We start from the raw sequence: 48,427 nt of genomic DNA on the forward strand, positions 1-48,427 counted from the left end.
ATCTTGGGCTGGCGGAAGGCGTCCAGTCCGGCCCGGCCAAGCGCGCGACCCAGGCCAGAGCTTTTCATGCCGCCGAAGGGCAGGGCATCATTGTCCACCAGCGGGTTGTTCACCCAGACCATCCCGGCCTGAAAGGCGTCAATGGCGCGATGCGCCTCGGCGAGGTCAGAGGTAAAGACGCTGGCGCCCAGGCCAAAGCGGGAGTCATTGGCCTGCGTCAGGGCCTCTTCAAAGGAGGCGACCCGGATGATCGACACGACGGGGCCAAATATTTCGGTGTCGTGCAGGCCCATATCGGCGGTGACGCCGGTGACGATGGTCGGCTCCACGAACCAGCCCTTGGGCTGATCGGCAGGAATGCCGCCACCGATGGCGATAGTCGCTCCCTTGGCGCGGGCGCTGTCGATCCAGCCCAGGACCCGGTCGCGCGCGGCGCTTGAGACAAGCGGCCCGATCTCGGCCACGCCCAGCCCGTTACCGACCCGTAGCTGGCGGGTGTTTTCCACCATCCGGGCGACAAAGGCGTCATGCACCGCATCCTCGACATAGATCCGTTCGGCCGAGGTGCAAACCTGCCCCGATTGCAGATACGCCGTAGTCACCGCCCCCGCCGCCGCCACCGGAATATCGGCATGGCGCGAGACGATCATGGGGTCGCTGCCGCCGCCCTCGATCACGCAGGGTTTCATGTGGGCCGCCGCCTGCATGGCAATCTGGCGCCCCACTTCTGCCGATCCGGTAAAGGCGATGGCATGGGTTTTTGGACTGTCGATCAGCTGTCGCCCGATCTCGGCCCCGCCGCCCACACAGGCGATCAGATCGGCAGGCAGGGCATCGAAGAACTTCATGAACATCAGCGTGCAGATGGTGCCCGCAGGCGCGGCCTTGAGCACCACGCCATTGCCCGCTGCAAGCGAGGCAGCCATCGTCCAGCAACCCAGGATCAGCGGGAAGTTATAGGGCACGATATGCACCGACACGCCATAGGGCGTATAGGTCTGGAACTGGAACGATCCGGGCTGGATCGTACCGGCAATGCGCCCCGCGTCATCGCGCGCCATTTCGGCAAAATAGCGGAAGACGGGCGCGATGTTGGCGATCTCTCCGATCGCTTCGGGATAGGGCTTGCCGATCTCGCGCGTCATCATCACGGCGATCTCGGTCATATCGGCCTGTTCCATCGCATCGGCGACCCGGTGCAGCAGGCCCGCGCGGGTCTTGCAATCCATCGCCGCCCATTTCTTCTGCGCCACGTTCACCCGGTCGAGGATCGTCTCCAGCTGGTCGGGCGAGGGTTCACCGTACTGGCCGACCGGCTCCAGCGTGGCCGGGTCCTGGACGTCATGCAGCGGCCCTTGCGTCGCGACATAGCCGGGCGCGAGGTAATAGCAGGGGGAGGGAGTGTCAGTCATCGGAGGGTCCGTTCGGATCAAGGGTCACGGGGGCCAGCCGGGCGGCGCGATCCGTCCAGCCCGGCAGCGCGGTGTCGAGGAAACCGGCGATCTCAGTCAGCCCGGCAGCGGTCATCGCGGCGCGGAACTGCGCCAGTACGCGGGGCAGAAAGGCCATGTATCGCGGCTTGCCATCGCGCCGGTCGAGGCGGAGAAAGACGCCGAGGATCCGCGCGTGCCGCTGTGCGCCCAGCAACGCATAGCGCTGGCGGATCGCCTCTGCGCCGCCCAGATGCGCGGGCGCCTCTGCGCAATAGCGGTCAAGCATCGCCTCTTCGAGGCCCGGACCCAGATCGCGCCGCGCATCCTGCAGAAGCGAGACCAGATCATATTCGCAGGGGCCGAGGATCGCGTCCTGAAAATCCAGCAACCCGCAGCGCGCGACGCCATGGCGACCGGGCAGCAGCATCAGGTTGTCGATATGGAAGTCCCGCAGGACAAGCGTTTCGTGCCGTGAGGCAACAGGCGTCAGGGCCTTGGTCCACAGACGGCGGAATTCGGCGCCAAAGGCGGGCAGGTTTATATCCGGACAAACCGCCGGGGCGAACCATTGGGAGAAGACCGACAGCTCATCAAGGTGAACGCCAAGGTCATAGCGCGGCCGGTCGAGCGCCGCGCCCTCACGCGCGTGGTGCAGATGCAGCAGCGTATCGACCGCCAGCCCGTAAAGCGCGGCTTCGTCCTGTCCCTCGGCCAGACAGCGGGCATAGGTTGCATCGCCGAAATCCTCGACCAGCGCGAGACAGGTGTCGCGGTCGGCGGCACGCACACGCGGGGCCGACAGACCCAGCCGGTTGAGGTGGTCCGAGATCGCCAGATAGGCCGTGAACCCCGCCGGATCATGCCGGTCGTCCATCAGCAGGGCCTGCGCCCCGATCAGCCGGACATAGGACCGGCTGGAGGCGTCGGCGACAAAGCCCTGCGTGGCCACACCGCCCAGCCCGTGCTGCGCCAGAAAGGCTGGCGCGGGGGCGGGCAGCATGTCCGCAGTAAAGGGCGGCACGGCCAGCGTCATCGGATCATGTAGACCTTTTTGATCGTCTCATGGACGGTGCAGGTGCCTTTCCAGTCCTGCGGGAAAAAGGCGGCCGTATCCGGCGTGATCTCGATCACCTCGCCGCTGTCGTGGACATAGGTGCAGCGCCCTTCGAGGAAGTGGCAGAACTCGTCCTTGGTGACGTGGCATTCCCATTTGCCGGGGGTGCAGATCCACAGGCCGCATTCACTCTGACCCTCGGGGCCCTTGTGCAGGACCTTGCCAGAGGTACGGCTTTCGCCCTCGATCATCGTAGGGATCACGCCCCAGTCGACCGTATCGGTGACGGCGAGGGGCTTGTGCATCACGGGTGCTTTCATGTCTTTTTTCCTTGCTCAGACAAGCATGTATATATTGCGCAGCGTCTCGGTGATTTCCGCCGTGCCGGTCCAGCCGGCGGGAAACAGCACGCAGGTGCCGGCTGTCGCCTCGATCACCTCGTCGCTGTCATCGCGGCGATAGATCACCCGGCCTGACACGAAATGGCAGAACTCATCCCGCGGGACAGCGATCCGCCAGGTGCCCGGCGTGCAGACCCAGACGCCGGTTTCCGGCGAATTGTCCGGCCCCTTGTGCAGCAGGCGGCCGGTCGAATAGGACTGCCCCGCGATCATGTCGGGCTGGGGGCCCCAGTCGACCAGATCGTCATAGATGGTGGCCCCGTGAATATGCGGGGCCGAGGAGGTCAAATTGGTCATGCGCCCTCCGTCAACCCGACAAGCAGGCGCGCGGCCTTTTCCTGACCGTTCTGCGATTGCATATGCTCCGAAGTGGCCTTGAGACGGGCGGCGATATCCGGGTCGGTCAGGCAGGCCTCGATCTTTTCGATCAGCTCTGCATCGGTCCAGTCATAGCGTTCCGAGCGGAAGCCGTGACCGGTTTCCTGCACCCGCATCGCATTGTCATGCCCGTCCCAGACATAGGACATGATGATCGCGGGTTTGCCGAAATAGAGACATTCGGTGAAAGAGTTGTTGCCGCCGTGATGGATCACCGCATCGACCTGCGGGATGACCGAAGGCTGCGGGAACCAGCTGCCGATGATGACATTGTCGGGGATATCGGAATATTCAGCCTCGTAATCGCCGACATTGACCAGCGCCCGGTAACGCGTTGTCCCGATAAGCGTGATCAGCCGTTTCAGCAGATCCGTATCCCCCGCGCCGAGCGAGCCAAATGAGACATAGAGCAATGGGCCATCGTTGTTCTTTTTGAAGGTCGGCACCTCGTAGGGCTCATCCTGGCGCACACAGCCTTCAAGGTACTGGAACTGCGCCGGGTCCAGCGGGACAGAGCGATTGTATTTCGCCTGTTCGGGATAGAGCAGCAGGTTCAGATAGGGCGAGGCCTCGAAGAACTGGCCAAGCGGGTAGGGGTCTTCACCGTTTTCGGCCAGGAAGGCGTTGAAATCGTCATGCAGCGGCTTGACCATCGCATTGAATTTCGCGCGGAAGGCCTTGTGACCTTCGGTGTCCTTTTCGGACATGCCAGACAGGTGCGGCGGGATCGCGTCGTCCTCGATCTCGTTCTCCGAACACGAGATGATGCGCACCCAGGGGACACCATGCTGCTTGATCGCCGGAAAGAGGATGACATTGTCGACAGAGATCACGTCCGGTTTGACCTCTGCCAGGATGCCGGGCAGATCCTTCTGCGCCCATTTGGCACTGTCCACGATCGCCTCCCAGCATTCCTTGACGTAATTGTCGATCTGGTCGATCGGCGCCTTGCGGAAATTGGGGATGTGGCCGTTGATAAAGTCTTCCCAGAATTTGGCCATCTGTTCGGCGGGCATGGGTTCGGACAGGTTCACCGGATGCGCCTCAAACCCGTATCCCTTGTAGACGTCAACAAAGCCGGGATCAGACAGGAACACCGCCTTGTGGCCCATCCGTTCCACCGCCTGTGCGATGCCGACGGAATTGAGCGCGGGGCCAAAGGCCGCTTCGGGGAAGAAGGCAAAGGTCTTTTGCGTCATTGATCTCTCTCCTGTTGTTCTCCGCCCTTGAGGCGGGGTTTATTCATGGGTCACGTCTTGAAGACGCGGGCGTCCTTTGCGGCCCAGCCGACGCTGAGCGTGCTGCCCTCGTCGAGCGGGGTGTCGTCCACATCCTGCGCTGTCAGCCGGATGAGAAGGGGCTGCGGGGACAGGTTGGTCTGCAGATGCAGTTGCAGATCGAGCCCCTGATAGGCTGTCGCCACGACCGTGCCGGTGACGGTGTTGTCGAACCCCTGTTTCCCGATCTTGAGCCGTTCGGGCCGGATCGCGACAGATACCGCATCGCCGGGCGCGATTCCGTCGGGCAGGGGGGCGTGCAGGGTCTGACCGTTTGCGGCCACCAGGCCATCGGACCCGGCGGTTGCCTCGACAAAGTTGATCACACCGATGAAATCGGCCGCATACCGGCTTTCGGGATGTTCATAAATCTGGTGCGGGGTGCCGCATTGCAGCAGCGCGCCATCCTTCAGGATCGCCACGCGGTCGGCCATGACCAGCGCCTCTTCCTGATCGTGGGTCACGACGATGAAGGTGATTCCGAATTCGGCCTGAATACGCTTGAGCTCAAGCTGCATCTCGCCGCGCAGCTTCTTGTCCAGGGCGCCAAGCGGTTCGTCCAGCAGCAGCAGCCGCGGCCGTTTGACAAGCGCCCGGCCAAGCGCGACGCGCTGGCGTTGTCCGCCGGACAGCTGGTCAGGCTTGCGCCCCGCCAGATGCGCCAGCTGGATGATATGCAGCATGTCGTCAACACGGGCCCGGATCTCCGCTTTTGGCAGGCGCTCCATCTCCAGCCCGTAGGCAATGTTCTGGGCGACGGTCATATGCGGGAACAGCGCATAGGACTGGAACATCAGGTTCACCGGACGCCGGTTCGGCGGCAGGTGGGAAATGTCCTCGCCGTTCAGCAGGATCTGGCCCGAACTGGGCGTTTCGAATCCGGCCAGCATCCGCAACAGCGTGGTTTTGCCGCTGCCGGATGCGCCAAGCAGGGCAAAGAATTCGTTTTCCTCGATATCGAGATCCAGATGCTCCACCGCACGGGCGGTGCCGTAGTATTTCCGGATGTTCTTGAGGGACAACAGGGGCTGGGTCATTGACCGGGCAGACCTCCGCGATTCAGGCGTTGCGACAGGCTCAGTGCGATGACCGAAACGGCCATGACGATGGTGGCGAGCGCGTTGATTTCAGGGGTGACGCCAAAGCGGATCATGGCAAAGATTTGCATTGGCAGAGTGATAGATGCACGGCCCGCACCGGCGGTGAAAAACGCGATGATGAATTCATCGACCGACAGGGTGAAGGCCAAGAGAGCCCCCGCGATGATCGCCGGCATCATCACCGGAATGACGATGCGCCGTATGGTTGTTGGCGTCGATGCTCCAAGGTCGGCCGACGCCTCCACGATCGACCAGTCAAAAGTTTTGAGACGCGCGCGAACGACCGAACAGACGAAGGCCAGATTGAAGACGACATGGCTGAGAATGACCGTATGCAGGCCCATCGTGACATTCAGCATGGAAAAGAACGACAGCAGTGCGATGGCCAGCACGATGTCCGGGATGATCATCGGGGCAAAAATTACAGTTTCCAGAAACCGTCCCTTTCGGCGACGGATTTCTACTCCGATGGCCAGCAGCGTGCCAAAGAGGGTTGCAAAAACGGTTGAGATCAACGCCACGATCAGAGTGTTGAAGGCCGCCGACATTATATCGGCATTTCGGAACAACTCTCCGTACCATTTGACGGAAAACCCGGTCCACGCGGTCGGCAGGCCGCCGTCATTGAACGACAGCGCAACAAGAACTGAAATCGGCACGTAAAGAAAGGCGAAGACAGCGGCGAGAATGCAGAGCATGAGACGAGAGTTTGCGTGCTGCGCCATGTCAGCCTTCCTCTCGACGGGCGCCGGAGGCGCGTTCGGTGGCAAAAGTCTGAAGTGTCAGCATGCCCATCATGAGCGCGATCAGGATCATTGAGAGCGCCGACCCAAAAGGCCAGTCATTGGCTGTCAGAAATTGCGCATAAACCAGGTTGCCGATCATCTGAAACTGGCCACCGCCAAGCAGAGCGGGGGTGACGAAATTGCCGATCGACAGGACAAAGACGAAGACAAAACCGGTGGCAATTCCGGGAAACGTGAGCGGCACCGTCACCCGCCGGAAGGTCGTCCAGCCAGAAGCACCAAGGTCATGCGATGCTTCGGCAATCTCGGGGTTGAGGCGCGATAGTGGCGCATAACAGGCTAGAATGACGAAGGGGAGGTAGTTGTAGATAAGGCCCACGACGACCGCGCCTTCCGTATACAGCAGCTTGGGCAGGTCACCTTCAAACCCGAGCCATTGCGCTATTCCGGCGATCAGCCCTTCGCGGTTCAAAAGGACGATCCAGGCATAGGTCCGCACCAGATAATTCGACCAGAAAGGCAGCACGGCCAGGAACAATAGCAACGGCTGGCGGCGCGGCGGCGCAGCGGCTATGGCAAAGGCGGCAGCATAGCCGACAATGACGGCAATCAGCGCTGAAAGTCCTGCGATCATGGCGGATTTTAAGAAGATCCCGGCATAGAGCGGATCAAAGACCAGCGCCAGATTCTCGAGCGTGAATGTATATTCGATGCCGCCGTAAATACCGCGCCGAAAAAATGCGAGTGCAAGGATCAGCAGGCAGGGAATGACCATAAAGGCGGTCAGCCATGCAAGGGCCGGTGCCATCAGATAGAGAGGTCTGCGGTCTTTCATCGCGAGGCTTGTTCCATACGCAGGCCCGTGGAGAGCTGCGATCTTTGCAATATCGGGACCCGGCGGCGCGGTGTCCTGCCATCCGGGTCCGGTCTTGTTTTCTTGCCTTTGGGGCTGTCTCTCGGTCGGGCCAGAACGCTGCGTCCCGGTCCGACCGCAACGGCTTATTGCGCCGCCTTGATCTCTGAGACGGTGCGGCTGTAAAGACGCTGTGCTTCGCCGACATCGCGCAATTGCTCGTAGCTCAGCAATTGTTCCGCACTGATCGCCATGTTCGGGAAGGTTTCAAGGAGATCTGCGGACAAGCTGTCCATCGCAGGCTTGTTCGGAACTTTGTAAAGGATGTTCTCGGCCGCCCAGGCATGGTTCGCCGCATCGAGGATGAAGTCGACGAAGGCATAGGCCGCGTCTTTGTTTTCCGATCCTTTCAGGATCACCATTGTATCCACCCAGAGGTCAGAACCTTCTTCCGGAATCACATATTTGATGTCCGAATTCTCGCCGATGCCGTAGTTGCACCAGCCGTCCCATGCGTGGACCAGTTCGGCCTCGCCGGACACCAGTTTGGCGTAAAAAGTCGTGTCGTCATAGGCGAGCAGGGTCTTCTTGGCATCGATCAGAAGATCACGCACTTCCGCGACCTTGTCCTCGTCGGTTTCGTTGACCGAATAGCCCTTGGCCAGAAAGCCCGCGCCCAGAAGCCAGCGGTCGGTGGCGAGCATCGTCGTCTTGCCCGACACATCGGCGGCGGGGATCAACAGGTCATTCCAGCTGTCCGGCGCATCCGCGACCAGATCGGACCGGTAGCACAGGCCCGTCGTGCCCCAGGCGTAGGGGATCGAGAAGGTGTTGCCGGGATCATGCTCCAGCTCCCCGGCCTCGGGATAGAGGTTGGCGATATTCGGCAGTTTGGCGTGATCCAGCGTTTCCGCCAGACCAAGGTTGTTGAGCACTTCGGCAAAGGGGGAAGAGACAAAGACCACGTCATAGCCCTTGCCCTTGGAAGCGATCAGCTTGCCCATGATCTCTTCGTTCGTGCCGTGCAGCACCAGTTCTGCCTCGTTGCCGGTGGCGGCAGTGTAGCTTTCGATTGCGTCTGCCGCCATGTAGCCGTCCCAGTTCGAGACGACGAGGCTCTGCGCCTGCGCCGCACCGAACGAGGCCGCCAGGGCCAGCGCGGAGAGGCCCGCGGTCGTAAAAGATTTCGTACCCATCAAAGAACTCCCTGTGTGGTTTTCACCCGGCATATGGGCCGAGAAATTTTCGTGGCAGCTATTGCTTGCCGCCTGGCTAAACTGTATTTTTGTGATCAAAAGAACGTCAATTTGTATTTGCTGTTCTTTTAGATTTGACCGCGACATCCGCAATAAACCGCGTGAACTGGAGTAAGATTTGGCGGGAACCCGGCGCGCCTCTCATCAAAGTCATCTCGATCTGGCCCGACAGATCGTGGGCGTCGCCTTTGAGAAGGGGCTGAGCGCGGGCGATCATCTGCCGGAGCAGGTGTTTTCCGACGCCTGTTCCGTGTCGCGCACGCCTGTACGATCTGCATTCAAACTATTGGAAACATGCAATGTTCTTGAGTGGCGACAGGAGAGGGGCTATTTTCTTGCGCTGGATGCGCCCGATGCCATAACCGCCGCCCTGTCTGAGCTGGAGGGCGAAGAGGCCACGCTGGCGGATCGTATCCTTGCTGACCGCACAGGACGCCGCCTTTCCGAGATTCAGTCCGTCAGCGCACTTGCCCGCAGATACAGCGCTTCGCGGAGTGCAGTACTATTTGCGCTAAAAGTACTGTCGAGAGAGGGGATGGTCACTCAGCTTCCCGGCCGGGCCTGGGCGTTTCAGCCCATGATCGACTCGCCCCGGGCGCTCAGCGACAGCTTTGAAATGCGCCTCGCGATGGAGCCGCTGGCGCTCACCTCACCGGGATTTACGCTCGACGGCAAGAAATCGGGCGTGCTGCGCAGCCAGATGGAAGAGTTTCTGCTGCTGGATGAGGCAGCTGCGACCGGCGCCCGCTTTCGCCGTACGGACAATGATTTCCACATGCTGCTGGCCGAGAGCGCGGCCAACCGGTTTCTGCGCGCGACCCTGATGGCGCATCACCGTCTGCGCATGGCCTCGAAAACCGGGGGCACGATCCCCTCGTTCCGCATGCGCAAGGCGATGGAGGAACATCTTGAAATCCTCGACAGCCTTGATCGCAAACAGAATGATCTTGCCGCCGATCAGATGATCGTCCATCTGCGCAGGTCCAACATCCGCCGTCCCGAAGCGGCCAATCGCGGGATCTCCCCGCTTTCGAGAGGTTAGGACCCGTGAACGCGCCCCCGACAATAGCCCTGTTTCCCGAGGCCAGTTTCGGCGCCGCGCTGAACTGCGTCGGCATCGCTCAGGAGTTGCGCAAACGTGGTGCCCGGCCGGTGTTCATCTGTCATCCGGGGTTTGTCGGGGTCTTTGCGGAGTACGGTTTCACGGAATACCACCTGACGCGGCAGGTCGCTCCCGACGGCCAGACGACAGAGGCGCGCTGGACCGACTTCGTCACCACGCATCTGCCGCATTTCAATCTCAGTCCGCGTGACCAGCTGACAACCTATGTCGGGCCAACCTGGGATGCCATCGTCGATACCGCGATAGAGGTCGAAGACAGCCTGCGATCCGTGCTGGCGCAGATCCGCCCCAATGCGGTGCTGCTGGACAATGTTATCATGTTTCCTGCCATTGCAGAGTCCGGCGTACCCTGGGTGCGCGTCGTATCCTGTGCTGAAACGGAAATCCCGGACGCCCGCGTGCCGCCTTATCTGTCCGGCCTCGACCCGCAGGACGGGGCTGCCTGTGATGCCTTCCGCGCCGAATACAGTCGCGCGACCTCCGCGGCGCACAAACGCTATAATGATTTTCGTCGGACCTGCGGGCTTCGTCCGCTGCCCGACGCGGTCTTTCTTGAAAACTCCGCCGATCTCAATCTTCTGCTGGCGCCCTCGGTGGTGCGCTATGACCGGCAGGACCCGCTGCCTGCGGACCGGTTCACTTATCTTGAGGGCTGTGTCCGCACGGAAAGCCCCTATGACTTGCCGTTTTTTCCCAATGATGCGGGGCCGCTGGTCTACACCAGTTTCGGATCGCTCGGTGCGCTGGACACCGAACTGATCCAGCGCCTGCTTGAGGCCTTCGGCGACTATCCCGCGCGGTTCCTTGTCAATGTCGGCGGCTTTCTCGAAACCTACGATCGGGTGCCCGACAATGTGCACCTGGGCGACTGGTTCCCCCAGCCTTCGGTGGTGGCGCAATGTGATCTCTTCATTCACCACGGTGGCAACAACAGCTTTTGCGAGGCCCTGTTTCACGGCGTGCCGTCGTTGGTGATGCCGTATTGTTGGGACGGCCATGATAATGCGCAGAGCACCGTTCAAGCCCAGCTTGGGCTTTGGATGAATCGTAGCGACTGGTCGGCAAAGGAATTGCACAGCGCGCTGGACGCGCTCTTGTCCGACAAATTGCTCCACGATCGCCTGCGCAACATTTCCGCCGATATGAAAAAACGCCCGGGAACCCAGGTCGCCGCCGACGCGGTGATGGCCTTGCTCATCAGAGGGACCACACCCGCATTAAAAACGGGCGCCGTATCCGCTCCGTATTGAATCCAAAGGACAGCGCACCCGCTCACGGCTCCGCACCGCTTAATCCTGATTATGTAACCAGCCTGTGCGCTCCGGATCGAAAATCCGCCTGACGCCGGTGATCGCGGAGAGTGCGCGGCGGGATCGGGCGTCCGGCCTCTCCGGCACTCAATGATGTCAGACGATACCGACCTGCACCCGGCGCAAGGACAGCTGAATATGCAGTTCCATCGCACTGCGCGCCCGTGCAGGAGACCCGGTCACGATTGCATCCAGAATATCGTGATGTTCGGCCTCGATCAGGCTCAGACGTTCGCGCGGCGACAGGATCTGCGCCGCACGGCCTTCATGCATGCGGAACACAACGTCGGTCCTCAGTGCCGCGATGCCGGAAATCAGGAAAGCGTTCTTTGACGCGCGGGCAATATCGAGATGGAAGTCGAAATCCTCGACAAAGGTGATGCGCCCCTCGTTCACCGCCAGATCCATATTCCCCAGCCGCGCCTTGAGAGCGATGATATCGGCCGCCTCGCGACGTTCCGCGGCCAGCGCGGCCGCCTCCCGTTCCAGAACGATGCGATATTCGAAGAGCCGCGCAAGGTCCTGCTCCGTATGAACCTGGGACGGGGCGTCGAAATCCGACTCCGGGCGGCTCATCACATAAGAACCGGAGCCCTGCCGTGTCTCCACCAGGTTCATCCTGCGCAGCCGTTCAATCGCGCGCCGGACGGCCATCCGGCCGACACCGAACTCGGCACAAAGATCGGCCTCCGTCGGAACACGCTCCCCGCGAACCAGGCTTCCGCGTTCGATCCTGTGGTAGAGTTCCCGGAAGATCACATCGGATCGGGTGTCAGAATTTGTCTGCCTTGTCGACCTTACCATGATTATTTTTATCTTTCTTTACCAGAGACTTATTAATTAGTTGTTCGCCATAATCACGAACAACTAGACAATTTACGGACCTCTGGCAAGGATTACGAACCGCAGAGCATCCGCATTGGGAGGTACAGATGCTGAAGACTCTTACCGCTGCTGCCGTTTCGCTGGCAGCTCTTGGTTTCACCACCACCGCACAAGCCGACAATTTCGTTTTCGCGCATATTCTGCCCGAGAGCCATTCGCACCACAAATGGACCCAATGGGCCGCCGCTCAGATCGAAGAGCGGACCGAAGGGCGCCACACGCTGGAGATTTTCCCCGGCGCCCAGCTGGGCAGCGAGACGGAAACCAACGAGGGTCTGGCCCTCGGCACCGTCGATATCATCTACACCGGTAACGCCTTTGCCGGGCGCAGCTACGGCCCGCTTGCCGTGGCCAGCGCGCCCTTCGTCTTCCGGGATTTTGCACATTGGCAGGCCTATGCCGCCAGCGACTTCTTTGACGAACTGGCAGACGGCTATCAGGACGCAACCGGCAACGTGCCGCTGGCCACGATCTATGCCGGCGAACGCCATGTCACGGCCAACAAGCCGGTGACCTCGCCCGACGACATGAAGGGCATGAAGATCCGCGTGCCGGATGCGCCGCTGCTGAAGATGTTCCCGCTGGCCGTGGGCGCAAACCCGACGCCGATCGCCTTCTCCGAGGTTTATCTGGCGCTGCAGCAGGGTGTCGTTGACGGGCAGGAAAACCCGCTGCCGACCATCAAGGCGATGAAGTTCTACGAGGTGCAGTCCGATATCAGCCTGACCGGCCATATCGTGGATGCCCAGCTGGCGATCATCTCCGGCTCTGCCTGGGGCAGCCTGTCCGAAGAGGATCAGAAGATCTTCCGTGAAGTCTTTCAGGAAGCCTGTGCTCAGGGCAGCGAAGATATCCGTCAGCAGGAAGCAGACCTGATCACCTGGTATCGCGACAATGGCGTCAACGTGAACGAGGTCGACCGCGCCCCGTTTGCCGAGGCCGTCAAATCCGTGATCAACGGACCTGACGCCACCTGGACACCCGAGCAGTTTGATGCGCTGAGCGCCATTAAATGATGCAGGACCCTGTTCTGAGCAGTGACACGGTGCAGGACACCGATGTCGAAACCAACGACTTGCGCGCCACACTGGCGCGCCTGTCATTCGAAGAGATCATCGCGCTGGTGCTGATCGTTCTGCTCTGCGTGCTGGTTTTTGCCCAGTTCAGCCTGCGCTACCTCGCCAGCTATTCGATCCTCTGGGGCGAAGAGATGTCGCGCACCCTGCTGATCATGACGGTCTTTGCCGGATCGGCCGCGGCCGTGCACCGCAAAACCCATATCGCGGCCGATATATGGGAGGTTCTGGGCGGTGCGCCGCTCTGGCTTCAGCGCGGACGGCACCTCGTCTGCACGCTCTTTTATGGCTACAGCGCCTGGCTCGCCTGGGAAACCGCTGGCCGCGTCTGGCCCAGTTCGATGTCGAGCGTCGATCTTTCGCGTGGATGGATCTTCATCATCGTCATGCTCTGCCTGATCGCCGCGACCCTGCGCTCCGCCATGCATGTGATCGCCCCGGCGGAACCGGAGACCAAATAATGACTGTACTGTTCGGAGCGCTCGTCCTGCTGATCCTGCTTGGTCTTCCGGTGGGCGTGGCCCTGGCCGGATCCTCGCTGATCTATCTGCTGATGAGCGAACGCCTGCCCGAGATCGTCATGATGCAGCGCATGGTCGCAGGCGTCGACAGTTTCGTGCTGCTGGCCGTGCCCTTCTTCGTGCTGGCGGGCAGCCTGATGAATGCCTGCGGTGTCACCGACCGGATCTTTGCCTTTGCCATGGCCGGTGTCGGCTGGATGAAGGGCGGGATGGGCCATGTGAACGTTGGCGCCTCTGTCCTCTTCGCGGGCATGTCCGGCGCGGCTGTGGCCGATGCCGGCGGCCTCGGCGCTGTTGAGATCAAGGCCATGCGCGACCGCAATTACGATGACGATTTCGCCATCGGGATCACGGCGGCGTCTTCCACCATCGGGCCGATCATTCCGCCGTCGCTGCCCATGGTGATCTATGGCGTGGCGGCCTCCGCCTCCATCGGGCAGCTTTTTGTGGCGGGGATCCTGCCGGGGCTGCTGATGGCCGTGCTGCTGATGGCCGTGGTCTGGGTGATCGCGCATCGCCGCGGCTATCCGGCGGATGAGACCTTCCATATCGCCAAGCTCGGGCGGACCTTCCTGCGCGCGGGCCTGTCGCTGATGACGCCCGTCATCATCGTTGGCGGCATCCTTCTGGGCGTCTTCACCCCCACCGAAAGCGCCGTCGCGGCCGTGGCCTATGTGCTCATCCTCGGCGTGCTGGTCTATCGCCGCCTCAGCGCCGCCGCCCTCGTGCGGATCCTGATCGAAACGGTGGAGACAAGCAGCGTTCTGCTCTTCATCGTCGCGGCATCGGGCATCTTCTCCTGGATCCTGTCGCGCGAAGGCGTGCCGACGGATTTTGCCCAGTGGGTGACCTCCATCTCCGACAATCCGATCCTGATCATCCTCTTCCTCAACCTCGTGTTGCTGGTCGTCGGCTGCTTCATGGAACCGGGCGCGGCCATCATGATCCTGACGCCGGTCCTGCTGCCGATCGCCGCCGATGTCGGGATCGAACCTGTCCAGTTCGGGGTCATCATGGTGCTGAACCTGATGATCGGTCTGCTGACGCCGCCGGTCGGCCTGGTGACATTTACCCTGGCCCGCGTCTCCGGCGTGACCATGGCCTTTGCGGTCAAGGCCACCGCCCCCTTCTTCATCGCGCTGGTGCTCGCGCTGCTCTGCGTGTCCTTCATCCCGGGGCTGACCATGTGGTTGCCCAGTGTCTTCTACGGAGGATGACCATGTCCACAGCACAGATTATGCCGGGTGACTTCCTGCGCGATTCCGAGATCGTGTCGATCGACATGATCCCGCTGCGCTGCACCCCCTATGGCGGTGCGGCCACCGGCAGCGCCCGGGAGATGGGTGGCCAGCGCGGCACCACGCTGCTGCGGCTCAAGACCCGCGGCGGGGTCGAGGGGCTGGGCGAATGCTTTGGCATGCCCGCCGCCAGCATGGCCTATCTCGACCTGATCCGGGAGGCCTATATCGGGCGTCCGCTGACCGATCATCCCGCGATCTGGCGCTATATGGTGAACAAGTTCTACCATGTGCGCGGGTCCAGCCAGCTGGCCGCCGCCGTCAGCGGCGTCGATATCGCGCTGCATGACGCCTGGGCCAAAATGCTGGGCATGCCGCTTTACCGGATGCTGGGCGGCGAGGCGCGGACATCGGTCACACTCTATGCCTCGGGCGGGCTGTTCAACGAAGAGGGTGCGCCGGATCTGCGCGCCCAGCTTGAGCGCGTGGCAGGCTCCTTCATCGGCTACAAGATCAAAATCGGCCGCGACCCGCGCGAAGATGCCGAACGCGCCCGTCTGGCGCGCAGCATCATCGGCCCCGACGCCCGGCTGATGATCGATATGAACGGCAGCTATTCGGCGGATGATGCGCTCTGGTCGCTGCAGCATCTGCAGGACTGCGACCCCTGGTGGGTCGAAGAACCCGTCGCGCCCGAAAACCTCGACGGCTACCGCAGGCTGGCGCAGACCTGCCGGCTGCGCATCGCCTCCGGCGAGGTCGCGATCATGGGGCATGAGTTCAAGGCGCTGGCAGAGACCGGAGGCGTCGATGTACTGATGCCCGATCTCAACCTCTGCGGCGGCTTCCTTGAAGGGCGGATCATCGCGGATTACGCGCAGCTATCGGGGCTCAACCTCTCGCCACATGTCTGGGGCGGGGCGATTGCCCAGATCGCGGCGGCGCATTTCACCGCCTCCCTGCCGCGCCATCCGCATTACGCCTGTTCCGACATGATGGTGGAATATGACATCACCCGGAACCCGCTGCGCGACGATATCTTGACAGAACCGCTGACGATCTCGGACGGATGCCTGATGATGCCGGAGGGGCCCGGCCTGGGTGTCGATATCGACCCTGACGCCCTGAAACACCTCATCGCGGAGTGACCGCGCCGCGTGATTGGCCGCCATGGGCCCGAGACCTCAAACCTCGGGCCAGTGTGCCTCGGGACGGTGATCGCCAACCCTGAAATTCGGCCGGCCGCCCGTTGTCAGGACCAGAATAATCGCAAGCTCGTCCTGCGCCGGCCCATCCGTCATGGTCAAATGCATCGCATCCCAGTGCTCAGGCGACCAGGCATCGTGGATATGTCCCAGCGGCACGGTAATTTCCGCGCCCGGCGCGCAGACCCGTTTCGTGGCGGGCATGAGCGAGGAGGACGGCAGGACCGCGCGCAGGCCCGGAACAAAGCCGACATGCAGGATCGCGGCGGCATGTTCCAGCTCTCCGCCAAGGCCGACGAGAACCGCCTTGCCGTAGCTCTGGATCGCCCCGGTGCCAAGGTTCTGGCAGCCGATCCGGGTCAGTTCGGTGCCGGCCGTTTTGCCAAGCGTCCGCAGCGCCGCAAGGTCCTGATCCCATCCCCCGGCGCAAGGGTTCGGCAGGATGGCCGCAACAGCAAGGCGGCGCAGCGGCGGGTCGACCGGCCGTCCCGCGTCCCGCAGGCAGGTGTCTTCGGTCACGGTGATACGGCGCGGGGACCAGTCCTCAGAAGACATGCGGCGCCTCCGGCATGACGGGCAGACGGGCTTCCAGCCAGTCGCAGACATCCAGCACGAGCGCATCGCTGAACCGCGGGCCGATGATCTGAACACCGATGGGCAGCCCGGCGGAGGTGAGGCCCGCAGGGATGCTGGCGGCGGGAAAGCCGGTATGATTGCTCCATTGTGTGAAGCCGGGGCGCGGGCGACCGGGTCCGTCGATCTCCGGCGCGACGGTTGCCGTGACCGGGGCGATCAGGATGTCATGGTCGCTGAAAAAACGGTTGGCGGCATGGCCGATCTCACCCCGCGCGATGATCGCCTCCACCACATGGTCGCGGGTTATGGTCGCGCCCAGATCGGCCAGCTCGGTCAGGGTTGGGTCGACCGCATCGCGTGCTTCGGCTGACATTTTCGACAGCACCCGATAGCAGAAAGAGCTCCAGAGAACGCCGTGCAGCTGCGTGGCCTCCGCCACAAGCGGCGGATTGGCCTCCGTCAGCTGGGCCCCCCCGTCGGAGAGGAGGTCGGCGACATGACGGACGGTGGCCGCAATGTCCGGCTCCACCTGATCCGGCAGGCCAAGCTGCGGGCTGAGCGCGATCCGCAGGCCCGTGACGCCGCGCTCCGGCATGCGCCGCCCCTCTGCCCCTTCGGGCAGGGCGAACCAGTCCGCCACATCGGGGCGGGCGAGCGCCTCCATCAGCAGGCGGGCATCGGCGACGCAGCGGGTCATCGGGCCGACATGGCTGAGCATGGCAAACGGCCCGCGCGGGTGATGCGGTACCCGGCCGAAACTGGGTTTGAGGCCAAAGAGGCCGGTCCAGGCGCAGGGCACGCGGATCGACCCGCCGCCATCCGTCCCGATCGCCGCCGCACCGATGCCGCCCGCCATGGCCGCCGAGGCGCCGCCGCTGGAGCCGCCCGGCGTCCGCGTCAGGTCCCAGGGGTTACGGGTAATGCCGGTCAGCGGGCTGTCGGTGGTGATCTTATGGGCGAATTCCGGCAGCGTGGTCTTGCCGAAGATCACCGCGCCCGCCTCTCTCAGCCTTGCCACGCTTGGGCTGTCGAATGTGTCCGGGGCGTCGGGCGTGGAGCGCGATCCGTAGCGCGACGGCATGCCCATGGCATGGATATTGTCCTTGATCGAGATTGGCATTCCGTCCAGCGGCCCGATTTCAGCCCCGCGCGCCCAGCGATCTGCCGATTGCTGCGCCGCCTCCTCCGCCGACGGGTCAAAGGCGGTGAAGGCATTCAGGACCGGTTGGGAGGCATTTGCCTGCGCCATGGTACGCGCCAGCGCGGCGACCGGGCTGTCAGACCCATCGCGAAACCCATTGGTCAGGGCCGTAATTCCGGGGGTGCGGGCTGAAGGTGTGGGCAGATCCATCTTAATCGTCCTCGTCCTGAGTTTATTTATGATCATAATTTGACAAACTGATAATCGGTCCATCAAATAAATCAACGATTCGTGACACAGAGGCTCCAGATGACCGAAGACAGCCAGATCCTGACCGCAAGCTCGCTGCGCCACCGCAAGCGCGGCGACCTCGTCGTCGGCGAAATCAAGGCCTGGATCAGCGACCGCGCGCTGTCGCCCGGCGACCGCCTGCCCAAGGAGGCGGAGCTGCAGGAGATCTTCGGCGTCTCCCGCGGGGTGATCCGCGAGGCGCTGAAGGTGCTGGAGGTGCAGGGGCTGGTGACGCTTTCAACCGGACCCAAGGGCGGGGCGCGGCTGGAAGTGCCGCCCTTCGACCGGACCTTCCGCTTTGTGCAGAACTACCTCTTCTTTCAGGGGCTCAGCGTGGCGGACATCTATGAACAGCGCCTGCTGATCGAGCCGGAGCTGGCGGCCGGGGCCGTGCCATATCTGACGGAAGACAATTTTGCGATGATGGAGCGCTCGATCGAATTGAGCGCCACCGATGCCGCCCCCGACAGCGAGGAAGCGATGCGCAGCCGTCAGGAGGATCTGAACTTCCATGATGTCTTTGCACGGTCCAACCCCAATTCCATGCTCAGCTTCACCGGTCAGATGATCAACGAAACGCTGCGCACCGTGGTGGAGATCAGCTGGGCGGAATCAGCGGAACATTACGGCGAATTCGGCCGCTCCAACGCCGAGGCGCACCGGCGGATCCTCAGTGCCTGCCGCGCGGGCGACCGCGATCAGGTGCGCGACGAGATGCGGCTGCACATCCTTGAGGTGCGTGATTTCGTCCTCAACCGTATGAATGCCGAGATCCGCAGCGAACTGCTGGACGATGACGGCATGCATGTCCGCGTCAATATCGGCCGGCGGAGGTAACCCGATGCAGGATTTCGTGACCTTCACGCTGAATGCGCTGACCTATATCGGCATCCTGTCGATCATCGCGCTAGGCCTCGCCGTGGTCTTTGGCCTGATGGATATCGTGAACATGGCGCATGGCGAGTTCATGACCATCGGCGCCTATACCCTGTCCTTCGTGCAGGCGCTGCTGGGGTTTGGCAACGGGCCGCTGGCCTGGTGGATCTGCCTGTTTCTGGCGCCGCTGGTGGGGGCAGGTTTTGGTCTGATCCTGGAATATGTGGTGATCCGGCGGCTCTATACCCGACTGCTGGACACGATCCTTGCCACCTTTGCGGTCAGCCTGATCATCCAGAAGAGCATCGACCTGATCTTTGGCGTGCAGCCGCAGATCATCACGGCACCACTGCAAGGGACTGTGCCCGTGCTGGGTGTCGAATATCCGGCCTATCGTCTGCTGGTGCTGGGGATTTCGGCGCTGGTGATCGTGATCTGCCTTGTCGGGCTGGCGCGGACACGGTTCGGCACTGATCTGCGCGCGGTAATCCAGAACCCGACCATGGCCGAGGCGCTTGGGGTAAACGCGAAACGCGTCAACCAGATGGCCTTTGCGGGAGGCTCGGCGCTCGCCGCGCTGGCGGGGGTTCTGGTGGCGCCGCTCGCCTCTGTGGAGGCGCATCTGGGCATCTTCTACCTCGGCAAGGCCTTCCTTGCCGTGATCCTTGGCGGGATCGGGTCGATCCTTGGCGCGATTGCCGGGTCGGCGGCCATCGGCGGGGCGGAGACGCTGCTGAACTATCAGGTCGATCCCTCCTTCGCCTCCGCGATCGTGCTGGCGGGTGCCATTGTCCTGATCCGGCTGCGCCCGCGTGGCCTCGTGCCGGGCTTTTCGGCCGCACGTCAGCTTCTGGGAAAGGGGTAAGCCTGTGACCGATATTCCTTCAACGGCAGAGGCCACCGACCGCGCACCGGTCGCGCACCGGCTGAAGCTCTACTTCCGTCAGCCGCCCCTGCGCCGCGCCGAATGGCCTTTTCTGTCGGGCGTATTGCTTCTGGCGGCGGGGCTGGCGGTGATCCCGGGCCTTGCCTCGGACTACTGGCTGTCGACGGCACGGGACGCGCTTATCATGGCGATCTTCGCGCTGGCCATCGACCTGATCTGGGGCAAGGCGGGCATCCTGACGCTTGGTCCGACCGTTTTCTTCGGGCTGGGCGCATATGGCATGGCGATCATGACCGTGATGCACGGGGCGTCCCCCTTCGTCGGAATGGCAATGGGCATGGCAGCTGCCGCAGCGCTGGCTGCCGTTGTCGGCGGCCTGCTGATCTATGCCGGGGTCCGGCTACACAATTTTGCCATTGCCACCATGGCGCTCCTGCTGATCGTGGCGCAACTGGCCACCGCGTGGTCCGGCCTGACCGGCGGTGATGTCGGCATCCTCGGTGTTCCGCCGCTGGTGCCGGCGCTCTGGGACGTGACACTGTCCTACTACGTCCACCTTGCCCTGATGCTCATGGTGATGCTCGGGCTCTGGCTGCTGACACGGGGCGGCTACGGCCGTCTTCTGTCCGGCATCTTCATGAATGAAACACGGGCGCGCAATTTCGGCTATGCAACGGACTTCCACCTGACCGTGGTCTTCACCGCCGGCGGCGCACTGGCGGGGTTTGCCGGGGCGCTTTTCGCCGCGGCCAGCGGGGTCATCGCGCCCGACATCTTCTCCCCGCTGATGTCGACCATGGCGATCATCTGGGTCGCGGTCGGCGGGCGCGGCACCCTGCTGGGCCCGGTGATCGGGGCGATCGGGCTGAACCTGGCGCAGAACGAGCTCTCCTCGATCTCCGTCAGCCTCTGGCCGCTGATCCTTGGGGTCATCTTCCTGGCCATGGTTCTGTTCATGCCCGGTGGCCTGCAGAGCCTTGTACGGAAGGTGCCGACATGAGTTTGCTAAGTATTACCGGGCTGCACCGGCACTATGGTGGTGTGCGCGCCGTCGATGGGGTGGACATGTCGCTGGACGCGGGCGAACTGGCCTGCATCATCGGCCCGAACGGCGCGGGGAAAAGCACCTTGATGGGGCTGTTGTCCGGCGCGATGCCCCCGACCGGCGGGACCGTGCGCTTTGCCGGGCAGGAGATGACCGGGCGGCGGACACATGAATTTGCCCGCGCCGGGATCCTGCGGAAATTCCAGGGCGGCAATGTCTTCCAGTGGATGAGTGTGCGGGACAACCTGCTGACGGCGGGGATGGAGACAGCGGCGGTCCATGGCCGAGCCATGCCCGATCCCGACGAGGTGCTGGAAACGATCAAGCTGGTGCCGCAGGCCGAACTGAACGCCACCGGGCTCAGCCATGGACAGCGGCAATGGCTTGAGGTCGGCATGATCCTGATGTGCGCGCCCCGCCTGCTGCTGCTGGACGAGCCTGCTGCGGGGATGACGGCGGTCGGCACCAGCGACATGGCCGATCTGATCCTGCGGCTCAGGGCGCGCCACGCGATCATCGTGATCGAACATGACATGGGCTTTGTCGAACGGCTGGGCTGCCGGACGCTGGTGATGCATCAGGGCCGGGTGATCGGCGAAGGCGCCTATGACGACCTGCGCCGCGACGAAACCGTCCGCGATGTCTATCTGGGGAGGGCGCTGGCCGATGCTGCGGATTGAGGGGCTGACGGCGGGTTATGGCTTTGGCCCGGTGCTGCGCGACGTATCGCTTGATGTGGCCGAGGGCGAACGGCTGGTGATCGCGGGGCGCAATGCCTCGGGCAAGTCGACACTGATCAAGTCAATCGTCGGGCTGCTGCCCGAGGTGACCGGGCAGATGGAGCTGGATGGCAAGAGCCTTCTGGGCCTGCCCGCGCACCGGCGTGCCCGGCGCGGCGTCGCCTATGTGCCGCAGGGCCGGGGCATCTTCCCGGAGCTCAGCGTGCGCGAAAACCTAGAGATCGGGACGCGCGCAGGCACAAGCGGCACGATCCCGGCGGAGGTCTTCGACTACTTCCCCATCCTGCGCGACCGGATCGACCAGCCGGGCGGCACGATGTCGGGCGGCGAACAGCAGCAGCTGGCCATTGCCCGTGCGCTCTGCGGGCGGCCACGGCTGCTGCTGATGGACGAACCGTCAGATGGCATCCAGCCCTCGGTCCTCGAGATGCTGGGCGCGCTGATCCCCCGTATCGTGGCCGAGCGCAGGCTGGCCCTGATTTTGGTCGAGCAGAACCTCGACTTCGCCCTGTCCATCGCGGGCCGCTGCATCGTGATGGACAGGGGCGAGGTCATTCACAGAGGCGCGACAGAAGACCTCGCCAATCCGGAAACGGCCGCCCGTTTTCTGGCGATCTGAGAACGACCGGGCCAGGGCGCGTGAAGACGCCCGGCCCGGTGATCCCCCCGCCGGGTATTGCCGGAGGGGGTCCACCCACCGGCACGGATCGGCTTCGCCCGTTTTGACGGGGCGGGACCGGCATGCCTGCCGCAACCGAAGACAGGGAATAATAGATGACGAACAAACTGAACCGAAGACATGTGCTGAGCGGCCTCGCCGCCGGGGCAGCTGCACTGGCCATGCCACGCCTGAGCCGGGCGAACGATCCGGTGAAGATCGGGGTGCTGACGCCGATTTCCGCCGCGCTGGCCTTTGTCGGCCAGACCAACCGCAACTGCGCGGAACTGGCGCTGAAACACCTTAATGAAAAGGGCGGAATTCTTGGCCGTCCGGTTGAAATGGTGGTCGAGGACACGCAGATGTCGACCAAGACCGCCGTCGAAAAGGCCCGCAAGTTGGCCGGGCGCGACGGCGTGTCGGTGCTGACGGGGATGGTCCTGCCCTCCGAACGCGAAGCGGCCCTGTCCATCGCGGAGCCGACCGGGACGCTCGTCCTGCATTGCAACAATGACGAGGGGCGCTGCCATCCGAACCTGATTACCTCGGGCCTCGCCACGAACCAGCTGGTCGATCCGGTCGGCAAATGGGTGGGCGAGCATCAGGGCAAGACGATGTTCGTCGTCTCCTCCGACCTCGGCTCCTACCGCGACATCTTCGTGCCGCGCCTGAAGGAGGCCTATGAGGCCGCGGGCGGCAAGGTGGTGGAGGTCCAATATTTCCCCTTCGGCACCCGGGATTACGCGCCCGTCCTGCAACAGATCCGATCAGCCGCGCCAGAGCTTGTCTGGCACAGCATCGGCGACGATCCGATCACCTTCGTCAAGCAGTTCAGCGATTTCGGCACCGGGGCCAAGCTGGCCACGGCTTTGACCCACGAATCCATCGCCGCCGCGACGCAGGGCGGGTCCGTGGGCACGCTGGGATGCGGCAACTACTACATGTCCATCGACACGCCGGAGAATGCCGCCTTCATCGACGCCTATAGCGCCGATTACGCCACGTTTACCGAACGCCGGGTACGCAGCAAGGTGCCGATCCTGCCCTTCGGCGAGGCGACCTATACCGGCCTCATGGCCTATGCCGCAGCGGCAGAGATCGCCGGCACGCTGGAGATCGACGCGGTGCGGGAGGCCTATGCCAGCGTCGATTTCGCCGCGCCACGTGGTCGGGTCACTTTCGACACGGCGGCCAGCCATATCGTCTCTCCGGCCTTTGTCGGTGAATGCATGGAGGATAACTCCTTCAATATCCTTGAAACTCTGGGACCGGCAACGCCGATTTGCACATGACCAATCTTCATGATCTGGATGCGGCCGCGCTTGCCGCCGCCTTTGCGGATGGGTCGGCCACGCCGGTCGATGCGCTGGATGCCGTTCTGGCCCGTTGCGAGGCGGTCAATCCGGCGGTGAATGCGGTCTGTGCCCTGGATATCCCCGGGGCGCGCGCGGCGGCAGAGGCCTCTGCCCTGCGCTGGTCCGGGCGCGCGCCGCGCGGTCCGCTCGACGGTATCCCGGTGACGGTCAAGGACCTGACGCCCGCGCGTGGTATGCCGCTGCGGCTGGGCACGCCGGGGTCCTCGCCCGAACCGCTGGAGTTTGACGCCCCTGCCGTCGCGCGTCTGCGCGAGGCGGGCGCGGTGATCTTTGCCAAGACGACGACCTCCGAATTCGGGGTGCAGATCGTCACGGAAACCGCCCTGACCGGGCTGACCCGCAACCCCTGGAACCTGTCGCACCATGCGGGCGGCAGTTCGGGCGGCGCGGGGGCCGCAGTGGCCGCCGGCATCGGCCCGCTGGCGCTGGCGACCGACGGGGGCGGGTCGATCCGCATCCCATCCGGCTGGTGCGGCGTGGTGGGCTTCAAACCCTCGTTCAAACGGGTGCCCACGGGCGGCGGCGAGGGGTTCGGATCGCTCGCCAATACCGGGCCGATTGCCCGGACTGTCAGGGACGCCGCCGCGATGCTGAACGTCATGGCGCAGCGCCCCGAAATCGACTGGCAGGGGATGGAGACGGCAGCGACCGACTACACCGCCAATCTCACCGGCGGGCTTGCCGGTCTGCGCATCGCCTTTTCGCCCGATCTCGGCATCTGCGAGGTCGATCCGCAGGTCGCGGCCCGGCTGGTCGACGCCGTGGCACTGCTGCGGGCGCAGGGCGCGGAGGTCGAGGAGATCGCCGTGCCGCCGATGGAGGGGTATGTCTCTCCCGAAGGCTATTCGATCCATGGCATCCAGTGGATCTGCGCCCTGCAACGCAGCCTGTCGCGCCTGCCCCCCGCCATGCTGGACCAGGTGGCACCCGAGATCCGCAAGCTGGCGGCAATCGCCGATGACATCCCGCTCAGCGTCTACACGGACGCACTCGCCACCCGCGAAAGAATGGCGCAGGAGATGCATATGCTGGTCGGGCGTTATGACGCGCTGGTGCTGCCGACCTTCCATGTGCCCGCCCCGCCCGCGCCCGGCATGCCAGCCTCGATCCAGGGGACGCCGCCGCTGACCTCCTGGGCCAATCAGACGATGCAGCCCGCGCTGTCGGTGCCCTGTGGCCTCACCGATGCCGGGCTGCCGGTCGGGCTTCAGATTGTCGCCCGTCGCTATGCGGATGCGATGGTCCTGCGGATCGGCGCGGGGTATGAGGCGGCGCGCGGGCGTTTCCCCGCCCCGGTCATTGCGGATGCGGTCGATGCCTGAGTTGTCGATCCGGTCTTACCTGTCGCAGACCGAGATCATCCATGCCGAAGCGGGGCAGCCGGTGATGCCTCCGCTGGTGCGGGTGGTCGTCGGGGCGGTGATCGCCACCCCCTACCCGGGTGCCCTTCCCGGGGATCTGGGCCCGCTGGCCGAGATCGGGGCAGAGCTGGGGACAGAGCTGACCCGGCGCGCGCTTGGCCTGATGCGCCTCATCGGCGGACCCGGGACAGACCCGCAGGGCTATGGCAAAGCAGCCCTGATAGGCACGAATGGCGAACTAGAACTCGGTGCTGCCATCCTTCACCCGCGGTTCGGTGCCAGCGTCCGGGCCCTGATACCCGGCGCGACCGAGATCATGCCATCGACACAAAAACGTGGCCAGCCGGGCACGTCCATCGACATCCCGCTGCATGGCCTCTCCGACATGTGGTCCTTCGACCACTTTGATGCCGCGACCTTTGTGGCGCCGGATGCCCCCCTGCCGGATGAGGGTCTCATCCTGATCGCGCTGGCATCGGGCGGGCGGCCGCGGGCGCGAACCAGGCCGGTTACATAGGGGTGCCGCCGTACCCGGGCAGGCGGTGGACGATCCCCCGCCCCGGAGCCGTGTCTAGCTGTCCCCCGGAACGCCGTAGGACGGGGCGCCGGCAGGATTTTTCGCCCGGGTGACATAATCGCCGGCCTGCGGGCGATAGATCTCCCATGCCGCCGCGACCTGCGCCACCGGATCCCCGGTGGTCCAGTCGCAGCGCAGATCGACATAGGGCCAGGCCTCCGTGTCGACGACAAGCAGACCGGCGGAATGCACCGGCCCGGCCTCTCCGCCCGCCGCAAGCCCGGCCTTCAGCGCCGCGATCAGCCGGTCACCCAGATCACCCTGCGCCGCCTCGAACCCCGCGATAATGGCCGCAGGAACCCCGATATCGGCCAGCATATTGCCACCCGATGCGCAGTCACGCCCCGTGGCCGAGGTCCAGAGGCCAAGCGCCCGCGCCCCCGAATGCACCGACACCCCGCCTGTCGCATCCACCGCCAGCAGCTGCCGGAAGTCGGGATAGTCCTCTTCCGCGATGGCCTCCGCCACGGCAGTGTCAGCCCCCTGCCCCGCCTCCATACGGCTGAGTACGGACGGCCCGAGCATCGGGTTGGTCACGTTCTGGCTGGCCACCGCGCCCACCCCGGAACGGGCAAAAGCGCAGCGCGCCGCCACCGCCGGAGAGGAGGAGGATATGGCGACCCCGAACTGGCCGGTGCTGGCACAACGGGCAACGATGGAAAAGGTCATGGGCTCTCCTTCCGGCCGCTCAGTCAGGGTTCAGTCCGGAATCGTTCGGGGTCAATCCGGGATCACAAAGGTCGCGTCGATCTCGACCAGCCAGTCGGGCCGGGCCAGCGCGGTGACCACAACGCCCGTCGACACCGGATAGACATCACGGATGTACTCGCCCATCACGCGATAGACCGCCTCCCGGTGGCGCACATCGGTCAGGTAGACGACGACCTTGCACAGATGCTCCATGCTGCCGCCGGCCTCCCCGATCAGCTGCTTGATATTCTGCATCACCTTATGCGCCTGTTCGGTCGGGTCGTGGCTGGCGATATTCTCCGCCGTGTCCAGATCCTGCGGACATTGCCCGCGCAGAAAGACCGTGGCCCCCCGCGCCACCACCGCCTGGCAGAGGTCATTGTCGAGCTTCTGTTCCGGATAGGTGTCGCGGGTGTTGAACTTGCGGATACGGGTATGGGCCATGGCAGGATCCGATCAGGACTGTGCGTTGAATTCAAGATAGGCGCGGCGCTTGAGGATATGATCGCGGATATAGCTCGCATCATGCCAGACGCCGAAGATGAACGAAGACGCCCGCCGCGTCAGCCAGGGCAGGCCCAGGAAATAGATGCCCGGCTCTTCCGAGATACCGCGCAGCTGGCGCGGCTGCCCCTCGGCATCGACGGCATCGGTCTTCATCCAGCTGTAGTCGAACGTGTAGCCGGTCGCCCAGAGTATCGTGCGCACCCCCGCCGCCGCGAGGTCGAGATCGAGGATCGGGTTCACCACGCAATCCGGATCAGGGGCAATCACCCGCGCCTCCGGCTCCTCGGGCATGTCGAGCCCGTTGCGCCGCACATAGGCATCGGCAGCGTCCAGCACGGCCAGATAGCTGCGATCCCCCGCCGCCATATTCTCCGGCAAGTCGGGGGCAAAGGTCATGTGGCCACCCTCAAAGCCCTCGGCCCGGCCAACCAGCGTGACGCCCCGCTGGACCAGATCGCGGAAGTCCACCGTATGGCCGCCCCGCGCCCCGCTGACGGCAATCGTCACATGTTCCACCCCCGGCGTGCGCTCCGCATCCCAGCGGTTCAGCACCCCCAGCCACCAGCAGCAGTCCTGCCCGCGATAGGCGCGCGGCGGGCGGCCATGCGGCCCGACCGACAGAAAGGTCTTGCGCCCCGAGGCCGCCAGCTCCGCCGCGATCTGCACGCCCGATGACCCGGCCCCCACAACCAGCACGCCGCCCTCGGGCAGCTGGTCCGGGTTGCGGTAATCGGCGGAATGCATCTGCATGATACCGGCGCTTTCGGGGACCAGCTGCGGGATCACCGGCACCTGGAACGGGCCGGTCGCCACGACGACATATTCGGCCTCTACAGGGCCCACCGTCGTCTCTGCCAGAAAGCCGTGCCGCCCCTCCAGCCGGGTCAGGCCGGTCACCTCGACGCCCGTACGCACCGGCGCGTCGATCTTCTCCGCATAGGCCTGAAAGTAATCCGCGACCTCTTCCTTGCCGGGAAAGACCTCTGGCGGGCAGCTGAATTCCAGCCCCGGAAACCGGTCATGCCAGGCCGGACCGTTCGCCACCAGCGAATCCCAGCGGCCCGAGCGCCAGCGTTCCGCCACCCTGCCCTTCTCCAGCACCAGATGCGCCACGCCGGCGGCACCCAGATGCTCGCTCATCGCGATGCCGGCCTGCCCGCCGCCGATCACCAGAACTTCGGTCTTTTCCATCAAAGCCCCTCCTGAACCTCCGCGATGCTCTCGCGCAGAATATCGGCGGTCCGGCCGATCAATACATCATCCATCACCAGCGTCGGCGACAGGATCAGGATATTGCCCAAAGGCCGGGCGATCAGCCCGCGTTTCTGCGCCGCGCGGGCAACCTTGAGGCCGACCATCTCCTCCGGCGCGAAGCCTTCCTTGGTCTCGCGGTTGCGAACAAATTCGATGCCCATCATGAAATGACTGCCGCGCACCTCGCCTACCATCTCCAGATCGGCCAGCGCGCGCAGCTTGCCCTCGAAGGTCTTGCCGGTGGTGCGCACCTGTTCCGGCAGGAACTCCCGCTCCATCAGCGCGATATTGGCCAGACCCGCCGCCGCAGCCGCCGGATGGCCGGAATAGGTCATGCCGTGGAAGAACATGCCCCCGGGGCCGGAGATCACCTCGTGGATCTCATCCGACATGATCGTCGCCGACAGCGGCTGGTAGCCCGAGGTCAGCCCCTTGGCCGTGTTGATGATATCCGGCTCCACCCCGAACACGTCCTTGGAGGCAAAGAAATGCCCCAGCCGCCCGAATGCCGTGACCACCTCGTCCGTCACATATTTGATGTCATGCGCCCGGCAGATCGCCGCCATCCGCTGATGATAGCCCTCCGGCGGCACGATGACGCCGCCCGCGCCCATGATCGGCTCCGCCACCATACAGGCGATGGTCTCTGCCCCGTAATGGTGGATCGTATCCCTCAGATCCTGTTCCAGCGCGTCGAGGAATTCCGCCTCCGTCATCCCCGCGCCCTCCCGCCAATGATGCGGGCAGCGCAGGTGATGCACGATCTCGCCGGCATTGTCCCAGCCTTCGGAATAGCCCGGCGTCGTCATCGTGATCGCAAGATGGGTGGATCCATGGTAGGCCCCGTGCCGCGACAGGATGCGCTTCTTCTTCGGCTGGCCCAGCCGGTTGTAATAGTGATGCAGGATGCGGATCGCCGTTTCGTTCGCAACCGACCCGGAATTGCCGAAATGCACCTTGTTCAGCGATCCGGGCGCCAGCTCTGCCAGCTTGGTGGCCAGCGCGGCGGCGGCGGGATGGGTGAAGTTGTAAAACGTCGAATAGAAATCCAGCGTCTGCAGCTGTTCGGTGATCGCGTCGATGATCTCCCGCCGACCGTGACCGACGTTCACGCACCACAGCCCCCCGATCCCGTCGATCAGCCGGTTGCCGTCGCTGTCGGTCACATAGGCCCCGTCGGCGGCCACGATCGCGGTGCGGTTGCCCTGCTGTTTCAGCAGGTCCAGATCGGCCCAGCTCTGCACCAGGTGGCTGTCATCGCGGAGGATCTCCGCCGTTGTCATCTTGGTCATCTCTCTCTCCCTTACCCTTCGAACCCCTGAAGAACGTTCACCGTGTTCAGCCCGATCTCGTCGATGTCATACCCGCCTTCCATCACGAAAAGCGTCGGCAGGTTCAGCCCGGCGATATCGCTGCCATAGGTGGTGAAATCCGGCGAGGTCAGCTTGAAGAAACTGATCGGATCGGTCTCGAACGTGTCCACGCCCAGCGACACGATCAGCATGTCGGGCGCGTAATCCGCGATCTGCTGCAAGGCCGCCGCCAGCGCCTTGCGCCAGGTGGCAAAGGTGGTGCCGGGCGGCATCGGGTAGTTGATCGTATACCCCTCGCCCGCGCCCTTGCCGGTCTCGTCGGCATAGCCCAGAAAATGCGGAAAGGCATCCTCCGGCGCGCCGTGCAGAGAAATGAAGAGCACATCATCCCGGTCGTAGAAGATATCCTGCGTCCCGTTGCCATGATGGAAATCCACATCGAGGATCGCGACCCGTTTCGCCCCCTGCCCCAGCATCCACTGCGCCGCCACCGCCGCATTGTTGATGAAGCAATAGCCGCCATACATGTCATAGGCCGCGTGATGCCCCGGCGGACGGCAGAGCGCAAAGGCCGCCCTCTCCCCGCCCAGCACCAGATCCGCCGCCGTCAGCGCCACCTGGGCAGAGGCATAGGCCGCGCCCCAGGTCCCCTCGGTGATCGAGGTCTCCGTCGCCAGCGCGTAATAGCCCAGCTTGCCGTCAATGTGGTTGGGGCAGCGCTGCTGCATCCGCCGCGCGGGCCAGCAGGTCGCGATCGCCTCGCCCTTATATCCTTCGGCCACCCATTCCTGCCAGGCGCCTTGCAGAAACCTCATCAGCCCGGCGTCATGGATTGCCAGAATGGGGTCCATCCCGTGATCTTCGGGCGGCAGCACCGGCCCCAGATCGACGGCCTTCAGACGGTCGAAGATATAGCGCGCCCGGCTGGGCCGCTCAAAAGGTTCGACCAGCTGCCCGCCGTAAAGCTCGGTCCTGGCCTGCCGCAGCAGATGGTCCTCGGAAAAGACGGTCTTCATCTGGGTATCTCCCGGTAGTCGTCCAGTTGTGTCGGCCGCAGCGACGGGTCGACGGGCTGCGAGATATCAGCGATCAGCAGCGCTTCGGATGTCCCGGCTGCGGCCAGCGCCCGCGCATCCGGCCCGCAGATCAGCGACAGCCCGCCATAGCGCAGCCCCTCTTCCTCGCCACAGAAATTGGCATAGGCGATGGTCACCCCCATCTCTGCCGCCCGCGCGGGGACAAAGGCGGTGGAGACATGGCCAAACCCCGCCGGATTCGCCGTCGGCACGAGGATCAGCTGCGCCCCCTGCCCCGCCAGCGCCTTCACATGACCAGCAAATTCGACGTCATAGCAGATCATCAGCGCGGCCTTCACGCCCTCGAAGTCAAAGACACAATAATCCGACCCGGGCGCAAAGCTCGCCTTCTCCATCGGGCCGAATAGCTGCACCTTTCGGTAATGGCCACATACGGTACCGTATGCATCGAAACAGGTGGCTGCGTTATAGACGACCTCCCCGTCCCGTTCGGCCCAACCCAGCGTCACGCCGCAGCCGGCCTCCCGCGCGATCTCTGCCACGCGGGTGCACCAGTCCCCGCCCAGCGGCTGAGCCAGCGCCCCGTGCAAATCCGGCCGGTTGTAGCCCGGCAGGAAAAGCTCCGGAAAGACGATCATCCGCGCGCCTGCCAGCGCCGCCGCCTGCGTCATGGCGCGAAGGCGGGCCAGACCCGCCTCCGCATCCCCGCCCACCGGCGGCCCCTGATAAAGCGCGAGCTTCATCGTCACTTCTTCAGATTGGTCCAGATCGCGTCATACATGACCTGCACCTCCTGCGGGCAGGCCTCCACGAAGACGCCCTTGACGTCCGCAGGCGGGTTCGACTCCGGCGAATTCGCCACCTCGGGGTCGAGGAATTCCGCCACACCCTTCACGCCCGCCGTGTACTGGGCATAGTTGGTGACCGCCGCCGCATTCTCCGGCTCCAGCAGGAAGTTCATGAACTTCAAGGCGTTGTCGCGGTTCGGCGCATCCTTCAGCAGCACGACATTGTCCATCCAGACGATCATGCCCTCCTTGGGGAAGACATACTCAATCGGCGCGCCCTCGCCCCGGGCCTTGGCCGAAAAGCCGGACCAGATCATGCCCGCCGCCGCATCGCCCGACACCAGCACATCCTTGGCCACGTCCGACCCGAAGGAGGCCCAGTCCGCCTTGGCCCCCTGCACCACCTCGTTCAGCTTCTTCAGCTGCTCCTTGTCCGACGAACACTGCGGGATCCCGGCATAGAGCGACGCCAGCGTCAGCGTCTCCCCCGAGGTATCCAGCACGTTGATCTTGCCCTTCAGCTCTTCCGGCGGGCTGAAGATCAGGCCAAGGCTGTCGAGCGGCCCGTCATAGACCTCCTTATTCACCGAAAAGGAGGTGGAGCCCCACTGGTAGGGAATGGACGACTTCCGCCCCGGGTCGAAATCCACATCGACCCACTGCTCTTCGATATTGCCGAAATTCGACAGCTCGGAGGGCTCGAACGTGTCCAGCATCCCCTCGTCGCCCATGATCTTGACCATGTAATCGCCCGGCACGGCCACGTCGAATTCGCCCAGACGCCCGGCCTTCAGCGAGGCCAGCAGCGCCTCGTTGCTGTCGAAGGTGTCCATCGTCACCTCGACATCATATTCAGCCGCGAACTTGTCCAGCAGCTCCTGCGGGATGTATTCGAACCAGTGGTAGATCTTCAGCTCGCCTTCGGCGGCGGCAGCAGTGGCGAGGCTCAGCGCCAGCGCGGTGGTGGTCATGAAGGTTTTCATCGTGGATACTCCGCTGTTGATTATCGTTTTGCCTGCCCCGCCCGCCCGATCAGCCAGGAGAGCGTGACAAAGACCACCGAGACGCCCAGAAGCAGCGTCGAAATGGCCATGATATTGGGCTTGATGCCCTGTTTGACCGATCCGAAGATCGCGGTTGGCAGGGTCTCGATCCCCGCGCCCTTGACGAAATTCGTGATCAGGAAATCGTCGAGGGAAATGATGAAGGCCAGCAGGAAGCCCGACAGGATCCCCGGCACCATAAGCGGCAGCAGGATCAGCCGGAACGCCTCCCACGGCGTCGCGTAAAGGTCCATCGCCGCCTGTTCGTACATATCGGGCACCGATTGCATCCGGGCCGAGATCGGCATGTAGGCAAAGGGGATGCAGAAGACGAGATGGGCGAGGAAGATCGTCATCAGCCCGGTCCTGAACCCGATGGTGATGAAAAAGATCAGCGAGGCGACGGCGGTCACGATCTCCGGCACCATCAGCGGCAGGTTGATCAGCGCAAGGCTCATCACCTTGCCCCGGAACCGGCCCGCACGGTGCATGGCCACGGCGGCGGCGGTGGCGATGATCGTGGCACAGGTCGCGGCGCCGATGGCGATGACAAAGGAATTCGTCGCGGCGGCTCGGAATTTCGGCGCCTCCACCCCGGTGAAGACATCCGCATACCATTGCAGCGAAAATCCCCCCCAGCGGGTGATGGAGGTCGAGGCGTTGAAGCTGTAGATCGCCACGATCACCAGCGGCGCGTAGAGGATGAAGAGGCAGACATACGTTACCGTACGGAACCCGGTGAACCGGCGGAGGTCGGGCTTGGCCATCACGCGGTCCTCCGTCTGTCAGAAACGCAGAGGGCCGCGCCCGACCCTGAGGTGAGAGGCGACCCGGAAACGCTCCAGTGGAGCGTTTCCGCCTCGAACGCGCGAAGCGCCGGGGAGCGGTCGTCATGGGCACGGAGGGCCGCGCCCGAGCCTGGGAGGGCGCCCCGCTCCGCCTGTGGTCTGCGCTTTATCTCAAAAGAAATGGACGACGGCTTTCTGATGACTGACATCAACATGCGCCCTCCCGGGGGAGGCTCGGGCGCGGTCCGGGGCTGGTCGCCCCGCGCCAGGGACGAGCGGAGACCGGGCGTGTCAGACGAACCACAGCCATCACCGCCCTCCCCTCGCCTGCCCGCGCGCATGGATCAGCAGCACGCCCATGACGATGGACATCAGGATCATCGCCGCCGCCGCGCCAAAGGGCCAGTTCCCGGCCGCGCCCTTGAATTGCTCCTCGATCAGCGACCCGATCATAAAGGTCTTGGCCCCGCCCAGCAGGTCCGGCGCCAGAAACGCCCCCAAAGACGGCACGAAAACGAGGATACAGCCCGCCACGATCCCCGGCTTCACCACCGGCAGGATCACCAGCCGCAGCGTCGTCCAGTTGTCGGAATAGAGGTCCGCCGCCGCTTCGGACAGTGAGAAATCATAGCGCTCCACCGCCGCATAGATCGGCAGCACCATGAACGGCAGGTAGGAATAGAACAGCCCGATCTGCACCGCGAAATTGGTGTTCACCAGCGACAGCGGCTCTCCGATCACGCCCAGCCACAGCAGAAACTCGTTCAGCGGCCCGGTATCGCGGATCAGGAACTTCATCGACACGGTGCGGATCAGCAGGTTCACCCAGTAGGGTATGGTGATCAGCAACAGCCAGGTCGCCCGCCGCGACGCATCCCGCGTGGCAATGAACCAGGCGGTCGGAAAGCCAATCAGCAGGCAAAGCACCGTCGCCACCCCGGCCTGCCAGATCGACCGCCAGAAGATGCCGATATAAGTCCATTCGATGCGGGGCGGCTCATCGCCAAAAAGGCCCCGGTTCAGGAAGAACTGGTCATAGGCGGCCAGCGTCGGCTCCCAGATCACGCCGCCCCGGAACTCCTTGGTCAGGAAGGAATAGACCGCCATCAGCAGCACTGGCAGGACAAGGAAAATGCCGATGAATATCCAGGCGGGGGCCAGCATCCGGGGCCCGTTGCCCCGGTAGATCTCCGACCCCGTGCTGCCGGGCTGTGGCACGCCGCCCGCCATCAGTCGGCCAGCAGACGGGCAGAATCCGCCGCCAGCCCCAAGGTGATGGCCGCGCCCACCTCCGGGATTGCCGCGCCGGAGGCATTCTGCATCCGCACCATCACCGGCGCGCCATCGGCGAGCCGCGCGGTAAACTGGATATCGGTGCCAAGGTAGGTGTGATCGGTCACCACGCCGCCCAGCAGCCCGCCCGCCATCGGCGCGATCCGTTCCGGCCGGACCGAGACATGGCCGCGCCCCGTCCCCGCGCCCTCTGCGGCCGGGACGGACAGAACCGCACCGCCGGGCAGCACGACCTCTGCCATTCCGCCTGTGACAGAGCGGACCTCGACCCCCAGCAGGTTCGTCTCCCCGATGAAATCGGCGACAAAGCGGTTGACCGGGGCCTCGTAAATCTCCCGCGGGGCGCCGACCTGCTGCACCCGGCCTTCGGACATGACGGCGATGCGGTCCGACATGGTCAGCGCCTCTTCCTGATCATGGGTGACAAAGACAAAGGCGATGCCGGTCTCCCGCTGGATCTGCTTCAGCTCCACCCGCACGGCCTGCCGCAGTTTCAGGTCCAGCGCCGACAGCGGCTCGTCCAGCAGCAGCACCTCCGGCCCCGGCGCGAGGGCCCGCGCCAGCGCCACCCGCTGCTGCTGCCCGCCCGAGAGCTGCGCCGGAAGACGCCGCGCGAAATCGCCCAGCCGGACCAGCTCCAGCACCTGTTTGGCACGGCCCTCCGCATCCCTCTGGGTCCAGCCGCGTCGGCGCAGGCCAAAGCTCACGTTCTCCAGCACGGTCATATGGGGGAAGAGCGCATATTGCTGGAAGACCGTGTTCACCGGCCGCTTGTGCGGCGGCAGCGGCGCGATGTCGGACCCGTTCAGCCGGATCGCGCCTTCGGTCACATCCTCGAACCCCGCGATGCAGCGCAGGAGCGTGGTCTTGCCGCAGCCCGACGGGCCCAGCAGGGTAAAGAACTCCCCCTGCCCCACGCCCATCGACACGCCATGCAACGCGGTGACAGAACCATAGCGCTTCACCACGTGGTCGATCTCTACGGCAATGTCCTGCGGCATCTGCCCCCCTTGCGGCATACCCCCGAATTCATGGAATAATGCTAGGTATCGCCGAATGAGGGGGTATATACCCCCAAGGGGGTATGATGCTGCCACTTCCCAACCATGCCGAGGCCCAGCTTGGCACCGCGATCACCGCCCTTGGGAGCGACGGATTTGCCCGCGCGCTCTATGACTGGCTGGACCGCAGCATGGAGATCGACAACACCACGATGTGCGCCTATTTCCAGTCGCGTAGGCCGGAAATCCTGTTCTGTCAGGCGCGCATCCCCACCGTGCATGAAAAGATAGATACTGATTATGTTTCAGGGGCTTACCTGCTCGACCCCTTTCACGAACTGCATGTGGCACGGGTACCTGCCGGGCTCTACCGGCTGCGCGATTTCGCGCCCGACCAGTTCCAGCGGAACGAGTATTTCGCGAGCTATTATCGCCGCACCACCCTGATCGACGAGATCGCCTATGTCGCCTATCCGGCGGACGGGGTGTCGGTGCATGTCTGCCTCGGGCGGGACGCCAGTTCCGGCCGGGTCTTTTCGCCCCGCGACCTGGAAACCGCCCAGAGATTGAGCAGCATCGCCTGCGGGCTGATTGCCAAACACTGGTCCGGCCTGTCATCATCGGGCGATTACACGGATGCGGCGCTGGTCGATCATCTCCGGCAGCGGCTGGAGGCCCGGCATGGAATCGCGCTCAGCCATCGTCAGGCAGAGGTGGCGCTGCTGATCCTGCGTGGCCACAGCTCCGTCTCCATCGGGCTCCGGCTTGAGATCAGCCCGCAGACGGTAAAGGTCTTCCGCAAGCAGCTCTACCGGAAATGCGCCATCTCCTCCCAGGCAGAGCTCTTCACTCTGGTGATGCCGCTTCTGACGGAGTAATGCGGCGCAGGCACGACCAGGCTGGCCGGCCACGGCCCGGCAGCGAGGTGCCGGTTCCCGCCTCACCGGTTCGCAAACCCGCTGATCTCAGCGCGACTTTTGCAACGAATTGTCCGGGTCGGCCGGCCCCGGATATTGAGCCCGCGCGCCCGGCGGTCCAAGGTTCCGGTCATTCAGACGATCCGAAACAGGAGCACACGTCACATGTCCCTTACCGCCTTCGGACCGGACTTTCCCTTTGCCTATGTCGATTGGCTGACCCACAGGAACGGAATCGGGTCACTTCCGACGGATCAGCTGGGCACACGTGTTGCGATTATCGGGGCAGGCGCTGCGGGGATCATCGGGGCGTTTGAACTTATGAAACTGGGCCTGCACCCTGTCATCTACGAAGCAGGCACCTTTGGCGGGCGACTGAAGACGCAGGTTTTCGATGGCACCGACGACATCATCGCGGAACTCGGCGGCATGCGCTTCCCTCTGTCGTCCGAAGCCTTTTTTCACTACGTCGGGCTTGTTGGCTGCGAAAGCACACCCTTCCCAAATCCGCTGACAGACGCAGCCGGGTCTACCGTGATCGACCTAGAGGGTGAGACGATGTTCGCCCGGTGCCTGGACGATCTGCCGCCACTCTACCGCGACGTGGCGCAGGCCTATCAGGCCGCACTGGAACAGGGCGCAGGATTTTCGCAGCTCCAGGAAGCTATGCGGACCCGCGATGTCACCCGCATCAAAGAGCTCTGGGATCCCCTTGTCGCGGCGTGGGACGAACGGACGTTTTACGATTTCGTGGCCTCCTCGGACGCCTTCCGCAACCTGACGTTCCGCCACCGGGAAGTCTTTGGCCAGGTCGGGTTCGGCACCGGCGGATGGGACAGCGATTTCCCGAATTCGATGCTCGAAATTCTGCGGGTGAACCTCTGCGGCCTTGATGACAACCAGCATATGATCACCGGTGGCGTCGGCCAGGTGCTGCGGCGGTTGTGGAAGATGCCGGCGGCCTGCACTCACTGGCCCGCGGGCACCACACTGGAAAGCCTGAATGACGGCGCAACCCGCAGCCGCGCCGTTGCCATCGCGCGTGACACCGGCGGGCGGCTGGCAGTCACGGACCGGTGGAACCGGACCGATCTTTATGACGCCGTGATGGTGACCTGTCAGAGCCACCTTCTGACCACCTCGATCGACACGGATGAGAGCCTCTTCGATCAGAAGCTCTGGATGGCGCTGGACCGGACGCGATACATGCAGGCCGCAAAAACCTTTGTCATGGTGGATCGCCCCTTCTGGAAAGATATCGACCCCGAGACCGGACGGCCTCTCATGTCCATGACGCTGACCGACCGGATCACCCGGGGAACCTATCTTTTTGATAACGGGCCGGACAGACCGGCGGTGATCTGCCTGTCCTATGCCTGGATGACCGATGCGCTGAAGGTCCTGCCCTATGGGTCCGAAAAGCGGGTCGAACTGGCTTTGTCTGCGCTTCAGAAGATATATCCGACGGTCGATATCGCCAGCCATATCCGCGGCAACCCGATCTGCGTCAGCTGGGAAAGCGATGCGAATTTTCTGGGCGCGTTCAAGGGCGCTCTGCCCGGCCACTACCGGTACAACCGGCGCATGTTCGGGCATTTCATGCAGGACGGGCTGCAGCCGCATCAGCGGGGCCTTTTCCTCGCGGGTGACAGTATCAGTTGGACCCCGGCCTGGGTCGAGGGCGCGGTCCAGACCAGCCTCAATGCCGTCTGGGGGATCCTCAAGCATCTGGGCGGACAGGGCGCAGCCGGTAATCCCGGGCCCGGCGAGCTGTATCCGCATATCGGCCCGGTCAGCCTGCATTGAACCGAAGGACCCGCCGGGCAATGGCGGTCCGGCGGGTCCCCGCACCTGCGCCGGGCCAACCCCGGCATGACCAAAACTGCGCGGCCCGGCCAGTTACCTGTTGACGGGTCGGGATATCATGGGCTCCGTTGCCGGGCAGATACCTGCCCCGGCACAGCTGCCCCGAAAGGACCCGACCGATGGATTTTCTCAGCACCCTTGGCCTTTCCGTTCCGGTCATTCAGGCGCCGATGGCCGGGGTTTCGACACCCGAACTTGCCGCGGCCGTCTCCAATTCCGGCGCGCTCGGGTCGATCGGCATCGGCGCCACCGATACCGAAGGCGCCCGCAGCATGATCACGGATCTGCGCGCCCGGACCACGGCCCCATTCAACGTCAATGTCTTTGTTCATGCCGACCCGACGCCGGACGATGCAATCTCCGCCGCGTGGTGCGAGGCGCTGCGGCCCCTCTTCGGCACCTACGGCGCCACACCCCCCGATGCACTGCATGTCATCTACAAAAGCTTTGCGGGTAACGAACCCCTGATCCGTCTGCTGGTCCATCTCGCCCCGCCGGTGGTGAGCTTTCATTTCGGCCTGCCGGATCAGGACACGATAGAGGCGCTCAGACAGGCGGGATGCCTGCTGCTGCTGACGGCCACCAACCTGGAGGAGGCACGGGCCGCGGAACGGGCCGGGATGACCGCCATTGTCGCTCAGGGCTATGAGGCCGGCGGGCATCGCGGCATGTTCGACCCCTCGGCCCGCGACGAACGGCTGCCAACCGCCGCATTGACCCGCCAGCTGGTGCTGGAAACCGCGCTCCCCGTGATTGCCGCCGGCGGGATCATGGATGGGGCGGGCATCCGCGCGGCGCTGGACCTTGGTGCGGTGGCGGCACAACTTGGCACCGCCTTTGTCGCCTGTCCGGAAAGCGCCGCGGACGCCGGATATCGCGCCGCACTGGGCCGCGCGGCGCAGACCGGGACGGTCATGACGGACCGACTGTCGGGCCGGCCGGCCAGATGTCTGGTCAATCGCATGACCAGCTGGGCCGACAGTCACACAGCGATCCCCGCACCGCCCTACCCCATAGCCTATGACGCGGCCAAGGCGCTGAATGCGGCGGCCAAAGCCGCGGGCGAATATGGCTTCGGGGCGCAATGGGCCGGACAGGCCGCCGCCCGGATACGACCCATGCCCGCCGCCGATCTGGTGGCTCTGCTGCGCTCAGAGCTGGCCGCGGCGTCGTAGCCGGCCCCGCCTTTTCACAGGTCAGACCGTCCGGACCAGCCGCAGCGCGTCGTAAATTGCGGCATGGGTGTTGCGGGCGGCCACGGCATCGCCGATCCGGAACAGCTGATACCCGCCGGCGGGGTTGCGGCTCACCGCCTGCGGCTGGCCGGCGATCATGGCGGCGTGATCCAGCTCTCCCAGATTGATCGATCCGGGGCGCAGGTCGAAATAGACCTCGTCCAGCGGCCGCGTCCCATGGTTCACCACCAGCTGATCGACCTCCCGCACGCGCGAGACACCGCCGTAATCGCTGCCGATACGGGCCTGCAGACCATTGCCGTGGCGGCTCAGCGCCTCGACCTTCCAGGTGACGGTGAATGTCACGTCGCGCTTCTGCAGCTCCCGCATGGCAGGGGTCAGCGACATCGCCATGACCTCGGGCGCAAAGGTCCGGTCGCGGGTCATGATCTCCACCCGGGCGCCGGTGGCGGCGATCTTCTCCGCCGCCTGCAGCCCGGCGTAATCGCCGGCATCGTCATAGATCAGCACGTCGCTGCCCGGGGCCACGTCGCCGGAGAGGATATCCCAGGTGGAGACGGCCAGCGCATTGCCCTCCTCCAGCACCTCCGTATTGGGCAGGCCACCGGTGGCGATCACCACGACATCGGGCGCCTCCGCCAGGATCGTGTCCTTCTCGGCATAGGTATTGAACCGGAACGTGACGTCCAGCCGTTCGCATTCCGCAAACCGCCACTGGATCAGCTGCATCATCTCGGCCCGGCGCGGGGTCCGGGCGGCCAGACGTACCTGCCCGCCCGGCGCATCCGCCGCCTCAAACACGATGACGTCATGCCCACGCTCTCCGGCGACCCGCGCGGCCTCCAGCCCGGCCGGACCCGCGCCGGCAATCACCACGCGCCGCCGGTCAGGCGCGGCGGCAATGGCATGCGGCTGTTCCAGCTCGCGCCCGGTCGACGGGTTGTGCAGGCACAGCGCCATGCCGCCCTGGTAAATCCGGTCGAGGCAGTAATTCGCGCCGACACAGGGCCGGATGCGATCCTCTTCTCCGCGCAGGATTTTGGCGACGATATGAGGATCGGCCATATGGGCGCGCGTCATCCCGACGATATCCAGCTTGCCGGAGGCAATGGCATGGCGCGCCGTGGCCACATCCTGGATCTTGGCGGCGTGAAAGGTCGGGAACTGGGTCGCGGCCCGGATCTCTCCGGCGAAATCCAGATGCGGCGCGCTGGCCATCCCCTGCACCGGGATCAGATCGGTCAGGGCAGGATCGGTGTCGATATGGCCACGCACCACGTTCAGGAAATCGACAAGGCCGCTGTCTTTCAGCCGGCGCGAGATTTCCATCCCCTCGGCCCGGTCGATCCCGCCCGCCTGGCATTCGTCCCCGGCATAGCGCACGCCCACGATGAAATCCTCGCCCACCCGCGCGCGGATCGCCGCCAGCGTGTCCATCATGAACCGCATCCGGTTGTCGAGAGAGCCCGTCCCATAAGGCCCGTCCAGCGCATTGGTGAGCGGAGAGACGAACTGCTCCATCAGATGGCCATAGGCCTCAAGCTCGATCCCGTCGAGGCCCGCCGCCTGCATCCGCTCTGCCGCATCGGCGTAATCCTCGATGATCCGCGCGATGTCCCAGTCCTCTGCCATCTTGGGAAAGGCCCGGTGCGCCGGTTCGCGTTCGTGCCCGGCCGAGACCACCGGCAGCCAGTCAGCCTTGTCCCAGCGGGTGCGGCGTCCCAGATGCGTCAGCTGGATCATCACCGCACAGCCGTGATCGTGGCATTCGTCGGTCAGCTGTTTCATCCAGCCCACCACCTCATCCTGCCAGGCCAGGATATTGTTAAAGACCGGCGGGCTGTCCCGCGACACAGAGGCAGACCCCGCCGTCATCGTCAGCCCGACACCGGCCCGCGCGCGCTCCACATGGTAGGCGCGGTAGCGGTCCTTGGGCATACCGTCTTCGGGATAGGCCGGCTCATGACTGGAAATCATCAGGCGGTTTTTCAGGCGCAGATGCTTCAGGTCATAGGGCTGGAAAAGCGGGTCGCTGGACATATTGAACCTCCGGGTTTCCGGCATGATGAGAAAAATGTTCACATGTGTCAATAATGAGATCACTGCTGTACATTTACCCCCCTGCCCCTCTATCCTGCCCCCGCAACACCCGGGTACTGGCCCGGTTTCCGGAGGAGCACGCCGCTTGACCAGATCCAAATCAACCGGATGGCGCGGATCGCGCGAGATGTGGCTGAATGCTGCAAAATCCGCGCTGATCGACACCGGCGTCGATGCCGTCAAGATCCAGCCCCTGGCGGCGCGGCTGACCATCTCGCGCACCAGCTTTTACTGGTTCTTCAAGGATCGCGACGCCCTGCTCGATGCCCTGCTCGACGATTGGGAGGCGCAGAATTCCGGCACCTTTCATGCGGCCTGCGATGCCTATGCCGAAACCGTGACCGAAGCCCTGCTGACCCTGATCGGCATATTCCTGGACGGCGCGCCCTTTGACCCCCGGCTGGAATTTGCAATCCGGGGCTGGGCGCATCAGTCGCCCGATGTCGCGCAGCGGGTGATTGCCGCGGACGAGGCGCGCCTGTCCGCCATCCGGTCAGTGTTCCGGCGGTTCGGCTATTCCGGCGACAGTGCGGATGTCCGCGCCAGAACGGTCTATCTCACGCAGATGGGATATATCTCGCTGCAGGTCTCCGAAGACCTCGAAACCCGGATGACCCGGATCGAGGAATATGTGGAGATCTTTACCGGCCATCGGCCAGACGCCCGCGACATGGCCCGGTTCCGGGCCCAGCGACTGGCGGCGGCAGACACCGGCACGGACCCGTCCGGCGTCACCTGACGCTCTGAACCGCGGGCCCGCCCTATCCGGCCGCGACCGTCCCCGGCACAGCGGGTGCGGGCTGCACCTGTCCGGCGCAATCGCCAAAGCCAATGACATATCCGTCGCCCTGCGCCCTGCCCCGCAGGGTGATCCGGTCGCCATCCTCCAGAAAGCTCCGCACCTCCCCGGTGTCGAGGGTCACCGGCGTCTGCCCGCCCCAGCTCAGCTCCAGCATGGCCCCGCGCTGATCCGCACCGGGGCCCGAGATTGTCCCCGAGCCCAGCAAATCCCCCACCCGCATCGGACAGCCCGAACTGCTGTGATGCACCAGCTGCTGGGCGGCGTTGAAATACAGGTATCGGGTGTTCGAACGGCAGATGATCGTCTCGGCCTGCCCCGCCGGGGCCAGCCCGACCTCCAGCGAAATATCGTAGGCGCTGTCACCGGCGGTTTCGAGATAGGGCAGCAGCGGTCGGTCGCGAAGGGGCGGCGCACAGCGAAACGGCTCCAGCGCCGCGCGCGGCACGATCCAGGGGCTTATCGTAGTGGCCGTTGCCTTGGCCTGAAACGGACCCAGCGGCTGAGCCTCCCACCGCTGAATGTCCCGTGCCGACCAGTCGTTCAGAAGCACATAGCCAAAGATCATCTCCTCCGCCCGGTCCAGCGTCACCATCCCCTGCGAGGGCTGGCCGATGACAGCGCCAAACTCCAGCTCGAAATCGAACCGTTTTGACGCGCCGAACACCGGAAGATCGCCGGTCGGCAGCTGCCCCAGCGGCCGCACCACGGGCGTGCCGCTCACCACCACCGAAGAGGCCCGTCCGTTATACCCGATCGGCATCGACAGCCAGTTGGGCGACAGCGGGTCGCCGTCGGGGCGAAATATCCGCCCGACATTCTCGGCATGGTGCCGCCCGGAATAGAAATCGGTGAATTCGGACACCCGGAACGGCATATGAAGCCGGACCTCCCGCATCGGAACCAGCGCCGCCGCGATGACCGCCCGCAGCGGACCTGCGGCCCCTGCCCTCAGCGCCTCTGTCAGGGCTGCGCGGAACGCGGACCAGACCGCGGGCCCCGCCGCCATGAAGGCCGTCCAGTCCTGGTTTGCGGGCACCAGCCCGGGCAGGTCCAGACCCGTCATGTCGATCACCTGATCGCCGATCGCCACCCCCAGCCGCCGGTCCCCGCCCTCCCCGGTCGAGAACACGCCATGCGGCAGGTTGTTCAGCGGGAAAGGCGTCTGCGGATCATTGGCACTGTCGATCCAGCTTTCCATCAACGTCATTCCGCGCGCCCCTCTGTGGTGTCTGCTTTGACAAAGCTCCGTCCGGACCGCATCTCACTGCGGGTCCGGAGTGCCATCGAACTTCTTCTCCAGACTGTCCCAGCAGGCGATGTAATCGTCCTGCAGAGGCGCCTCGCGGCCGGCAAATTCCGTCAGATGCTGCGGAAACCGGGTCTCGAACATGAAGGACATCGTATTGTCGAGCTTGTGCGGCACCAGCTCCGCCGTCGAGGCCTTCTCGAACGCGTCGCGATCTGGCCCATGCGGCAGCATCATATTGTGAAGCGACAGCCCGCCGGGAACAAATCCCTGCGGTTTGGCATCGTACTGACCGTGAATATTGCCCATCAGTTCCGACATGACGTTCTTGTGGTACCACGGCGGGCGAAAGGTGTTTTCGGCCACCGACCAGCGGTCGCGGAACAGCACAAAGTCGATATTCGCCGTGCCTTCGATGCCCGACGGCGCCGTCAGAACCGTGAAAATCGACGGATCGGGATGGTCGAACAGGACCGCTCCAACCGGGCAATAGGTCCTGAGATCGTATTTCACCGGACAGTAATTGCCATGCCAGGCAACGACATCCAGCGGCGAATGCCCGATCTTGGTTTCATGAAACTGGCCGCACCACTTCACGGTCAGAACCGACGGCACCTCGCGGTCCTCGAACGCGGCCACCGGGGTCTTGAAATCGCGCCGGTTGGCCATGCAGTTCGCCCCGATCGGCCCGCGCCCCGGCAGGTCGAAGGTCTGACCGTAGTTCTCGCAGACAAATCCGCGGCAGGGGCCCTCCGTGACCTCGACCCGATAGACCAGACCGCGCGGAATGATCGCAATCTCCTGCGGTGCGAGGTCGAGCACGCCCAGCTCCGTGCAGAACCGCAGCCGGCCCTCCTGCGGCACGATCAGCAGCTCGCTGTCGGCGGAATAGAAATAGGCGTCTTCCATCGACTGGGTGACCAGATAGATATGCGCGGCCATGCCGGTCTGGGTGTTCACATCCCCCGCCGTGGTCATCGTGCGCATCCCGGTCAGCCAGGTCAGCGGCATCTGCGCATGCGGAACCGGGTCCCAGCGATACTGACCCAGCGAGGTCACACTCTCCACCACATGGGGGGCGGTCTTCCAGTAGGGCAGGTCAATGCGGGCGTATCGACCGGAATGTTTGACCGACGGCCGGATCCGGTAGCACCAGGTTCGTTCGTTCTGATGACCGGGGGCGGTAAAGGCGGTCCCGGACAGCTGCTCGCCGTATAATCCGTAGCTGCAGCGCTGCGGCGAATTCATGCCCTGCGGCAGGGCACCGGGCAGCGCCTCCGTTTCGAAATCATTGCCAAAGCCGGACATATAGCCGGCATGACCTTCTGTTGCGCCCGTCGCCCGGATCAGGCCCGACGGCTGGTCGTGACGTGTCATCTGTGCCTCCCTTGGGTCACCGCCTGAGGGGGTGAAAGGTCCCGGCCCCAGAGAACGTTGCAAATGCAACGACGTCAAGGCTAATGTCCCTGCAACCCAACCCGACCGGAGCCGCCGGCATGCCCGCCCCCGAGAAATCCGCCGCAGCGCGCACCGACCCACAGGCAGACCAGCTGCCGGATTTCGATCTGGACGGCTTTACGCCCTACCGCCTCTCTGTCGCGGCAAAGGCCACCAGCGACGCCCTGGCGCGCCAGTACCGGGCCCGGTTCGGTATCTCCATCGCGGAATGGCGGGTTCTGGTGCATCTGTCCCAATCCGCCGATGTCTCCGTCCGGGATATCGAACGGCGGGTGGCGCTTGAGAAATATGAGATCAGCCGCGCCGCCAAACGGCTTCGCGAGGCCGGGCTGATCGACGTCGCGGCCAACAATGAGGACAGGCGGCTGGTCCGTATGCAGCTGACCGGCCAGGGCCTGCAGCTGATGTCAGAGCTCCTGCCCCTCGCCCAGGCTTTTCAGGAGATGATCGACACCCGTCTCGGCGCGGCCCTGCAGGGGCTGGAGGCAGGGTTGGATGCCCTGTTGTCGGACCCGCTCTGATCTCTGGTTGCCAGGGGCAGGGAAGCTCGCCCTACCCCTTTGCAAATCAACAATAATTTTGAATATTGCCAGTTGGCAATCAGGCCTGCCCCGAGGCCCTGTCCTTCAAAAGACGTTCAACGGCTGCCCGCAGGTCCGCATCCGGAATATCGCGGGCAAATTCCAGCGACAGCCGGTTGCCCTTGCGCCGCAGCTGAACGCCGGCGGCCCCCGGACCGGAGCGATACACCGTTTCCGCGACATCGCGCTGTCGTGGCGGCGTGGCGGCGGCCTTGAGCCGGGACATCACCCGAGCGACCGGAATAGCCTCTCCGGCGGCGCGGCCGTCCGCAATCTTCGCGGCCTCGTAAAGAACACGCAGTCGGCTTTCCTCTTCCGCCAGCAGCGGCTTCAGCGTCCGGGCGTGCAGCTCCTTCACGTCGCGCAGAGAGGGGAAGGCGGCAATGATCCGGCTGTCCAGACGTGCCAGCTGAAGATAGCGCGACAGCCAGGCCGGAGAGACCTGCAGTCGCTCCGCCATCACATTCTGCTTGCCGCCATAGTATTCCTTGACCGCCCGGGCATAATCGAGCGCCCGCTCGTAATCCGAGATATCCTCGCGGTCGCGGTTTTCGATATCGGCCAGACGAAACGCTTCTTCATCCGTCAGCTCGCGCTCTTCGACCAGATACTGGAATTTGGGGTAGTTGTTGGCGCGCAGCCAGCTGACCGCGAAATGCCGACGGGCGCCGCAGATCACCTCAAACTCCGGCCCCTCTCCGCCCTGGCCTCCCCGCAGGCGGCGCACGATGGCGGGAAATTCCTGTTGGCCCTGGCTCAGCAGCCCGTCGATCAGATCACGGCAATTGTCTTCGGTCAGGGCGTCATAGGCCCGGTTGTGACCGGCCCACATGACGCAGCTCTCCGGATCGACAAGGCGCAGCACCTTTTCCTGTCGCTGTCCGCTGGCCTGCTCGGCCATGGTGTTGGACCGTTTCAGGAAGCGCGCCCCTGCCCTGTCGCGCTGTGGCGCCGGCGCTTCGATATCTTTCAGGACGTCATCGAAAATTGCATCGTGTTTCTTGCTCACAGGATGCCCTCCTTGCGCAGTGCGGCGTGATGGCTGGGCCATGTCTTGCGGACCAGCTGTTCTACTTCCTTGCCGACGGCGTCCAGATAGACCCTGCACCGCTTGTGCGTGTCTGTCCGCGTCGCGGCGCCCGTCATTTCATACACGCTCATCAGGTTGGCCGTGGCATTGTCGATCTCCGCACTGTCCTTCAGGACCGCCTGCATCAGATCATGCGGAAAGACCGCTTCCATCACCCGCTTGATCGCCTGATGTGCGCTTTTCTGATCGTTCATCTTGGTCGCAAGAATCTTAACAAAGTGATAGCCCCGCGCGCCCCCATGTTCGGCCAGCTCGTTCAGCGTCGCCCCCATCATCTTGAGGAAATGCGCGGTGGAGCCAAAATCGATATTATTGGGCGGCGCCGGGATCAGCAGAGCATTGGCCGCCCGAAGCACCGAGAGCGAGATCATGCCAAGCGCCGGCGGCGGGTCGAGCAGAATGACATCGAACTGGTCCGAAATCGTCTCTATCCCGGCACGTAGTCTATCCAGAACAAAGCTCTGTTCACGCACCATACGGGCGGCAAATTCGTATTCCGCATCATAGAGCCCGAGGTTGGCCGGGATCATCGCGATGCCGGGCCAGTAGGTCGCGCGCAGGGCATAATGCAGGGTCGACGGTCCACCATGCCGGAAAAACGGATAAAGCGTATCCTCGTCCTCATCGACATCCACATCCGGGTTCAGCCCGAAGATGGAAGTGGTCGACCCCTGGCTGTCGCAATCGATCACGCAGACACGATAGCCTTTCAGAGCCAGATACTGGGCAAGGTGCACGACAACGGTGGATTTGCCGACGCCACCTTTGAAATTCTGTACCGCGATGACCGAGGCAGGATCGCCCTCGGCGCGGCGGGGCAGGGTGCCGAACACCTCCCGCATGCGGTTGACGTCTTCCAGCGTATAGCCCGTCCTGCGCCCCGTGTCCGGGTCTTTGTCCGGCTGCGGCAGCCGACCGTCGTTTTCAGCGTCCCGAATGGCCTTTTCGGTGCGGCCCACCATGTCAGAGGCCGTACGGACGTTGAACCGCAGCTCAAGCGTCTTTTGCAACCCGGGAGAAAAGACCCGCTCTCGCAGCCTGCGGATCACGGTATCGGCCCGCAGCGCAAGGCTGTCGATTTCGTCGAGGGTCACAGGAAATTCCTGTATCATCATTCTGACTGCCCATATGATTATTTTGCGTTGAATATGCCGGGTCCCGCGGGCGCGCTCAAGTGCGAATATTTGGCCGATCCCGCCGAAATAGCGAACCCTGGTATAGTCTGCGCTATTTTCCGCAATTTGGTCCTGTTTGCCGCGACGTTCGGATGTCTGGCTGAGATCAGCGAACTGAAAACCCGGTTGGTAAGGATTGCGCGGTAAAGAGGCCACCTGGCGCCAAAAACCCACCCCAACCAAAATAAAAAACCGGATATTCTTATGTTCTTGGATTCATCTGTTCGGGGGGCGGATAGACCTGTGAATCCTGCCAAATCTTCTGGTTTAGACTACATTTCGGGATTGTGTCGCTTACCTTTCGGGACGGCTGAACTTACGCCGGGGGTGGGCTGGCGTTACCTGATGGGTGCGCAACTCTTACTTTTCGGGGCGGCCTCATGAGGGCGAATCGGCCGCTCGGAAAAGACCTGCTTTTACAGGGTGATGTGATTCGCCTTGTGAGTCGCGATGCGATTGAAAGCTTACGTTTCGGGTGTGGGGCCGCTGACGAGAGAGCTTGTCAGCTTACGCCGCTTGGCATACAAATGTAAGAAAACGAGGTATGGACCGGAGCAGATGGCCAAGCCCTCCAAACCCTATCGCACGATCGACGCCCGGCCAAGCCGGGAATCGCTTGTCAAACCCGGTGAGCTGGTGGACCTCGTGGAGGTCACGCCACTGACGCTGACCGACCGGCGCATCTACAACCAGCTTTTGGAAAATGCGTGGGAGGCGATCGACAAGCCCGTTCTGCATGTCATCGCGAAATCCGATCTGCGGGGGTCGCATAATTCAAACGACAGGGTCGGGGAATCGATCGAACGGCTGATGGCGGCCATCGTCAAGATCGAGGCGGTCTGGGATGGCGAGCCGGCGGTCGAGCGGGTCCAGCTGCTGGGCGGCAACGTTGAGACCGC

The 48,427-nt window shown here is 63.9% G+C and carries 46 protein-coding genes and 1 pseudogene (1 of these 47 running past the window's edge); 20 read left to right on the forward strand and 27 right to left on the reverse strand.

Annotated elements, in window-relative coordinates; all coding sequences use genetic code 11:
- The 9 genes from ACRARG_RS18360 to ACRARG_RS18400 all read right to left on the reverse strand — a co-directional run.
- On the reverse strand, nt 1–1,412 hold the 5' portion of the coding sequence (locus ACRARG_RS18360; protein WP_432691674.1) for an aldehyde dehydrogenase family protein. The gene continues 94 nt to the left of window position 1, outside the view; only the first 1,412 of its 1,506 coding nucleotides appear in the window; its start codon is at nt 1,410–1,412; its stop codon lies off the left edge, out of view.
- Nucleotides 1,405–2,466, reverse strand: coding sequence for an aminoglycoside phosphotransferase family protein (locus ACRARG_RS18365; RefSeq protein ID WP_432691675.1), 1,062 nt, complete (start codon nt 2,464–2,466; stop codon nt 1,405–1,407). Before ACRARG_RS18365 ends, ACRARG_RS18360 begins: the two co-directional genes overlap by 8 nt.
- A complete protein-coding gene (locus ACRARG_RS18370) occupies nt 2,463–2,807 on the reverse strand; it encodes a cupin domain-containing protein (protein ID WP_432691676.1) in 345 nt (114 codons plus the stop codon). Before ACRARG_RS18370 ends, ACRARG_RS18365 begins: the two co-directional genes overlap by 4 nt.
- A 15-nt stretch (nt 2,808–2,822) precedes the next feature.
- The gene (locus tag ACRARG_RS18375) at nt 2,823–3,185 is read right to left on the reverse strand and encodes a cupin domain-containing protein (protein ID WP_432691677.1); all 363 of its coding nucleotides are present in this window, start codon (nt 3,183–3,185) and stop codon (nt 2,823–2,825) included.
- On the reverse strand, nt 3,182–4,465 hold the full coding sequence (locus ACRARG_RS18380) for a nucleotide disphospho-sugar-binding domain-containing protein (RefSeq protein ID WP_432691678.1): 1,284 nt from the start codon (nt 4,463–4,465) through the stop codon (nt 3,182–3,184). The genes ACRARG_RS18375 and ACRARG_RS18380 overlap by 4 nt, the downstream gene beginning before the upstream one ends.
- A gap of 50 nt (nt 4,466–4,515) precedes the next feature.
- Nucleotides 4,516–5,580 (reverse strand): ABC transporter ATP-binding protein, encoded by a 1,065-nt coding sequence (locus tag ACRARG_RS18385; protein ID WP_432691679.1) that lies wholly within the window; start codon nt 5,578–5,580, stop codon nt 4,516–4,518.
- Nucleotides 5,577–6,368 (reverse strand): ABC transporter permease, encoded by a 792-nt coding sequence (locus tag ACRARG_RS18390; RefSeq protein ID WP_432691680.1) that lies wholly within the window; start codon nt 6,366–6,368, stop codon nt 5,577–5,579. Before ACRARG_RS18390 ends, ACRARG_RS18385 begins: the two co-directional genes overlap by 4 nt.
- Nucleotide 6,369: 1 nt before the next feature.
- Nucleotides 6,370–7,224: an ABC transporter permease gene (locus tag ACRARG_RS18395; RefSeq protein WP_432691681.1), complete on the reverse strand. Its 855-nt coding sequence runs from the start codon at nt 7,222–7,224 to the stop codon at nt 6,370–6,372.
- Between the two features lie 164 nt (nt 7,225–7,388).
- On the reverse strand, nt 7,389–8,438 hold the full coding sequence (locus ACRARG_RS18400) for a polyamine ABC transporter substrate-binding protein (RefSeq protein WP_432691682.1): 1,050 nt from the start codon (nt 8,436–8,438) through the stop codon (nt 7,389–7,391).
- Between the two features lie 178 nt (nt 8,439–8,616).
- Between ACRARG_RS18400 and ACRARG_RS18405 the strand changes: the two genes are divergently transcribed.
- The gene (locus tag ACRARG_RS18405; protein WP_432691683.1) at nt 8,617–9,540 is read left to right on the forward strand and encodes a GntR family transcriptional regulator; all 924 of its coding nucleotides are present in this window, start codon (nt 8,617–8,619) and stop codon (nt 9,538–9,540) included.
- A gap of 5 nt (nt 9,541–9,545) precedes the next feature.
- Nucleotides 9,546–10,871, forward strand: coding sequence for a glycosyltransferase (locus ACRARG_RS18410; protein WP_432691684.1), 1,326 nt, complete (start codon nt 9,546–9,548; stop codon nt 10,869–10,871).
- Nucleotides 10,872–11,027: 156 nt separating this feature from the next.
- On the opposite strand, the gene ACRARG_RS18415 is transcribed toward ACRARG_RS18410, so the two are convergent.
- Nucleotides 11,028–11,690, reverse strand: a complete 663-nt coding sequence (locus tag ACRARG_RS18415; RefSeq protein ID WP_432691685.1) for a FadR/GntR family transcriptional regulator — start codon at nt 11,688–11,690, stop codon at nt 11,028–11,030.
- A 173-nt stretch (nt 11,691–11,863) separates the two neighbouring features.
- Here ACRARG_RS18415 and ACRARG_RS18420 point away from each other — a divergent pair, with 173 nt between their 5' ends.
- Genes ACRARG_RS18420 through ACRARG_RS18435 form a run of 4 tightly spaced genes read left to right on the forward strand, consistent with a single transcriptional unit; the run spans nt 11,864 to nt 15,799 of the window.
- Nucleotides 11,864–12,832: a sialic acid TRAP transporter substrate-binding protein SiaP gene (locus ACRARG_RS18420; protein WP_432691686.1), complete on the forward strand. Its 969-nt coding sequence runs from the start codon at nt 11,864–11,866 to the stop codon at nt 12,830–12,832.
- Complete coding sequence (locus ACRARG_RS18425) at nt 12,829–13,353, forward strand: TRAP transporter small permease (RefSeq protein WP_432691687.1); 525 nt, start codon at nt 12,829–12,831, stop codon at nt 13,351–13,353. The genes ACRARG_RS18420 and ACRARG_RS18425 overlap by 4 nt, the downstream gene beginning before the upstream one ends.
- Nucleotides 13,353–14,630 (forward strand): TRAP transporter large permease, encoded by a 1,278-nt coding sequence (locus ACRARG_RS18430; RefSeq protein WP_432691688.1) that lies wholly within the window; start codon nt 13,353–13,355, stop codon nt 14,628–14,630. Before ACRARG_RS18425 ends, ACRARG_RS18430 begins: the two co-directional genes overlap by 1 nt.
- A gap of 2 nt (nt 14,631–14,632) precedes the next feature.
- Nucleotides 14,633–15,799, forward strand: a complete 1,167-nt coding sequence (locus ACRARG_RS18435; protein ID WP_432691689.1) for a mandelate racemase/muconate lactonizing enzyme family protein — start codon at nt 14,633–14,635, stop codon at nt 15,797–15,799.
- A 36-nt stretch (nt 15,800–15,835) separates the two neighbouring features.
- On the opposite strand, the gene ACRARG_RS18440 is transcribed toward ACRARG_RS18435, so the two are convergent.
- Together ACRARG_RS18440 and ACRARG_RS18445 are read right to left on the reverse strand one after the other, a co-directional pair.
- A complete protein-coding gene (locus tag ACRARG_RS18440) occupies nt 15,836–16,411 on the reverse strand; it encodes an amino acid synthesis family protein (RefSeq protein WP_432691690.1) in 576 nt (191 codons plus the stop codon).
- Nucleotides 16,401–17,783 (reverse strand): amidase family protein, encoded by a 1,383-nt coding sequence (locus ACRARG_RS18445; RefSeq protein ID WP_432691691.1) that lies wholly within the window; start codon nt 17,781–17,783, stop codon nt 16,401–16,403. Before ACRARG_RS18445 ends, ACRARG_RS18440 begins: the two co-directional genes overlap by 11 nt.
- 99 nt (nt 17,784–17,882) lie before the next feature.
- On the opposite strand from ACRARG_RS18445, the gene ACRARG_RS18450 reads away from it, so the two are divergent.
- The 8 genes from ACRARG_RS18450 to ACRARG_RS18485 all read left to right on the forward strand — a co-directional run bounded on the left by ACRARG_RS18450 (nt 17,883) and on the right by ACRARG_RS18485 (nt 25,323).
- Nucleotides 17,883–18,701, forward strand: a complete 819-nt coding sequence (locus ACRARG_RS18450; protein ID WP_432691692.1) for a FadR/GntR family transcriptional regulator — start codon at nt 17,883–17,885, stop codon at nt 18,699–18,701.
- Nucleotides 18,702–18,705: 4 nt separating this feature from the next.
- Nucleotides 18,706–19,605 (forward strand): branched-chain amino acid ABC transporter permease, encoded by a 900-nt coding sequence (locus ACRARG_RS18455; protein ID WP_432691693.1) that lies wholly within the window; start codon nt 18,706–18,708, stop codon nt 19,603–19,605.
- Between the two features lie 4 nt (nt 19,606–19,609).
- Nucleotides 19,610–20,626, forward strand: coding sequence for a branched-chain amino acid ABC transporter permease (locus ACRARG_RS18460; RefSeq protein WP_432691694.1), 1,017 nt, complete (start codon nt 19,610–19,612; stop codon nt 20,624–20,626).
- Nucleotides 20,623–21,351, forward strand: coding sequence for an ATP-binding cassette domain-containing protein (locus ACRARG_RS18465; protein WP_432691695.1), 729 nt, complete (start codon nt 20,623–20,625; stop codon nt 21,349–21,351). The genes ACRARG_RS18460 and ACRARG_RS18465 overlap by 4 nt, the downstream gene beginning before the upstream one ends.
- Nucleotides 21,338–22,030, forward strand: a complete 693-nt coding sequence (locus ACRARG_RS18470; RefSeq protein WP_432691696.1) for an ABC transporter ATP-binding protein — start codon at nt 21,338–21,340, stop codon at nt 22,028–22,030. Before ACRARG_RS18465 ends, ACRARG_RS18470 begins: the two co-directional genes overlap by 14 nt.
- Nucleotides 22,031–22,185: 155 nt before the next feature.
- Entirely contained in the window at nt 22,186–23,361 is a 1,176-nt protein-coding gene (locus ACRARG_RS18475; protein WP_432691697.1) for an ABC transporter substrate-binding protein, read from the forward strand.
- Nucleotides 23,358–24,767 (forward strand): amidase family protein, encoded by a 1,410-nt coding sequence (locus tag ACRARG_RS18480; RefSeq protein ID WP_432691698.1) that lies wholly within the window; start codon nt 23,358–23,360, stop codon nt 24,765–24,767. The genes ACRARG_RS18475 and ACRARG_RS18480 overlap by 4 nt, the downstream gene beginning before the upstream one ends.
- Nucleotides 24,760–25,323, forward strand: a complete 564-nt coding sequence (locus ACRARG_RS18485; protein ID WP_432691699.1) for an amino acid synthesis family protein — start codon at nt 24,760–24,762, stop codon at nt 25,321–25,323. Before ACRARG_RS18480 ends, ACRARG_RS18485 begins: the two co-directional genes overlap by 8 nt.
- 54 nt (nt 25,324–25,377) lie before the next feature.
- On the opposite strand, the gene ACRARG_RS18490 is transcribed toward ACRARG_RS18485, so the two are convergent.
- From ACRARG_RS18490 to ACRARG_RS18535, 10 genes are all read right to left on the reverse strand, one after another.
- On the reverse strand, nt 25,378–26,052 hold the full coding sequence (locus tag ACRARG_RS18490; RefSeq protein ID WP_432691700.1) for a DUF1028 domain-containing protein: 675 nt from the start codon (nt 26,050–26,052) through the stop codon (nt 25,378–25,380).
- A gap of 51 nt (nt 26,053–26,103) precedes the next feature.
- Nucleotides 26,104–26,517 (reverse strand): RidA family protein, encoded by a 414-nt coding sequence (locus ACRARG_RS18495; RefSeq protein ID WP_432691701.1) that lies wholly within the window; start codon nt 26,515–26,517, stop codon nt 26,104–26,106.
- Nucleotides 26,518–26,529: 12 nt separating this feature from the next.
- Complete coding sequence (locus tag ACRARG_RS18500; RefSeq protein ID WP_432691702.1) at nt 26,530–27,771, reverse strand: flavin-containing monooxygenase; 1,242 nt, start codon at nt 27,769–27,771, stop codon at nt 26,530–26,532.
- Nucleotides 27,771–29,126, reverse strand: a complete 1,356-nt coding sequence (locus tag ACRARG_RS18505; protein ID WP_432691703.1) for an aminotransferase class III-fold pyridoxal phosphate-dependent enzyme — start codon at nt 29,124–29,126, stop codon at nt 27,771–27,773. The genes ACRARG_RS18500 and ACRARG_RS18505 overlap by 1 nt, the downstream gene beginning before the upstream one ends.
- An 11-nt stretch (nt 29,127–29,137) precedes the next feature.
- The gene (locus tag ACRARG_RS18510) at nt 29,138–30,163 is read right to left on the reverse strand and encodes a histone deacetylase family protein (protein WP_432691704.1); all 1,026 of its coding nucleotides are present in this window, start codon (nt 30,161–30,163) and stop codon (nt 29,138–29,140) included.
- Nucleotides 30,160–30,927, reverse strand: a complete 768-nt coding sequence (locus ACRARG_RS18515) for a carbon-nitrogen hydrolase family protein (RefSeq protein WP_432691705.1) — start codon at nt 30,925–30,927, stop codon at nt 30,160–30,162. Before ACRARG_RS18515 ends, ACRARG_RS18510 begins: the two co-directional genes overlap by 4 nt.
- A 2-nt stretch (nt 30,928–30,929) precedes the next feature.
- Complete coding sequence (locus ACRARG_RS18520; protein WP_432691706.1) at nt 30,930–31,955, reverse strand: extracellular solute-binding protein; 1,026 nt, start codon at nt 31,953–31,955, stop codon at nt 30,930–30,932.
- A 20-nt stretch (nt 31,956–31,975) separates the two neighbouring features.
- The gene (locus ACRARG_RS18525; protein ID WP_432691707.1) at nt 31,976–32,782 is read right to left on the reverse strand and encodes an ABC transporter permease; all 807 of its coding nucleotides are present in this window, start codon (nt 32,780–32,782) and stop codon (nt 31,976–31,978) included.
- A 330-nt stretch (nt 32,783–33,112) separates the two neighbouring features.
- Nucleotides 33,113–34,033 (reverse strand): ABC transporter permease, encoded by a 921-nt coding sequence (locus tag ACRARG_RS18530; protein ID WP_432691708.1) that lies wholly within the window; start codon nt 34,031–34,033, stop codon nt 33,113–33,115.
- Entirely contained in the window at nt 34,033–35,097 is a 1,065-nt protein-coding gene (locus ACRARG_RS18535) for an ABC transporter ATP-binding protein (RefSeq protein WP_432691709.1), read from the reverse strand. The genes ACRARG_RS18530 and ACRARG_RS18535 overlap by 1 nt, the downstream gene beginning before the upstream one ends.
- An 86-nt stretch (nt 35,098–35,183) precedes the next feature.
- Here ACRARG_RS18535 and ACRARG_RS18540 point away from each other — a divergent pair, with 86 nt between their 5' ends.
- The 3 genes from ACRARG_RS18540 to ACRARG_RS18550 all read left to right on the forward strand — a co-directional run bounded on the left by ACRARG_RS18540 (nt 35,184) and on the right by ACRARG_RS18550 (nt 39,055).
- The gene (locus ACRARG_RS18540; RefSeq protein WP_432691710.1) at nt 35,184–35,975 is read left to right on the forward strand and encodes a helix-turn-helix transcriptional regulator; all 792 of its coding nucleotides are present in this window, start codon (nt 35,184–35,186) and stop codon (nt 35,973–35,975) included.
- Between the two features lie 204 nt (nt 35,976–36,179).
- Entirely contained in the window at nt 36,180–37,820 is a 1,641-nt protein-coding gene (locus ACRARG_RS18545) for a flavin monoamine oxidase family protein (RefSeq protein ID WP_432691711.1), read from the forward strand.
- Between the two features lie 179 nt (nt 37,821–37,999).
- Nucleotides 38,000–39,055 (forward strand): NAD(P)H-dependent flavin oxidoreductase, encoded by a 1,056-nt coding sequence (locus tag ACRARG_RS18550; RefSeq protein WP_432691712.1) that lies wholly within the window; start codon nt 38,000–38,002, stop codon nt 39,053–39,055.
- Nucleotides 39,056–39,076: 21 nt separating this feature from the next.
- Here the strand turns inward: ACRARG_RS18550 and ACRARG_RS18555 are convergent, their stop codons facing one another.
- Nucleotides 39,077–41,116 carry an oxidoreductase gene (locus ACRARG_RS18555; protein ID WP_432691713.1) on the reverse strand — a complete coding sequence of 680 codons (2,040 nt, stop codon included), beginning with the start codon at nt 41,114–41,116 and terminating at the stop codon, nt 39,077–39,079.
- Between the two features lie 187 nt (nt 41,117–41,303).
- Here ACRARG_RS18555 and ACRARG_RS18560 point away from each other — a divergent pair, with 187 nt between their 5' ends.
- Nucleotides 41,304–41,915 carry a TetR/AcrR family transcriptional regulator gene (locus ACRARG_RS18560; protein ID WP_432691720.1) on the forward strand — a complete coding sequence of 204 codons (612 nt, stop codon included), beginning with the start codon at nt 41,304–41,306 and terminating at the stop codon, nt 41,913–41,915.
- Nucleotides 41,916–41,937: 22 nt separating this feature from the next.
- Here ACRARG_RS18560 and fahA read toward each other — a convergent pair whose 3' ends face one another.
- Both fahA and hmgA read right to left on the reverse strand, forming a co-directional pair.
- The gene (gene fahA / locus ACRARG_RS18565) at nt 41,938–43,185 is read right to left on the reverse strand and encodes a fumarylacetoacetase (protein WP_432691714.1); all 1,248 of its coding nucleotides are present in this window, start codon (nt 43,183–43,185) and stop codon (nt 41,938–41,940) included.
- Nucleotides 43,186–43,239: 54 nt separating this feature from the next.
- Nucleotides 43,240–44,601 carry a homogentisate 1,2-dioxygenase gene (gene hmgA / locus ACRARG_RS18570; RefSeq protein ID WP_432691715.1) on the reverse strand — a complete coding sequence of 454 codons (1,362 nt, stop codon included), beginning with the start codon at nt 44,599–44,601 and terminating at the stop codon, nt 43,240–43,242.
- 83 nt (nt 44,602–44,684) lie between these two features.
- On the opposite strand from hmgA, the gene ACRARG_RS18575 reads away from it, so the two are divergent.
- Nucleotides 44,685–45,203 carry a MarR family winged helix-turn-helix transcriptional regulator gene (locus tag ACRARG_RS18575; protein WP_432691716.1) on the forward strand — a complete coding sequence of 173 codons (519 nt, stop codon included), beginning with the start codon at nt 44,685–44,687 and terminating at the stop codon, nt 45,201–45,203.
- Between the two features lie 79 nt (nt 45,204–45,282).
- Here ACRARG_RS18575 and ACRARG_RS18580 read toward each other — a convergent pair whose 3' ends face one another.
- A complete protein-coding gene (locus ACRARG_RS18580) occupies nt 45,283–46,272 on the reverse strand; it encodes a ParB/RepB/Spo0J family partition protein (RefSeq protein WP_432691717.1) in 990 nt (329 codons plus the stop codon).
- Nucleotides 46,269–47,447: an AAA family ATPase gene (locus ACRARG_RS18585; protein WP_432691718.1), complete on the reverse strand. Its 1,179-nt coding sequence runs from the start codon at nt 47,445–47,447 to the stop codon at nt 46,269–46,271. The genes ACRARG_RS18580 and ACRARG_RS18585 overlap by 4 nt, the downstream gene beginning before the upstream one ends.
- A gap of 639 nt (nt 47,448–48,086) precedes the next feature.
- Between ACRARG_RS18585 and ACRARG_RS18590 the strand changes: the two are divergent.
- Nucleotides 48,087–48,427, forward strand: a pseudogene (locus ACRARG_RS18590) (replication initiation protein); the annotation flags it as partial.

It is taken from the genome of Pseudooceanicola profundi (assembly GCF_050897955.1).
In the GTDB taxonomy this organism is placed as follows: Bacteria; Pseudomonadota; Alphaproteobacteria; order Rhodobacterales; family Rhodobacteraceae; genus Pseudooceanicola.

Coding starts and splice junctions, on each gene's coding strand:
- ACRARG_RS18400 (WP_432691682.1), bottom strand. CDS start 8,438: ATGGGTACGAAATCTTTTACGACCGCGGGCCTCTCCGCGCTGGCCCTG.
- ACRARG_RS18385 (WP_432691679.1), bottom strand. CDS start 5,580: ATGACCCAGCCCCTGTTGTCCCTCAAGAACATCCGGAAATACTACGGC.
- ACRARG_RS18450 (WP_432691692.1), top strand. CDS start 17,883: ATGACCGAAGACAGCCAGATCCTGACCGCAAGCTCGCTGCGCCACCGC.
- ACRARG_RS18555 (WP_432691713.1), bottom strand. CDS start 41,116: ATGTCCAGCGACCCGCTTTTCCAGCCCTATGACCTGAAGCATCTGCGC.
- ACRARG_RS18495 (WP_432691701.1), bottom strand. CDS start 26,517: ATGGCCCATACCCGTATCCGCAAGTTCAACACCCGCGACACCTATCCG.
- ACRARG_RS18500 (WP_432691702.1), bottom strand. CDS start 27,771: ATGGAAAAGACCGAAGTTCTGGTGATCGGCGGCGGGCAGGCCGGCATC.
- ACRARG_RS18375 (WP_432691677.1), bottom strand. CDS start 3,185: ATGACCAATTTGACCTCCTCGGCCCCGCATATTCACGGGGCCACCATC.
- ACRARG_RS18470 (WP_432691696.1), top strand. CDS start 21,338: ATGCTGCGGATTGAGGGGCTGACGGCGGGTTATGGCTTTGGCCCGGTG.
- ACRARG_RS18480 (WP_432691698.1), top strand. CDS start 23,358: ATGACCAATCTTCATGATCTGGATGCGGCCGCGCTTGCCGCCGCCTTT.
- ACRARG_RS18530 (WP_432691708.1), bottom strand. CDS start 34,033: ATGGCGGGCGGCGTGCCACAGCCCGGCAGCACGGGGTCGGAGATCTAC.
- ACRARG_RS18575 (WP_432691716.1), top strand. CDS start 44,685: ATGTCCCTGCAACCCAACCCGACCGGAGCCGCCGGCATGCCCGCCCCC.
- ACRARG_RS18540 (WP_432691710.1), top strand. CDS start 35,184: ATGCTGCCACTTCCCAACCATGCCGAGGCCCAGCTTGGCACCGCGATC.
- ACRARG_RS18390 (WP_432691680.1), bottom strand. CDS start 6,368: ATGGCGCAGCACGCAAACTCTCGTCTCATGCTCTGCATTCTCGCCGCT.
- ACRARG_RS18550 (WP_432691712.1), top strand. CDS start 38,000: ATGGATTTTCTCAGCACCCTTGGCCTTTCCGTTCCGGTCATTCAGGCG.
- ACRARG_RS18435 (WP_432691689.1), top strand. CDS start 14,633: ATGTCCACAGCACAGATTATGCCGGGTGACTTCCTGCGCGATTCCGAG.
- ACRARG_RS18370 (WP_432691676.1), bottom strand. CDS start 2,807: ATGAAAGCACCCGTGATGCACAAGCCCCTCGCCGTCACCGATACGGTC.
- ACRARG_RS18535 (WP_432691709.1), bottom strand. CDS start 35,097: ATGCCGCAGGACATTGCCGTAGAGATCGACCACGTGGTGAAGCGCTAT.
- ACRARG_RS18425 (WP_432691687.1), top strand. CDS start 12,829: ATGATGCAGGACCCTGTTCTGAGCAGTGACACGGTGCAGGACACCGAT.
- ACRARG_RS18420 (WP_432691686.1), top strand. CDS start 11,864: ATGCTGAAGACTCTTACCGCTGCTGCCGTTTCGCTGGCAGCTCTTGGT.
- ACRARG_RS18430 (WP_432691688.1), top strand. CDS start 13,353: ATGACTGTACTGTTCGGAGCGCTCGTCCTGCTGATCCTGCTTGGTCTT.
- ACRARG_RS18475 (WP_432691697.1), top strand. CDS start 22,186: ATGACGAACAAACTGAACCGAAGACATGTGCTGAGCGGCCTCGCCGCC.
- ACRARG_RS18525 (WP_432691707.1), bottom strand. CDS start 32,782: ATGGCCAAGCCCGACCTCCGCCGGTTCACCGGGTTCCGTACGGTAACG.
- ACRARG_RS18465 (WP_432691695.1), top strand. CDS start 20,623: ATGAGTTTGCTAAGTATTACCGGGCTGCACCGGCACTATGGTGGTGTG.
- ACRARG_RS18560 (WP_432691720.1), top strand. CDS start 41,304: ATGTGGCTGAATGCTGCAAAATCCGCGCTGATCGACACCGGCGTCGAT.
- ACRARG_RS18490 (WP_432691700.1), bottom strand. CDS start 26,052: ATGACCTTTTCCATCGTTGCCCGTTGTGCCAGCACCGGCCAGTTCGGG.
- ACRARG_RS18510 (WP_432691704.1), bottom strand. CDS start 30,163: ATGAAGACCGTCTTTTCCGAGGACCATCTGCTGCGGCAGGCCAGGACC.
- ACRARG_RS18455 (WP_432691693.1), top strand. CDS start 18,706: ATGCAGGATTTCGTGACCTTCACGCTGAATGCGCTGACCTATATCGGC.
- hmgA (WP_432691715.1), bottom strand. CDS start 44,601: ATGACACGTCACGACCAGCCGTCGGGCCTGATCCGGGCGACGGGCGCA.
- ACRARG_RS18545 (WP_432691711.1), top strand. CDS start 36,180: ATGTCCCTTACCGCCTTCGGACCGGACTTTCCCTTTGCCTATGTCGAT.
- ACRARG_RS18520 (WP_432691706.1), bottom strand. CDS start 31,955: ATGAAAACCTTCATGACCACCACCGCGCTGGCGCTGAGCCTCGCCACT.
- ACRARG_RS18440 (WP_432691690.1), bottom strand. CDS start 16,411: ATGTCTTCTGAGGACTGGTCCCCGCGCCGTATCACCGTGACCGAAGAC.
- ACRARG_RS18505 (WP_432691703.1), bottom strand. CDS start 29,126: ATGACCAAGATGACAACGGCGGAGATCCTCCGCGATGACAGCCACCTG.
- ACRARG_RS18445 (WP_432691691.1), bottom strand. CDS start 17,783: ATGGATCTGCCCACACCTTCAGCCCGCACCCCCGGAATTACGGCCCTG.
- fahA (WP_432691714.1), bottom strand. CDS start 43,185: ATGACGTTGATGGAAAGCTGGATCGACAGTGCCAATGATCCGCAGACG.
- ACRARG_RS18515 (WP_432691705.1), bottom strand. CDS start 30,927: ATGAAGCTCGCGCTTTATCAGGGGCCGCCGGTGGGCGGGGATGCGGAG.
- ACRARG_RS18365 (WP_432691675.1), bottom strand. CDS start 2,466: ATGACGCTGGCCGTGCCGCCCTTTACTGCGGACATGCTGCCCGCCCCC.
- ACRARG_RS18485 (WP_432691699.1), top strand. CDS start 24,760: ATGCCTGAGTTGTCGATCCGGTCTTACCTGTCGCAGACCGAGATCATC.
- ACRARG_RS18395 (WP_432691681.1), bottom strand. CDS start 7,224: ATGAAAGACCGCAGACCTCTCTATCTGATGGCACCGGCCCTTGCATGG.
- ACRARG_RS18380 (WP_432691678.1), bottom strand. CDS start 4,465: ATGACGCAAAAGACCTTTGCCTTCTTCCCCGAAGCGGCCTTTGGCCCC.